50 protein-coding genes and 4 pseudogenes are annotated in these 55,055 nt (G+C 69.6%); 25 read left to right on the top strand and 29 right to left on the bottom strand.

Annotated elements, in window-relative coordinates:
• The first annotated feature begins 160 nt into the window (after positions 1 to 160).
• Entirely contained in the window at positions 161 to 1,594 is a 1,434-nt protein-coding gene (locus AQJ27_RS39860; RefSeq protein ID WP_067380181.1) for an aminopeptidase P family protein, read from the top strand.
• Between the two features lie 38 nt (positions 1,595 to 1,632).
• Here the strand turns inward: AQJ27_RS39860 and AQJ27_RS39855 are convergent, their stop codons facing one another.
• Complete coding sequence (locus AQJ27_RS39855; RefSeq protein ID WP_067380178.1) at positions 1,633 to 2,592, bottom strand: LysR family transcriptional regulator; 960 nt, start codon at positions 2,590 to 2,592, stop codon at positions 1,633 to 1,635.
• A 645-nt stretch (positions 2,593 to 3,237) separates the two neighbouring features.
• Here AQJ27_RS39855 and AQJ27_RS39850 point away from each other — a divergent pair.
• Positions 3,238 to 3,585, top strand: coding sequence for a hypothetical protein (locus AQJ27_RS39850; protein WP_067380175.1), 348 nt, complete (start codon positions 3,238 to 3,240; stop codon positions 3,583 to 3,585).
• Positions 3,586 to 4,204: 619 nt separating this feature from the next.
• Here AQJ27_RS39850 and AQJ27_RS60580 read toward each other — a convergent pair.
• Entirely contained in the window at positions 4,205 to 4,411 is a 207-nt protein-coding gene (locus tag AQJ27_RS60580; RefSeq protein WP_067380172.1) for an Arc family DNA-binding protein, read from the bottom strand.
• 17 nt (positions 4,412 to 4,428) lie between these two features.
• Here AQJ27_RS60580 and AQJ27_RS39840 point away from each other — a divergent pair, with 17 nt between their 5' ends.
• On the top strand, positions 4,429 to 5,649 hold the full coding sequence (locus tag AQJ27_RS39840) for an RNA-guided endonuclease InsQ/TnpB family protein (protein WP_067380169.1): 1,221 nt from the start codon (positions 4,429 to 4,431) through the stop codon (positions 5,647 to 5,649).
• A gap of 395 nt (positions 5,650 to 6,044) precedes the next feature.
• Here the strand turns inward: AQJ27_RS39840 and AQJ27_RS60970 are convergent.
• Positions 6,045 to 6,191, bottom strand: a pseudogene (locus AQJ27_RS60970) (metallophosphoesterase); the annotation flags it as partial.
• A gap of 564 nt (positions 6,192 to 6,755) precedes the next feature.
• Between AQJ27_RS60970 and AQJ27_RS39835 the strand changes: the two are divergent.
• Complete coding sequence (locus AQJ27_RS39835; protein WP_079065588.1) at positions 6,756 to 8,888, top strand: MFS transporter; 2,133 nt, start codon at positions 6,756 to 6,758, stop codon at positions 8,886 to 8,888.
• Between the two features lie 137 nt (positions 8,889 to 9,025).
• Here AQJ27_RS39835 and AQJ27_RS39830 read toward each other — a convergent pair whose 3' ends face one another.
• Positions 9,026 to 9,424: a DUF6234 family protein gene (locus AQJ27_RS39830; protein ID WP_067380163.1), complete on the bottom strand. Its 399-nt coding sequence runs from the start codon at positions 9,422 to 9,424 to the stop codon at positions 9,026 to 9,028.
• 412 nt (positions 9,425 to 9,836) lie between these two features.
• Between AQJ27_RS39830 and AQJ27_RS39825 the strand changes: the two genes are divergently transcribed.
• Positions 9,837 to 10,124, top strand: coding sequence for a Tn3 family transposase (locus AQJ27_RS39825; protein WP_107120712.1), 288 nt, complete (start codon positions 9,837 to 9,839; stop codon positions 10,122 to 10,124).
• Positions 10,125 to 10,244: 120 nt separating this feature from the next.
• Here AQJ27_RS39825 and AQJ27_RS39820 read toward each other — a convergent pair whose 3' ends face one another.
• From AQJ27_RS39820 to AQJ27_RS39810, 3 genes are all read right to left on the bottom strand, one after another.
• Positions 10,245 to 11,444 (bottom strand): alpha/beta hydrolase family protein, encoded by a 1,200-nt coding sequence (locus tag AQJ27_RS39820; protein WP_235613990.1) that lies wholly within the window; start codon positions 11,442 to 11,444, stop codon positions 10,245 to 10,247.
• 103 nt (positions 11,445 to 11,547) lie between these two features.
• Positions 11,548 to 11,886 carry a winged helix-turn-helix domain-containing protein gene (locus tag AQJ27_RS39815; RefSeq protein ID WP_067380157.1) on the bottom strand — a complete coding sequence of 113 codons (339 nt, stop codon included), beginning with the start codon at positions 11,884 to 11,886 and terminating at the stop codon, positions 11,548 to 11,550.
• The gene (locus AQJ27_RS39810) at positions 11,883 to 12,638 is read right to left on the bottom strand and encodes a hypothetical protein (protein ID WP_159064512.1); all 756 of its coding nucleotides are present in this window, start codon (positions 12,636 to 12,638) and stop codon (positions 11,883 to 11,885) included. Before AQJ27_RS39810 ends, AQJ27_RS39815 begins: the two co-directional genes overlap by 4 nt.
• 278 nt (positions 12,639 to 12,916) lie before the next feature.
• Here AQJ27_RS39810 and AQJ27_RS39805 point away from each other — a divergent pair, with 278 nt between their 5' ends.
• Entirely contained in the window at positions 12,917 to 13,207 is a 291-nt protein-coding gene (locus AQJ27_RS39805) for a recombinase family protein (RefSeq protein ID WP_067380150.1), read from the top strand.
• 41 nt (positions 13,208 to 13,248) lie between these two features.
• Here AQJ27_RS39805 and AQJ27_RS39800 read toward each other — a convergent pair whose 3' ends face one another.
• Positions 13,249 to 13,701: a MarR family winged helix-turn-helix transcriptional regulator gene (locus AQJ27_RS39800; protein ID WP_121413793.1), complete on the bottom strand. Its 453-nt coding sequence runs from the start codon at positions 13,699 to 13,701 to the stop codon at positions 13,249 to 13,251.
• 294 nt (positions 13,702 to 13,995) lie between these two features.
• Here AQJ27_RS39800 and AQJ27_RS39795 point away from each other — a divergent pair.
• Positions 13,996 to 14,802: pseudogene (locus tag AQJ27_RS39795) on the top strand (IS5 family transposase).
• Positions 14,803 to 14,839: 37 nt separating this feature from the next.
• Here the strand turns inward: AQJ27_RS39795 and AQJ27_RS39790 are convergent.
• Positions 14,840 to 15,472 (bottom strand): NADPH-dependent F420 reductase, encoded by a 633-nt coding sequence (locus AQJ27_RS39790; protein WP_067380144.1) that lies wholly within the window; start codon positions 15,470 to 15,472, stop codon positions 14,840 to 14,842.
• Positions 15,473 to 15,609: 137 nt separating this feature from the next.
• Positions 15,610 to 16,605 (bottom strand): NADP-dependent oxidoreductase, encoded by a 996-nt coding sequence (locus AQJ27_RS39785; RefSeq protein ID WP_341866137.1) that lies wholly within the window; start codon positions 16,603 to 16,605, stop codon positions 15,610 to 15,612.
• Positions 16,606 to 16,640: 35 nt separating this feature from the next.
• On the opposite strand from AQJ27_RS39785, the gene AQJ27_RS39780 reads away from it, so the two are divergent.
• From AQJ27_RS39780 to AQJ27_RS39770, 3 genes are all read left to right on the top strand, one after another.
• Positions 16,641 to 17,051, top strand: coding sequence for a winged helix-turn-helix transcriptional regulator (locus tag AQJ27_RS39780; protein WP_067380138.1), 411 nt, complete (start codon positions 16,641 to 16,643; stop codon positions 17,049 to 17,051).
• A gap of 746 nt (positions 17,052 to 17,797) precedes the next feature.
• The gene (locus AQJ27_RS39775) at positions 17,798 to 18,721 is read left to right on the top strand and encodes a zinc-binding dehydrogenase (RefSeq protein ID WP_067380134.1); all 924 of its coding nucleotides are present in this window, start codon (positions 17,798 to 17,800) and stop codon (positions 18,719 to 18,721) included.
• Between the two features lie 38 nt (positions 18,722 to 18,759).
• A complete protein-coding gene (locus tag AQJ27_RS39770; protein ID WP_159064511.1) occupies positions 18,760 to 19,206 on the top strand; it encodes an SRPBCC domain-containing protein in 447 nt (148 codons plus the stop codon).
• Between the two features lie 104 nt (positions 19,207 to 19,310).
• Here the strand turns inward: AQJ27_RS39770 and AQJ27_RS57555 are convergent.
• From AQJ27_RS57555 to AQJ27_RS39755, 5 genes and pseudogenes are all read right to left on the bottom strand, one after another.
• Positions 19,311 to 19,517 (bottom strand): annotated as a pseudogene (locus AQJ27_RS57555) (transposase); the annotation flags it as partial.
• Positions 19,465 to 19,749 carry a hypothetical protein gene (locus AQJ27_RS60965; RefSeq protein WP_369693343.1) on the bottom strand — a complete coding sequence of 95 codons (285 nt, stop codon included), beginning with the start codon at positions 19,747 to 19,749 and terminating at the stop codon, positions 19,465 to 19,467. The pseudogene AQJ27_RS57555 and the gene AQJ27_RS60965, both read right to left, overlap by 53 nt.
• 97 nt (positions 19,750 to 19,846) lie before the next feature.
• Positions 19,847 to 20,479, bottom strand: coding sequence for a UbiX family flavin prenyltransferase (locus tag AQJ27_RS39765; protein ID WP_067380129.1), 633 nt, complete (start codon positions 20,477 to 20,479; stop codon positions 19,847 to 19,849).
• 458 nt (positions 20,480 to 20,937) lie between these two features.
• Positions 20,938 to 22,440, bottom strand: a complete 1,503-nt coding sequence (locus AQJ27_RS39760; RefSeq protein WP_067380126.1) for a UbiD family decarboxylase — start codon at positions 22,438 to 22,440, stop codon at positions 20,938 to 20,940.
• The gene (locus AQJ27_RS39755) at positions 22,440 to 23,039 is read right to left on the bottom strand and encodes a non-oxidative hydroxyarylic acid decarboxylases subunit B (RefSeq protein ID WP_268814651.1); all 600 of its coding nucleotides are present in this window, start codon (positions 23,037 to 23,039) and stop codon (positions 22,440 to 22,442) included. Before AQJ27_RS39755 ends, AQJ27_RS39760 begins: the two co-directional genes overlap by 1 nt.
• A 114-nt stretch (positions 23,040 to 23,153) precedes the next feature.
• On the opposite strand from AQJ27_RS39755, the gene AQJ27_RS39750 reads away from it, so the two are divergent.
• Positions 23,154 to 23,618 carry a MarR family winged helix-turn-helix transcriptional regulator gene (locus tag AQJ27_RS39750; RefSeq protein WP_159064509.1) on the top strand — a complete coding sequence of 155 codons (465 nt, stop codon included), beginning with the start codon at positions 23,154 to 23,156 and terminating at the stop codon, positions 23,616 to 23,618.
• Between the two features lie 519 nt (positions 23,619 to 24,137).
• Here the strand turns inward: AQJ27_RS39750 and AQJ27_RS39745 are convergent.
• Together AQJ27_RS39745 and AQJ27_RS39740 are read right to left on the bottom strand one after the other, a co-directional pair.
• Complete coding sequence (locus AQJ27_RS39745; RefSeq protein WP_067380117.1) at positions 24,138 to 25,316, bottom strand: alpha-hydroxy-acid oxidizing protein; 1,179 nt, start codon at positions 25,314 to 25,316, stop codon at positions 24,138 to 24,140.
• Between the two features lie 267 nt (positions 25,317 to 25,583).
• Positions 25,584 to 26,393, bottom strand: a complete 810-nt coding sequence (locus AQJ27_RS39740) for an SDR family NAD(P)-dependent oxidoreductase (protein ID WP_067380114.1) — start codon at positions 26,391 to 26,393, stop codon at positions 25,584 to 25,586.
• A gap of 95 nt (positions 26,394 to 26,488) precedes the next feature.
• On the opposite strand from AQJ27_RS39740, the gene AQJ27_RS39735 reads away from it, so the two are divergent.
• Complete coding sequence (locus AQJ27_RS39735) at positions 26,489 to 27,052, top strand: TetR/AcrR family transcriptional regulator (protein ID WP_067380111.1); 564 nt, start codon at positions 26,489 to 26,491, stop codon at positions 27,050 to 27,052.
• A 101-nt stretch (positions 27,053 to 27,153) separates the two neighbouring features.
• On the opposite strand, the gene AQJ27_RS39730 is transcribed toward AQJ27_RS39735, so the two are convergent.
• Together AQJ27_RS39730 and mdlC are read right to left on the bottom strand one after the other, a co-directional pair.
• Complete coding sequence (locus AQJ27_RS39730; protein ID WP_067380107.1) at positions 27,154 to 27,915, bottom strand: SDR family oxidoreductase; 762 nt, start codon at positions 27,913 to 27,915, stop codon at positions 27,154 to 27,156.
• Between the two features lie 38 nt (positions 27,916 to 27,953).
• Positions 27,954 to 29,564 carry a benzoylformate decarboxylase gene (mdlC, locus tag AQJ27_RS39725; RefSeq protein WP_067380104.1) on the bottom strand — a complete coding sequence of 537 codons (1,611 nt, stop codon included), beginning with the start codon at positions 29,562 to 29,564 and terminating at the stop codon, positions 27,954 to 27,956.
• Positions 29,565 to 30,139: 575 nt separating this feature from the next.
• Here mdlC and AQJ27_RS39720 point away from each other — a divergent pair.
• The 3 genes from AQJ27_RS39720 to AQJ27_RS39710 all read left to right on the top strand — a co-directional run bounded on the left by AQJ27_RS39720 (position 30,140) and on the right by AQJ27_RS39710 (position 34,043).
• Entirely contained in the window at positions 30,140 to 31,018 is an 879-nt protein-coding gene (locus AQJ27_RS39720) for an LLM class F420-dependent oxidoreductase (protein WP_067380101.1), read from the top strand.
• Between the two features lie 146 nt (positions 31,019 to 31,164).
• Positions 31,165 to 32,694, top strand: coding sequence for a GMC family oxidoreductase (locus AQJ27_RS39715; RefSeq protein WP_067380098.1), 1,530 nt, complete (start codon positions 31,165 to 31,167; stop codon positions 32,692 to 32,694).
• 869 nt (positions 32,695 to 33,563) lie between these two features.
• The gene (locus AQJ27_RS39710; protein ID WP_235613991.1) at positions 33,564 to 34,043 is read left to right on the top strand and encodes a MarR family winged helix-turn-helix transcriptional regulator; all 480 of its coding nucleotides are present in this window, start codon (positions 33,564 to 33,566) and stop codon (positions 34,041 to 34,043) included.
• A 76-nt stretch (positions 34,044 to 34,119) separates the two neighbouring features.
• Here the strand turns inward: AQJ27_RS39710 and AQJ27_RS39705 are convergent, their stop codons facing one another.
• The 7 genes from AQJ27_RS39705 to AQJ27_RS39675 form a co-directional block, all read right to left on the bottom strand.
• Positions 34,120 to 34,650, bottom strand: a complete 531-nt coding sequence (locus AQJ27_RS39705; RefSeq protein WP_201264515.1) for a MarR family winged helix-turn-helix transcriptional regulator — start codon at positions 34,648 to 34,650, stop codon at positions 34,120 to 34,122.
• 42 nt (positions 34,651 to 34,692) lie between these two features.
• Positions 34,693 to 35,187: a DoxX family protein gene (locus AQJ27_RS39700; RefSeq protein WP_067380095.1), complete on the bottom strand. Its 495-nt coding sequence runs from the start codon at positions 35,185 to 35,187 to the stop codon at positions 34,693 to 34,695.
• A gap of 53 nt (positions 35,188 to 35,240) precedes the next feature.
• A complete protein-coding gene (locus AQJ27_RS39695) occupies positions 35,241 to 37,130 on the bottom strand; it encodes an amidohydrolase (RefSeq protein ID WP_067380091.1) in 1,890 nt (629 codons plus the stop codon).
• Positions 37,131 to 37,229: 99 nt separating this feature from the next.
• Positions 37,230 to 37,916 carry a YoaK family protein gene (locus AQJ27_RS39690; protein ID WP_067380088.1) on the bottom strand — a complete coding sequence of 229 codons (687 nt, stop codon included), beginning with the start codon at positions 37,914 to 37,916 and terminating at the stop codon, positions 37,230 to 37,232.
• A gap of 451 nt (positions 37,917 to 38,367) precedes the next feature.
• Positions 38,368 to 39,030 (bottom strand): hydrolase, encoded by a 663-nt coding sequence (locus AQJ27_RS39685; protein ID WP_067380456.1) that lies wholly within the window; start codon positions 39,028 to 39,030, stop codon positions 38,368 to 38,370.
• A gap of 802 nt (positions 39,031 to 39,832) precedes the next feature.
• Positions 39,833 to 40,576, bottom strand: coding sequence for an SDR family NAD(P)-dependent oxidoreductase (locus AQJ27_RS39680; protein WP_235613992.1), 744 nt, complete (start codon positions 40,574 to 40,576; stop codon positions 39,833 to 39,835).
• 377 nt (positions 40,577 to 40,953) lie between these two features.
• Positions 40,954 to 41,406: a MarR family winged helix-turn-helix transcriptional regulator gene (locus tag AQJ27_RS39675; RefSeq protein ID WP_067380085.1), complete on the bottom strand. Its 453-nt coding sequence runs from the start codon at positions 41,404 to 41,406 to the stop codon at positions 40,954 to 40,956.
• A 307-nt stretch (positions 41,407 to 41,713) separates the two neighbouring features.
• On the opposite strand from AQJ27_RS39675, the pseudogene AQJ27_RS59205 reads away from it, so the two are divergent.
• Together AQJ27_RS59205 and wrbA are read left to right on the top strand one after the other, a co-directional pair.
• A pseudogene (locus AQJ27_RS59205) lies at positions 41,714 to 42,196 on the top strand (YceI family protein); the annotation flags it as partial.
• Positions 42,197 to 42,325: 129 nt separating this feature from the next.
• Positions 42,326 to 42,928: an NAD(P)H:quinone oxidoreductase gene (gene wrbA, locus AQJ27_RS59200; protein WP_067380453.1), complete on the top strand. Its 603-nt coding sequence runs from the start codon at positions 42,326 to 42,328 to the stop codon at positions 42,926 to 42,928.
• Between the two features lie 67 nt (positions 42,929 to 42,995).
• On the opposite strand, the gene AQJ27_RS39665 is transcribed toward wrbA, so the two are convergent.
• Positions 42,996 to 43,943, bottom strand: coding sequence for an expansin EXLX1 family cellulose-binding protein (locus tag AQJ27_RS39665; RefSeq protein ID WP_067380082.1), 948 nt, complete (start codon positions 43,941 to 43,943; stop codon positions 42,996 to 42,998).
• Positions 43,944 to 44,117: 174 nt separating this feature from the next.
• A complete protein-coding gene (locus tag AQJ27_RS39660; protein WP_244313882.1) occupies positions 44,118 to 44,471 on the bottom strand; it encodes a hypothetical protein in 354 nt (117 codons plus the stop codon).
• A 533-nt stretch (positions 44,472 to 45,004) separates the two neighbouring features.
• On the opposite strand from AQJ27_RS39660, the gene AQJ27_RS58030 reads away from it, so the two are divergent.
• From AQJ27_RS58030 to AQJ27_RS39640, 4 genes are all read left to right on the top strand, one after another.
• Positions 45,005 to 45,154, top strand: a complete 150-nt coding sequence (locus tag AQJ27_RS58030; RefSeq protein ID WP_201264516.1) for a hypothetical protein — start codon at positions 45,005 to 45,007, stop codon at positions 45,152 to 45,154.
• A 181-nt stretch (positions 45,155 to 45,335) separates the two neighbouring features.
• On the top strand, positions 45,336 to 47,807 hold the full coding sequence (locus AQJ27_RS39650; protein WP_067380447.1) for a SpoIIE family protein phosphatase: 2,472 nt from the start codon (positions 45,336 to 45,338) through the stop codon (positions 47,805 to 47,807).
• A gap of 475 nt (positions 47,808 to 48,282) precedes the next feature.
• Positions 48,283 to 48,822 (top strand): hypothetical protein, encoded by a 540-nt coding sequence (locus AQJ27_RS59195; protein WP_235613993.1) that lies wholly within the window; start codon positions 48,283 to 48,285, stop codon positions 48,820 to 48,822.
• A gap of 459 nt (positions 48,823 to 49,281) precedes the next feature.
• Entirely contained in the window at positions 49,282 to 49,992 is a 711-nt protein-coding gene (locus tag AQJ27_RS39640) for a scabin-related ADP-ribosyltransferase (RefSeq protein ID WP_067380079.1), read from the top strand.
• A 358-nt stretch (positions 49,993 to 50,350) separates the two neighbouring features.
• Here AQJ27_RS39640 and AQJ27_RS39635 read toward each other — a convergent pair whose 3' ends face one another.
• Positions 50,351 to 51,211 (bottom strand): enoyl-CoA hydratase/isomerase family protein, encoded by an 861-nt coding sequence (locus AQJ27_RS39635; RefSeq protein WP_067380076.1) that lies wholly within the window; start codon positions 51,209 to 51,211, stop codon positions 50,351 to 50,353.
• Positions 51,212 to 51,365: 154 nt separating this feature from the next.
• On the opposite strand from AQJ27_RS39635, the gene AQJ27_RS39630 reads away from it, so the two are divergent.
• The 4 genes from AQJ27_RS39630 (at position 51,366) to AQJ27_RS39620 (ending at position 55,025) form a co-directional block, all read left to right on the top strand.
• Entirely contained in the window at positions 51,366 to 51,983 is a 618-nt protein-coding gene (locus AQJ27_RS39630; RefSeq protein ID WP_067380073.1) for a TetR/AcrR family transcriptional regulator, read from the top strand.
• Positions 51,984 to 52,350: 367 nt separating this feature from the next.
• On the top strand, positions 52,351 to 53,352 hold the full coding sequence (locus tag AQJ27_RS39625; RefSeq protein WP_067380070.1) for an MDR family NADP-dependent oxidoreductase: 1,002 nt from the start codon (positions 52,351 to 52,353) through the stop codon (positions 53,350 to 53,352).
• A 13-nt stretch (positions 53,353 to 53,365) separates the two neighbouring features.
• Positions 53,366 to 53,791, top strand: coding sequence for a MerR family transcriptional regulator (locus AQJ27_RS53110; RefSeq protein WP_079065583.1), 426 nt, complete (start codon positions 53,366 to 53,368; stop codon positions 53,789 to 53,791).
• A gap of 595 nt (positions 53,792 to 54,386) precedes the next feature.
• Positions 54,387 to 55,025, top strand: a complete 639-nt coding sequence (locus AQJ27_RS39620; protein ID WP_067380067.1) for a hypothetical protein — start codon at positions 54,387 to 54,389, stop codon at positions 55,023 to 55,025.
• The last annotated feature ends 30 nt before the right edge of the window (positions 55,026 to 55,055 follow it).

Below are 55,055 nucleotides of genomic sequence, written 5' to 3'. Positions count from 1 at the left end.
GGCCACAGCTCACAAACTATCGCATCAACTAGTGGCTCTCTGCGGGTAGTTGGCCGCAAACGACGATCCACCCTGGCGGCGAATCGTCGTTCCCTGCCCTGCTCCGCAGGAGTCCGATTCCTCTCCGCCCTGAAGGACGGAGTACCCACGGAGGGAACAGATGACGACGAAGAAGCCGCTCCACACCGGTTCGCACGACCTTCCGGTCTCCTCGGCGCTCGCCGAGTTCCTCATGGGGAACTGGGAGTCTTCGCCGCGGACCGATCCGCCCCCGCAGTCGATCGCACCGTGGGCGGCCAAGCGGCGCGACCGGCTGTCCGCGCGCTTCCCCGGTGAACGGCTCGTCGTTCCCTCAGGCGTCCTCAAGGTGCGCAGCAACGACTGCGACTACCGGTTCCGGCCGCACACCGCGTTCTCGTACCTGACGGGTGGGACCGAGCCGGGCAGCGTCCTGATCCTCGAACCGACCGCCTCTGGTCACGAGGCGGTGCTGCACGTCCGCCCGCGATCCCCGCGCGACACCGGGGAGTTCTACCGCGACCGCCGCTACGGCGAGATCTGGGTCGGCCGCCGCGCCACCCTCGACGAGGCCTCCTCGCTGCTCGGCGTGGCGACCCAGGGCCTCGACGACGTGCCCGCCCGGCTGAACGGCGCGCGGCCGACCCGCTTGCTGCGCGGCGTCGACCCGGAGATCGACGCGCTCCTCGACAGCACCGGCCGTAAAGAGGCCGACCTCGAATTCGCCTCGTTCCTGTCCGAGATGCGCCTGGTCAAGGACGAGTGGGAGGTCGAGCAGCTGCAGATCGCGGTGAACGCCACGGCGGCCGGATTCACCGACGTCGTGCGCGCACTGCCCGAGGCCGTCCGCCATCCGCGCGGCGAACGCTGGGTCGAGGGCATCTTCGGCCTGCGCGCCCGCCTGGAGGGCAACGGCCTCGGCTACGAGACGATCGCCGCCGCCGGAGCGCACGCGTGCGTACTGCACTGGATCGCCAACGACGGTCCGGTCCACCCCGGTGACCTGCTGCTGCTCGACGCCGGCGTCGAGTCGGACACGCTCTACACCGCCGACATCACGCGCACCCTTCCGGTGAGCGGCACCTTCACCGCCGCGCAGCGCGACCTCTACGACCTCGTGCTCGCCGCGCAGGACGCCGGTATCGCGGCGGTCCGGCCGGGCGCGCGCTTTCGTGACTTCCACCTCGCCGCGATGCGGGTCATCGCCGAGGGGCTGCACTCCTGGGGCCTGCTCCCGGTGACGCCGGACGAGGCCCTTGAGCCCGAGAGCGGTCTGTTCCGCCGCTACACGTGGTGCAGCAGCGGGCACATGCTGGGCATGGACGTCCACGACTGCGCCGCGGCCCGTGCCGAGCAGTACCTGGACGGCGTCCTGGAGGCGGGCCACGTCCTGACCGTCGAGCCGGGCCTGTATCTCCAGCCAGACGACCTGACGCTGCCGCCGGAGCTGCGCGGCGTCGGCGTGCGCATCGAGGACGATCTGGTCGTCACCCAGAACGGCGCCCGCCTCATGTCGTCGGCGCTGCCGCGCACCGCGTCGGCGATCGAGACGTGGATGGGCGAGCTCCTGGCCTGACCCCGCGTCCCAAGGCGCGGGCGTCGCCTTAACCGGCCCTAGGAACGCGGCAGACGGAACGTCTGCGCCGCCCACGCCTGGAAGTGCGCCGACCGCGTGATGAGGTCGCGGTAGGACGCGTGCGCGGAGCTGAACAGTGTCTCCGTGATGTCCTCCGTGACCTGGTCGCGGCGCCATGCGAGCAGATAGCGGGTCCACAGCGGTGTGCCGGCCAGCGGTTTGACGATCACGCCCTGGTTCGGCCGGGTCGTAGCCTGCACGATGGAGACGCCGAGTCCCTCGGCGATCATGTCCTGGAGCTGGAGCCGGTCGCCGAGGTATTCATGGACGGCCGCGGGCGTGAATCCGGCTGCCGCGCAGGCCGCGTAGAACACGCCCGGCCAGCCGGCACCGTCGTCGGGGGTCAGGAACCAGGCTTCGTCGGCGAGTTCGGCGAGGGGGACCTCCATGCGGTGCTTGAGGCGGTGGCCGGCGGGCAGGGCTACGAACGCGGGTTCGTTGACGATCTCGCGGTGCGCCACGGCCGCGGAGTGCCGCAGCTCCATTCCGGGGTAGTCCGCAGCGATCGCGGCGTCCAGCTCGCCCTTCTCCAAGTGCTCGACTATCTCCGACGACGGGTAGACGCTGCTCACCGTCAGCGTGAGATCAGGCCTCCGGCTGCGTATACGGACGACCATGCCGGACAGGACGGGCGAGTTGGTCGCCGCAAGGCGCAGGGCCCGGGGTGCTGCGACGCCGTCCCCTGCCGGACGGCGCCTGATGGCATCCGCACGGGCCAGAATGTCGCGCGCCTGAGTCAGGACCTCAAGGCCGTACCGGGTCGGCTCGACTCCCGACGCGGTGCGCACGAACAAGTCCTCACCGAAGAGCCGCTCGATCCGGCGCAGTTGGGTGCTCATCGCCGGCTGCGAGTACTTCAGGAGTGCCGCGGCGCGCCCCAGGCTCCCGGCGTCGGCGATCGCACACAAGGTCCGCAGATGCCGAAGCTCCAGGTCCATCGTCCGGGCTCCTCGTCTCGACGCGCCTGCCGTCCGCGGTCACCGGGCGACTCTAGCGGTGGTTCATCGCAGGGTCAGTGAACCGTAGCAACGACCAGGAACGGGCCGGAGAAGGGTGCGTCGGGACGCTGTCGTCTCTTCATGCTCCAAGAGGGGTGAAGGCGTTGAGTTCGTACATGTGCATCGGGCCGTGGCCCTGCTCGGCATCGGCCGCCTGCGCAACCTCGCGCTGATCGGATGTTCGGTGCAGAGACAGCCCAGCTCCTGTTGGCGGTTGGGACAGCCGGTAGGGATGCGAGACAGCAGGATGTCGCGTAACCATCGCAGTGCGGCGCGAGCAGGCGTGCCACAGACTTCCTGGGTGATCGTTTTGCAGCCCGTCCTGGAGATCCCTCCGCTCTCGGCCGTGCTCTAGACCTGCCCGCACCGGTGATACCGCCGAACCTGTAGGGCTACGTGCCGGCGCACTATCTCGGATTCACCTGATTCCTCCGTGATGGGCCGGACAGAACCTGGGCCAGCACTCCCCCCAGCGCGGAGTCCCTCCGCTTCTGGCTGCCAAGACCGCTAGGCTGACATCTGCGGGGCATGCTTTCGCCGCCGCCGGTCCGACCCTGTGAATTGGGCAGAACGAAAGACCAGGACATGATCGAAAAGGCATCGGATGCCACCGCGCGATCCCGCTGGGCCCCGGCGCCGGATCAGCTGCCTGGTGATCTCACCGAGCTCATCGGTCCCACCCAGGGCACGGTCGTCCTCCCTCTTCACCTGGCGTGGTCGGGGCTGCGCGCATTCGATCTTAGTGACGAGAAACTGCTGCTGGGGATGTACCGAATCGTCTTGCTCAACGGCAGACGCGAGGACTACACCTGCTATCTCGACGCCGCACAACTGATCGCGCATTGGCCGATCCTGCGCAAGATGCTCGGCCGCGGTGTGCGCACCGCGTGGGAGGACCGCTTCGCACAGTTGCAGCCGGCAGCTGCCGCGTGACACTGCCCGGCCTGCCCGACCACCACCGCCGCCTGCTCGCCGACGCACTCACGGCCGGGCGCCCGTTCGGACTTGCACTGATGGGAGGCTACGCGGTTCAGGCGCATGGCATTGTCCACAGGCCCAGCCAGGACCTCGACTTTGCCACAGAGCATCCGGCAGCGATGCACTAAATCATCGAACAGCTGGTACTCGGCCTGAGCGAGCGAGGCTGGCAGGTCACTGTTATCGACATCGCTCCGCTGAAAGCTCGCTTCCTCGCCACCGATCCGGCGACCGGGGCTGCATGCGAGGTGGATCTGCTCAAGGAGGTGCTCTGGCGTCGCCCTGTCCTGCTGGACGTCGGGCCGGTACTCGCCCTGGACGACCTGATCGGCACGAAGGTGCGAGCGTTGGGAGACCGTGGTCTGGCTCGTGATGCCATTGACGTCCACGCTGCCCGGCACCTCTACAGCGCCGGAGAACTGGAAGGCCTGGCCGCACGGCGCCCGGAGGAGTTCGATCTGCAAGAGCTCCATGACCGGCTGGAAAGCCTGGAATGGATCAGCGATGCGGAATTCGAGGCTTACGGACTGGACGCGGCTGATATCACCGGGATTCCCGGAGGATGCCCTGGCCTTCAGGCCGGGGAGGAATCCGGTTTCCCGCGGAGCGGGGCAGGGGAAGCCGGATCGCCGCTGGGCGATCCGGTGTCCGGCCGGGGAGCGGTGAGGGCGACCTCCAGGAGGTGGAGGATTTCGGAGTTGAGGGACCGCCGGTCCGCGGTGGCGCGGGCGGTCACCTGTTCGTGTAGGTCTGCCGGGATCCGGAGTGAGAAGCGAATCATGACGCTACGGTGGCATCATGACAACGCCAATGGAAGCCGACGGGGCTGGGCGTGCCCGGTACACCTACCGGCTTCGCGTGTCGTCGAGTGCCCGTACCGCGCTGGAGGCGGAGTGGGCACGGTGCCGGTGGATCTGGAACGAGTGCGTCGCCAAGTCCAAGGCGGTCCACCTGCACAACAAAACCACCGGAGAGAAGCGGACCTGTGGCCCGGCGCAGCTCGACAAGATGCTGACCGGGGCGCGGGAGCGTACGCCGTGGCTGCGTGAGGGCAGCTCGGTTCCTCAGCAGCAGCTGATCCGGGACTTCGGCAAGTCCCGCGCGAAGGCGCACAAGGACATCCGGGAACGCCTGCCTCAGTGGCAGCGGGCTGGTATGCCGGGGTGGAAGAAGAAGCGCGAGGCCTTGCCGACGCTGAACTACACCCGGCGCGGGTTCCGGCTGAGGGACGACCGCCTGCATTTGGCGGGTGGGATCGTGCTGACGGTGGTGTGGTCGCGCGACCTGCCGGGCGAACCTTCCTCGGTGCGCGTGTACCGGGACAGCGTCGGGCACTGGTACGCATCGTTCGTGGTCCGAGCCGAAGTGCAGCCGCTGCCAAAGACCGGCCGGGTGCTCGGCGTGGACTGGGGCGTGAGGGAGACCGCGACCACCACCTCCAACGCACACGACCTGCCGCACGCCCAGCACGGCCGCAAGGCGCAGGCTGGGCTGACCCGTTACGACCGGATGATGGCCCGCCGCCGGCCGAAGAAGGGGCAGGCCGCCTCGAAGGGCTACCGCGAGGCGAAGAAGTGGCGGGCGAAGACCTACGCGAAGATCGCCCGGCAGCGGCAGGACACCGGCCGCAAGTGGGCAAAGAAGGCCGTGACCGACCACGACGCCATCGCCGTCGAGGACTTCCAGCCGAAGTTCCTCGCCAGGTCCTCGATGGCGCGCAAAGCGGCGGACGCCGCGATCGGCGCCACGAAGAAGGCCCTGATCGAGATGGGCCGCAAGCACGGACGGGACATCCGCCTCGTCCATCCTGCACACACCACCATGGACTGCGCATCGTGCGGAGCGAGAACCAAGCACGCACTGCCGTTGTCCGAGCGCACCTACACCTGCACCGCGTGCAAAGTCGTCTCCCCCAGAGACAAGAACTCCGCCCGCGTGATGCTCGTCCGGGCAGGCCTGAACCCGGCTGGTACCGAGGGCGTAAGACCACCGGGAGCGCTGCTCCCAGAGGCAGCCTGAGCCAGGAATCCCCGCTCAGCCCCGAAGGAAGGAATCCCCTCCCTTCAGGGAGGGGAGCAGTCAATGAGCTACGGAACTGGGCGCAGGAATGGCTGGATGATGTTGCGCAGCGACTCGCTGAGCCCTACACGGAGCCGAACGAGTAACGGCGGTAGTCGGCATCCAAACCGCCCTACCCTCATTTCACAGGAGCGGTGCCCCGCCAACGCGCCGCCCCTGCGGGCCGAATGGCCCCCTATACAAGGATCGCTGTCCGGGGGAAACGAGGGGACGGCTGGCATGCCGTGGTTCCGCACACGCGGAGATGATCTTCGTCACCGAACCGGCCGCATCCAAGCTCCAGCAACTGCTCTACCCAGCACCCTCCTGGACACCGGCAATCCGGCACCAGTCCCTCGTGCGAACTCCGCTCCCCTACCGTCCGTGCTGCCGACGGGGTAGATCACGTCGCTGGCGATGACGGCGAATTTCGCTCCCTGACTGGCCTTCAGGAAGCCGGGGGCGACGGCGTATTGGGGATCGTCCCCTTCGCCGGTGTCTCCCGATGACCGAAGCGGTGAACCGTAGCAACGATCCAGGAACGGGCGGGGAAGGGTGCGTCACGACGCTGTCGTCTCTTCGTGCTTCAGGAGGGGTGAAGGCGTCGAGTTCGTACATGTGCATCGGGCCGGGCCGAGAGGTGGCGCCTGCCTGCGGCACGGCGGTGAAGGAGTTCGACTGGCCGGGGGTGAGCTGCGAGGCCGTCGTCGCCTGTCCGGGACCCCGCGTGTCCGGGGACAGCCGGTCCTCCGGCTCTGACCGACTGCATCTCCCCTCCCCCGTTCACCGGCTTCGCCGTGTGAGGGGCGTTGTGGTGGGGCCGTGCCGGCCGTGGTTCGTATCGGCGGTGACCGCAGAGGGCGGGGGTCGCGTCGCCGTGTTCGTCGCCGTTCGGGGCGCGGGGCCCGGCAGGCTGCGCGGGGACCGCTCTGCGGCCGGGGTGGACGGCCCTGTCGGAGATAGGCAGGCTACCTGTTAATATTTGTCAGGTGGCCTGCTCATCTCCGCCGGGATCTCCCCAGCAGGCCTGCCCCGTCGCGGAAGGTCCCGGAGGAAGGAGCCGCGCCGTGCCGTCTGCCGGTGACACCCGCACTCCGGGGCGGATATCCGAGGCCGGAGCGCCCCGTGGCAATCCCTTCGGTGCGCGCTTTGTGGCGCCGCTGTACCTGGGGGCCTCGCTCAACCCGGTCAACAGCTCGATCATCGCGACGGCGCTCGTCGCCATCGCCGCGGCCCTGCACATCCCCGTCGGGGACACCGCGATCCTGATCTCCAGCCTCTATCTCACCAGCGCGCTGGCCCAGCCCGCCGCCGGGCGTCTCGCCGAGGAGTTCGGGCCCCGGCGGATCTTCGTGGCCGGCATCACGCTGGTGCTCGCGGCCGGGATCGTCGGCTCGCTGGCCCACTCGCTGACGGCACTGATCGTGGCCCGGGTACTGATCGGCGCGGGCACCTCGGCGGGCTACCCGGCGGCGATGCTGCTGATCCGCCGCCGCGCCGAACAGGCCGGCCACGCGGCCCCGCCGCGCGAGGTGCTCGGCGGTCTGTCGATCACCGGCGCCGCCACCGTCGCCGTCGGCCCCGCCATCGGCGGACTGCTGATCGGCTGGGCGGGCTGGCGCGCCGCTTTCTGGATCAACATCCCGGTCGCCGCCATCGCCCTGGTCCTGGCGCTGGCCGGGATCGCCCGGGACCCCGACCCGGTGCGCTTCGGCTCGCCCCGCGCTCTCGCCTCCCGCATCGACCTGCTCGGCATGCTGGGCTTCGGCGGCTCGCTCACCGCGCTGATGATCTTCCTCGACGCGCTGCCGCGCCCGGACTGGGCCGCGCTCGCCGCCGCCCTGGTCCTCGCCGCCGCCCTGGTCGGCTGGGAACTGCGCGCCGCCCAGCCCTTCCTCGACGTACGGCTGCTCGTCGCCAACGGCGCCCTGACCCGTACCTACCTGCGCAACGGCCTGACCCTGATGGGCACGTACGTGATCCTGTACGGGCTCACTCAGTGGCTGGAGGTGGCCCGCGGCCTGTCCGCCTACCAGGCCGGGCTGATGCTGATGCCGATGGGTGTGCTGACCGCCCTGGCCGCCCGGGTGGTGTCGCGGCGGGCGGCGGTGCGGCTGCCGCTGATCGCCTGCGCGGTCCTGCTGCTCGTCGGCGCGGTGGCCACGCTGTTCGTGGGCAGCGGCACCCCGATGGCGGCGGTCATCTGTGTCACCGCGGTCTTCGGCCTGACCTCCGGCGCCGGGACGGTCGCCAACCAGACCGTCCTCTACCAGGAGGCCCCCGCCGCCGCGCTGGGCACCGCTTCCGGACTGCTGCGCACCTTCGGCTACATCGGGTCCATCGCCTCGGCGGCGATCACCGGCACCGCCTTCCACCGCGGCGTGAGCGACAGCGGCCTGCACTCCATAGCGTGGGTGCTGGTCGCGATCTCCGCTCTCGTCCTCGTTATGACCGTCCTCGACCGGCAGTTGGCCCGCGCCGACCGGCACCACACGAACCAACCCCCGGCCGGGGCCCGGAATCCGGGCCCCGCGCCCAGCGCAGAACCCACTCGCGCAGAACCCTCTCGCACAGAAAGCCGATCCACTGACATGACCACTGGTACGCACACCACCCCCGCCCTCGACCCGGCCCGCACCGCGCTGCTGCTGATGGACTTCCAGCCCGTCGTGCTCGGCGTCGTGCCCGACCCGCAGGGCGTGCTCGCCCGCGCGGGCGAGGCACTGGCCTGGGCCCGCGCCCACGGGGCGCACGTCGTCTTCGTACGCGTCGCGCTCACGGAGAAGGACGCCGCCGCCGTGCCCGCCCGCAACAAGACGTTCTCCCAGGCCGCCGCGGCCGGGTACCTCACCGACGGCACTGCGGCGACGGCGGTGCACGAGTCCCTGAAGGCCGAGGAGGACGATCTGACCGTGCGCAAGACACGGATCAGTGCCTTCGCCAGCGACACCGACCTGCGCGCCGAACTCCGCGCCCGGAACGTGGACACCCTGGTCCTGGCCGGGCTGTCCACCAGCGGCGTGGTGCTGACCACCCTGCGGCAGGCGGCCGATGAGGACTACCGCCTGTTCCTCCTGGCCGACGCCACCGCAGACCCCGATCCGGAGGTGCACCGGGTGCTCATGGAGAAGGTCTTCCCCCACCAGGCCGAGATCATCAGCACCACGGACCTCGCCGCCCTGAGCACGGCAGCGGGGTAGCCGGCACGACGCCGGGCGGCCCTCGGTACTGGTGGGGTCTCGTATTCAACTGCCGCCAGATCTCTGCGGAGCCCAGTCTCGGCTGTCACCGTCAGTGATATCGGGCAACAGCGTGGTTCGAGCCGCGCCCGGGTGTCTCAGCAGTTGGCGCTGTAGCGGATACACCCGGGCGAGGGGGCGTGGTCGGTATCCCACTGGTGCTGTGTGGCCCCCAGTATCAGGCCAGCCAGGAGAGCCACCAGCAGGTGTGCGATCGCCGTCCAGGGGGCACGGAACAGTCCCGCGAGTACTGCCACGATGAGTACGGCGACCAACAGCACCCACACCCGATTGATGTGCGCGAGGGTTGCCGCGTCGACCTGCGCCTTGTCGCCTTGCGCCGCCCATACCTCCATGCCGAGGCCGAACATCCAGTCCAGCACCAGCCACGCGGTCTCCAGTAGGAACAGCGGTATCGCGAGGGCAACGTCCGCGCCCAGGCGTGTTCGGTGCGCCCAGGGGCGCCAGCGATTCGGCGCCGGAAGGGGATTCGTCATGGCTGCAGGGTGCCGAGCCTGGCGGTGACACGCATGAGTACGCGTACCCAATTCCGGGTCGGCGTAGAGGCAGGGGGTGAGTGACTTCGTTTCGGCCGAACCCGGTCTCGGTACGAGTGGGTCTCGTATTCAACTGCCGCCGCCCCCCGAGGAACCCGGCTCGCTGGTGACCTTGCGTGATCGCCAGCGGCGTATCTCCATGTCCCGCCGGTCTCTTTGATGAGGCGGCTGGTGGTCTTGTCGTGGTAGCCGAGAGCGTCCGCGACAACGGGGCCGGGTAGTTCAAGGAGTTGCTGCCGGATGGCGGCGCCGCGGGCAGCAGCGGCCGGAACCCCGACCTCGTTCAAGAGCGCGGACAGATGGTCGGGGCGAAACGGCTCGCCCGCCCGGCAGCCGGGGAAGAGCCAGGGGGATGCCGGGTGGAGGACCAGCTCGGCGCCCTCGGCCTGGCGCTGAACGCCGTGGTGCTGTGGTGCTGTGGTGTGTGGTGCTGTGGAACAGCCTCTGCCTGGACCGGGCGGGCGAGCAACTCGCCGCCGACGGCTTCCCCGTCACCGGCGACCTGCTCGCCTGCCTCTCACCGCTCCAGTTCGATCACATCAACTTCCTCGGCCGCTACGTGTTCTTCCGCCCGCAGGAGGCCGGCCGCAGGCCGCTGCGCGAACCCTCGACCGGCGAGGAGGACGGCGGCGAGCGGTAGGAGCGCCGATCACGCGAGGGAAGGGCTGCGCGGATGGCCGCCTTCGCGAAGGCCGCAGCCGGATGGCGACGGCATTTCCTGGCGGCCCTGGTATAACCGCGCATCGCGCGGTCCGACGCTTCACGGGATGAACTTCACCTCTGGGAAGGCCGTACTCGGGCCGTCGAGCAGACGCTCCCTGCGGTGGCGCAGGTGCAGGTCGAAGAACGCGAGCGGGTAGGCCTGTTGGATCCGTACCGCCCGGGCCGGATCGAGGGTGCCGATCATGTCCTGGATCTGCTGGTCGGTCATGCCGAGGATCTTGCCCGCTTGCGGGATCAGCGTCACGTTGTCGCCGTATGAGGGGTGGATGGCCCCGTCGGCCTGGATGTCGAGCCGCCAGCCGCGAAGGTGCGTCCAGAACTCGGCGACGTCCGGCATGGCGTCCCGGGTGAACACGGCGGTCATCATCATGAACGGCCGGTCCAGGTCGGCGGTGATGGTCGGCTGCATCGGGCCGTCGAGGCTGAGCCCGGCACGGACGCGCTGGTCGGCGAGCATGGTGAGCGCGGTGGCGGTGCCGCCCTTCGACCAGCCGAACGCGCCGATGCACTGCGGGTCGAGGGCGCCGAGGAGGCCCTGGGGCAGTGGCTTGCCGTCGACGTCGGGGTTGCGCCCGGCGGCGAGCCCCTCCACGCAGTCGAGCAGGAACCGGAGGTCTGCGGCGAAGTCCCTCGGGTACATCGGGACGTCGGCCGGGGTGAGCACCCTGCCGTCGGGGAACTCGGTGAACGTGTCGTGGGTGTGGTCGACGGTGACCACGGCGTAGCCGTGGCTGGCGAGTTCCTGGACCAGGATGGTGTGGTCGCCGCGGTGGCTGCCCGAGCCGTGCGAGTACACGATGACGGGCAGGCGGTGGCCGGCATGGTGCACGGGTGCGCCCACGTGTGCGGCGGTGAGCGGTCCGAGGGCGGGGTCGAGGGGGAAGCCGGCGTCCGTCAGGAGCGCCCGCAACGCGCCCTCGGTCATCCAGGGGGCGCGCGGCAGGCCCTCCGCCCTGCGGGCGGGGTACCAGACGCCGGCCATCAACTCGCGGTGATGCCCGGGACCGGCCACGGGATCGGGACGTGAGGTGTCGACGAGGTGGAGCGGCACCGTGCCCACGGGGTGCGGCCCGGTGGGCCTGGGCAGCGTGAGTCGAGACGAGCCAGGGTCGGTCGGAGCCGCCCACGCCTGGCGCGCTGCGCTGATCGGCACGGCGGCCCCGACCCCCGCCGCCAGCGCGGCTGCGAACATGCGACGGCGCGTCAAGTCCGTCGTGGTGACCGATGTGATGCTCACGTGTCCTCCCCAGGTTTCTTGGACGGTGTTCGGCGTGCTGTCCGGGTCCGCCGGACGTCGGCGGGAGCCGCTCACGGCTCACCACGGCTTGCAGGAGTCCAGATCAGGACTCCGGGGCTGAACTGCCTTGCTCGATCTGGTGGATGAGCCGCTTGAGCTGGGTGACCTCGTCCTGCAGGGCGCGGTCGCCGGCCGGGGTGAGGGAGAGCCAGGTGCGGGCACGTTTGCCCTCGTAGCCCTTCTCGATCTCGACCAGTCCGGCCTTCTCCAGGACGGCCAGGTGCTGGCTGAGATTTCCGGCGGTGAGTCCGAGCGCCGTGCGCAGGAAGCCGAACTCGACCCGGCGCGCCTGGTGGGCGACGGTGAGGATGCCGAGGCGGACACGCTGGTGGACCACGTCGTCCAGGCCGGTGACGGGGTGCGGGGCGGGCTGATCGGTCATGAGACGTCGCGCTGACGGGACAGCTCGGCCAGAGCGAAACCGAGCGCGCCGAGCAGGAGCAGCACACCGGGTACGCCGTAGCGAGGCACGGCGGACCAGTGCGAGGTGAACGGGATCCCCGCCCAGCCGGTGGTGAGCGGCACCAGCTCGATGGCCAGGTACACCGCGGTGAGTAGCAGCAGGGTGCGGCTGCGTTCCACCCAGGCCAGCACCAGCAGCGGCAGCCCGACGGCTGTGGCGTTCCCGGTGAGTCGGTGGAGGAACGCCGTCACCCCGGAGGCGGGGTCGAGGTGCAGGCCCCAGAAGTCGATCGGGGCGCCGGGCTGCGGCATCCCCTGACGGATGCTCCAGATCTCGGTGGCGGTCACCAGGCCGACCAGGGCGATCCCGGTGAGGATGTACGGCCGGACCGGGGTGCCGACGCCGCGGTTGCGGGAGCGGCGGATGTAGAAGAACGCCGTCGCGGCGTAGGCGAGGGCGAGCCCGATGGGCCAGTAGACCGGCGAGCCCTGCGTGACCTGCGTGACCTGGGTGCAGCCGGTGCCTGCCGCGGGGGCGGTCGCCGGGCAGGGCACGGTCTCGACCTTGAAGGTGAAGCGGCTGACCAGGATCCCGCCCAGCGTGAGCACGCCCAGCAGCAGGAGGGGAAACCAGGCGCCGCGCTGCGCGGCACGGACCCGGCGGGTCAAGTCACCAAGGCCGGCGAGGACTTCGTGGGGAGTGCCCGGAGAGGGCACCGATGCGTCTGCCATTGCATCAGCTTTGCATCACAAACCAGTTGGGGCAAGAGATCCGTGTGTACTCCAAGCTCAGGCCGGGGGAATCCGACGGTCCGAGGTCGGCCCCGCCGGCTTGCGGTGATGCCCGGGTGATGCCCGTGGGCTGCCAAGTTCTCGTTCCGGCACCTGCAGACGCGCGCCGATAGAGACACCGGCTTCAACAAGCCACCGATTCCTGAAGGCCGGCTGCCGACCTGCCTGAGCACCCCTCAGGGCCTTCACCGAGATCCGCATCGGCTACGCACGGGTGTGTGTCCACCGGCGGGCAGAAGCCCGACCGCCAGATCGACGCCCTCACCGCCGGCGACACCCTGGCGGTTCCCGCGCTCGACCGCTACGGCCGATCCCTCAAGGACCTGGTGAACACGGTCGGCGAACTGCGGCGCCGCGAGATCGGCTTCTCCTCACTGCACGAGCGCCTGGACACCACCACCCCCGGCGGCCGGCCCACCGTCGCCACTCCCACCCTCTACAACCACGTCCCCGACCTGCAGGAACTCAGAGCCTCCGGGCGCGTGCCGAAGCAGTCCACTACCGGCTGACCGCTACCGCCGAAATCCGGTCCGCGCTCCTCCCCGCGGGCCTAGACGGTCTCGGAGTCCGCCAGGCGATTCATGATCTCGGCTGCCTTGTCGAGCGTCCGGCGCTCGGGGGCTCGAAGCGCGGACCCGATCACCTCGGCCAGCCACGCCTCACGGGCCGCCGGGATCCGCTCGGTCAGCGTCCGCCCGGCCGGAGTCGCGCTCACCAGGACCTTGCGCCCGTCGTTCGGGTCCTTCGCGGTGGTGATCAGCTCACCGGCGCGCAGCGCGGCCACGGTCTCCGCCATCGACTGCCGCCGCACGTGCTCGGCCTGCGCGAGCTCGCTCACGGTCATCGGACCGTCCGTGACGATCCGGTGCAGCGTGGTCAGATGCGACCAGTTCCACGGCAGGTCGTCGATCGGCGCCTCGGTGCGCAGCCGCGCGCGCAGCCGCGTCATCGCCCGCATCAGCTCGACGGCGGTGCCCTCTGGCGGAACCGGTTCGCTACTCACCAAGCCAGCATATTGCAGGGCGAAGATGCCCTGACCAGGGACGGGAACCGGGAGAGGCGGATCCCCGGGCGGGCGGACCCGATGCCCCTTCAACAGCCTGCCGGACAGGCCCGGTTGCCCGTACGGAGCTCACCTGTTCAATGGCGGGTCGGTGCCCACGTCGGCACCGGCCGAGGCAACGGCGCCCCTGCCCGTCCTGCGATGCACCGCCGGCAGCTGAGTAGGTGTTTTCATCCTGCGGTCGAGTTCATACCGGTCAGAGGCAACGCCGTCCTGTGCTGGGGCCCGCGTTGCATGGAGTGCTCGCTGGGCATCGGCGAGAGATACTCATGGGTCCCTCTGTCCGATGCCAGCTGGGAGTTGATAGAGCCCGCCCTGGCGGGCCGAGCGCAGGGGCAAGGGCCTGGACATCGGGCGCCCGCCGCAGCACGATCTGCGCCGGATCATGGAAGCCATCCTGTATGTCGACCGGACCGGCATCCCCTGGCGGTATCTGCCGCACGACTTCGCGCCGTGGAAACCGTCTACGGATACTTTGCCGCGTGGCAGAAGGACGGCATCTTCGACCAACTCGACGGCCTCCTGCGCCGGTTGGTATGCGAAGCCGAAGGCCGGGACGCCGAACCGAGCGCCTGCGTACTGGACGCCCAGAGCATCAAGACCTCCGCGAACGTGCCGGCCGCGGGTCAGGGCATCGACGCAGGCAAGTAGATCGCAGGCCGCAAGCGCCATATCGGTGTCGACACCCTCGGCCTGCTGCTGGCCGTCTGGGTCACCGCCGCCAGCGTCTCCGACAACGTCGGCGGCATCCATTTGCTCTCCCGGATCGCCGCCGCGAACCCGCGTATCACCAAGGCCTGGACCGACACCGGCTATCGCACCAAAGCCGTCGACCACGGCGCCCGCCTCGGTATCGACGTCGAAGCCGTCCGCCGGGACCCTGCCGCGAAGGGATTCAAGGTGATCCCGCGATGCTGGGTCGTCGAGCGCACCTTCGGCTGGCTCATGCACCACCGCCGCCTCGCCTGCGACTACGAGACTCACCCGCACCGCTCCGAAGCCATGATCCGCCTCGCGACCCCGAACTGGCGCGACACCTGACTCCGAACCAAACACTATCCCCAGGACAAACGCTCTTTCAGCGTTGTGTGCGTGAGGCCATGGCCGCGCGCAGTGCGTCCGCGTCGAGAACCGGGCCCCAGGCATCCATCGGATCGATGCTACGGCCGTCGACCAGTGGTCCGGCGTCGACAACGTCGAAGCCGATCTGGTCGATGAATTCGGTGACGGCTCGCTTTGCTTGGTCGTCGTCGCCAGCGATTGGTATGGCGCGTCGGTGAGGTGTTCCTGGCGGGCGGGCGTGCTCGATGATGTGGGCGGCCATGATGGCGTTGAAGGCCTTGACGACGCGTGCGGTGAGGTGTGCGGCGAGTATTTCGCTTGCCGCGGTGTCTGCGTTGTCTATGGCGGGGACCTGTCCATCACGTGGAGCGAAGTAGTTGTTCGCGTCGATGACGATCTTGCCGGCCAGGGGTTGCACCGGAATCTGCAGCACGTTGCGGAACGGGATCGCCACAACGACCAGGTCGCCGGCCGCGCCGGCTTGTTCGGGGATTGCAGCACGTGCACTCGGGCCGAGCGCGTCGATCAACCGGGTGAGGGTGTGTGGGCCTCGGGAGTTACTCATCACGACGTCGTGGCCGGAGGCGATCGCCTGTCGGGCAAGGGCTTGTCCGATGTTGCCGCTGCCGATAAAGCCGATGACGGCCATGATTGTCTTCCTCCGTAGGTGAACTGCAGTGAGCCGCCCGAGCAGGCTCGGACCGGGCCGCCTGCTCCGGTCGGCATGGCCGGAGCAGGCGGCCCGGTCCGAGCTCGTCGGCCGGATCTGCGGACGACGTCGAGTGGTCAGGGAGTGAGGACGAGCCGGCCTCGCAGGCCACCCTCCGCGAGGCGTCCGTGGGCCTGCGCCGCCTCTTCCAGTGCGTAGGTCTGGGCGACCCGAAGGGCGAGGGCGCCTGAGGTGGCGAGGTCGGAGAGGGTGGTGAGCATCGCCGCGTCGGGGGAGACCTGGGTCAGCCTTACCCGGATGCCGCGCTCCGCCTGTGGCAGGGCATCCATCCGGGTGGTGACGAAGGTTCCGCCGTCCCTGACTGCCGCGATGACGCCGAGCGTGGTGGTGTCCAGCACAGCGTCCACACCGTGCGGGTAGAGCCGGCGCACCGCTGCGGCGGGGTCGTCACTCGCGGGCACGAAGGCGTCGGCGCCGAGGACGCTGGTGACGAAGTTCTCGTCGTCGGCGAAATCGCTGGCGATCACCGTCAGCTTGCGCCGCTTGGCCAGTTGCACTGCGTAGCCGCCGACCGCACCGGCCGCGCCGGTGATGAAGACGCTCTGCCCTTCACCGAGGCCGAGAAGCTCCACCGATTGCGCGGCGGTCAGGCCGTTCAACGGGATGGTGGACGCGTGCACGGCGTCGATCCCGGTCGGCGCGTGGGCCAGGGTGTTACTGGGCACAATCGTGTACTCGGCCTGGGCCCGCACGACACCGGTCGCGCCCTGCACAATCGCGATCACGGGCGTACCGACCTCCCACGCCGCGCCGGGGCCCACGGCGTCGACTGTACCTGCCACGTCCCAGCCCAGCCCGAAGTGACTGCCCTGCGCGGGAGCCGGAAACAGACCGCTCCAGGCCGCCACATCAGCCGGGTTGAGGGCAGCGGCATCCACCTTGATACGTATCTCGAACATCCCCGGCTCAGGAAGGTCGACATCCGCCACCTCGATGACGTCCGGTGCGCCGACAGACCGGTAAACAACTGCTCGCATGATCTTCGCTCTTCCGTTTGCGAATTCGAACGCCACGAACGCTAGGTGGGTTACGATCGATTCGTAAGTAGGCACTTTTTAGTGCGCTGCGCTCCTGACAGGAGAGACGGATGACCACCAAGGCGAAGCCGGCGCGCCAGATCGAGCCCGGCACGTACGAGGCATACATGCACGACTGCCCCGCGGTGGCCTTGCTCTCGACGATCAGCAACCGGTGGGTCAGCCTGACGATGTGCACCCTCGGGTCATACGGCGACGCGATGCGATACAGCCACATCAGCCGCGAGATCCCAGGCGTCAGCCAGAAGATGCTCACCCAGACCCTGCGCATGCTCGAGCGCGACGGCATGGTGAAGCGGACGGCCACACCGACTGTGCCCGTACGCGTCGACTACGAGTTGACCCCGCTCGGGCAAGGCCTGTACGGCCTGCTGTCCCAGGTACGCGACTGGGCCGCCGACAAGACCGACGAGGTCGACGAGGCACGAGCCCACTACGACACCCGGAAGACCGACCAGTAACGACAACAGACGCCCCCGTGCGGGCTGCCCGCCTGCGCCCGAACAGGATGACCGACCTCGCCGTCAGCGATCATCACAGGGCTCGGACAGTTATCACTGCAGGTCAGGGAGCATATCGATACTCGTGTATGACGTCGCCGAGGACGTGATTGGCTGCCGCCTTCCACGTCGTGCACGGCGGCGGGGGGGCACTGGTGGGCTGCGGACGGCAACTGGTCGCAGTTCGGCGGGGACGATGCTCGTTGCCGTGCCGGAACTCGGCGAGGGACCTGCCGGGCGTGGATTTCGTCCTGGATCATGACGTGCTCGAAGCCTCACGCCGGATGCTGCCGAGGACTCTCTCGCCGTGGGCGCTTATCCGAGGTGCCCACGGCGCGCGCTCATGCTCTCGGCATCGAAGACCGCATCGAAGGCCTCGCCCTACCTGTCGCCGCGGCCGCGCAGCAGGAACCGCTCCGTGCGCATGCCCAGGTGGGTGGAGAATTCCTCCTTCTGCTACACGGCCGGATCCCGGGTCGTTCCGGGTGAGCGCAGGATCCGGGTGAGCCTCTTCTGACTGGAGGCAGTCATGCGTGCACGCCTCGTACATGCCGGGCTCGCCCCGGCGCACCGACTTCACCGTGGTGGCCGCCTGCCCGATCAGGGGCGTAACGCACTTTAAAGTGCCTACTTACGAATTGATCGTAACTCGCCTAGCGTTCGTAGCGCTCATAGCGTTCGAATATGCAAAGGGAAGAACGAAAATCATGCGCGCAGCAGTCGTGAAGAAGATCGGTGGACCCGAGGCTGTCGAGGTCTTGGAGGTCCCCCTCCCGGAACCAGGTCCCCTGGAGGTCCGCATCAAGGTCGCGGCCGCCGCGCTCAATCCCGCCGATGCCGCTGTGTGGGCCGGGGTCTTCAGGCCGTTGGAGGAGGTCGAATACACCGGTCTCGGCCTGGACGCTGCCGGCACGGTCGACGCGGTCGGCCCGGGTGTCCCCCTCAAGGTCGGAACCCCGGTGATCGCGTTCGATGCCCCCGTGCTGCGCCCGACGAAGGCCCAGGCCGAATTCCTTGTGACCGACGTCAACTCCATCGCCCCCGCCCCGGAGGGTATGGACCTGACGCTCGCGGCGACGATCCCTCTCAACGCGATGACCGCCTCACTGGCCCTGGACCACCTCCCGCTACGCCCCCGCGACACTTTGCTTGTCACGGGCGCCGCCGGGGCCGTTGGCGGCTACGCCGTCGAGCTGGCCCGGACGCGGGGGGCGCGGATCGTCGCGCAGGGGCGGCCTGAGGACGAGGAGTTTCTCCGCGGTCGTGGCGCCACCTGGTTCGTGTCGCGCGACGAGGAGCTGAGTGAGGCGGTGCGCCGGTTCGTGCCGGAGGGCGTGGACGGCGTGCTCGACGCGGCAGCACTGGGCGCCCCTGCGCTGGCGGCTGTCCGCAACGGCGGCATCTTCGTGAGCGTGAGGGGCGACGTGCTGCCGGCGCCGCAGCGAGGCGTGGTGGTGCGGCTCACCGCCGCCGGTCCCGAAGCGACCCGTCTCTCGTATCTCTCCGCGCTCGCCGAGGTTGGCGTGCTGACGCCGCGCGTGGCGCAGATCTACCCCCTGTCGCAGGCCGCCGAAGCCCACGCCCAGCTCACCCGGGGCGGCCAGCGCGGCCGGATCGTGCTGGTGCCGTGAACGCCGAGACCGACACACGACACCGGAAGGAGCCGATCGTGAAGGAATCCCCTGTCGTCACCGCAGTGACCAGGATCTCCGCTCCGGTGGAGGACGTGTGGCGCGTGGTCGTGGCGTTCGACCAGTATGCGCAGTGGCACCCGGTTCTGTCCCTCGACGCGAAGCCCGACCAGGTCGTGGTCGGGGCGGAGGTTCCGGGCCGCCTCTCGGGCGGCGACACCGCCGAGCAGGACGTCACGATGAGGATCGTCGACTTGGAGGCTCCCCACCGGCTGGTGTGGGAGGGCGGATCGCTCGACGCGATTCTCGGCAGGCACTCGTTCGTGCTCACCCCACAGCCGGACGGCACCACCGAGTTCACCGACTCTGAGGAGTTCTTCGGCGCCGCTGCTGCCGAACTCATCCCGACACTTGACCAGCTCAGGAAGGAGTACTCCCGATACGGCGCCGCCCTGCAGACACGCGTGAAGGGGCTATCCGGCTGACGAGGTGGGGGTGGGGGCTCACGACCGTCAAGGAAATGCACAAGCAGGAGCGCGCCGCCGCTGCGGAGGTCATCGGGGACAGCCCCGGCATTCTGTGCTGGCGAGGTGGATTCGTGGGTCAGTCGTCTGCTTATGAGGTGGATCATCGCGAGGCGGGTCATGGCTTCGGAGCGATGCGGTGGGTCTCGTAGTCGCGGGCGAGGCGGCGGTGGCGCATGAGCCAGCCGAAGGTGCGCTCGACGACCCAGCGCTGCGGGATCACGGTGGACGGCTTCGACATCGATGCCGAGGCGAGCGCCGTGGTCGATGACTTACCAAACACCACCGCCAGGACAAAACGCTCTTTGATGACCGAACCGGCCGAGGGTGCGGGTGCGGGTGACGATGTGTTCGACGATGCCGTCGAGTCGTGACGGGTGGGTCGGAGAAGGCGGGTGCCGGCGGCAGCACAGTGGCTGCCCTCCGTGACGGGGCCGGCAAGTTCTCCAGAGGGATCGTCGAACGTGGTGTCTCTCGGGCGGCCAGTACCGGTGGGCGACGCACCGTGAGCGTGACGTCCGCCGCTTGGCCCAGAAGACCAGAACCATGGCCGGCTCGGACGGCGACTGTCTTTCATGTTGCAGCGCAAGGCCACAGTCCGTTACCGCGCTTGCGTGTGCTCGCGTCGCGCCGTGGTGTCGCTGCCGTCCCACTGGTAGCGGTCCGTGCCGGGCAGGCCCAGGAACTGCAGGACGCGTTCGACGAACTCGTCCCGCAGCTGCGCGAGTGTCTCGGGCACGTTGTAGTACGTGGGGATCATTGGGTACACGGTGGCGCCCGCTTCCGTGACGGCGACCATGTTGCGCAGGTGGATGAGGTTCAGCGGTGCTTCCCGCAGGCACAGGACGAGTCTGCGCCGTTGCTTCAGCATCACGTCCGCGGCTCGCTCGATGAGGCTCTCGGCCTGGCCGTGAGCGATGCGTCCGAGTACGCCGGCCGCGCACGGCAAGATGATCATTGCGTCGCTCGGGTAACTGCCGCTGGTCACCGGTCCGGACATGTCGGCCGGATCCAGGAAGCGTACTTTCGGTGACGTCGCCTCCAGGGCCTGGACCACCGAGTCCGGGTCTTCGCCGGTCCGGAATTCGAAGGCCACCAGTTTGCGCCCGTTGGCCGACACCAGAAGATCGACATGGCCGACCCGGTCGTCCCTCTGAAGTGCGGCGAGCAGGGCCTTGGCCACACCGGTGCCGCCCGCTCCCGTGACAGCAACTGTCACATTCTGCTGGGTCACGACTGTCCCTTTTCCTGACTCATCGGGTCGGCAACCGCGCTGACTCGTGCCACACAAGTGATGTCTCGACGCCTGGGGTTGAAGGACCGCCGTCCGCTTCGGTCCGACGCGCACGCTGATCGGTACCCGCCTGTGATCGCGAGATCCCCTCGGTCACTCGACCAGCGGCTTCTCGTCCTTCCTCATTCACCCGGTCGGCGTCCACCGCTCAGCGGGGCAGGGGCCCGCGCACGACGGTCCACCCGGCTCCGCGCCTTTGCCCATGGGCCCGGCACGACGCCCACCCCCTGACCGCCGGGCTGTGGCCGGTCAGGGGGGCGGGCGTCGTACTGGTCGTGTGGCGGGCCACCTGGTGGCGGTTGCGCCCCAGACGTCCACGGCAGCGCAGGCGCCGGCTTTAGGGCACCGCGGGTGTCAGCCCACGGCACCGCGGGTGTCAGCCCACGGCACCGCGGGTGTCAGCTCGATGCGGCAGAGCCGGTGTCGCCCGCCTGCTCGGATTCGGCGGCCAGGACCTTGGCGCGCACGTCTGCCGGGAAGACGCCGTCGAAGGTGGCGGGCGGAACGCGTCCGCTTCCCACCGCCGGGAGCAGGGCGTCGTGTACGACGATGGCGCCCCAGCCGTTGTGCAGTTCCTCCTCGAGGAAGCACGGGTACCACGGCATGATCGGCCCGTGCCACTGCTCCTGACGGAGCGACGGATGCACTCTGGTGGCCAGCGCCCACAGGAGATCCGAGTCGTTCGCCGGGTCCACGTCGTCGTCGAGGACGTAGACGACCGGGGAAAGCCGGCCCACCCGGGTGCCGTTCAGGACCTCGCCGATGCGGTGCACGAATCGCGCGGTGTCCATGCCCGGCAGCGCATCGCGCCAGTTCTGCGGGACCGTGATCACCGTCCAGAAGCAGGCGGCGCCGAGCGGCAGCCAAGCGGTCGTGATGGGCAGTCCCGCCTTCTGCAGGACCGCGACGACCTCTGCGGAGATGCCCGCGGCCGGTGCGACATGCGAGTCGTCGACAGGCCGTCCGGCGGCGGCCAGCGGCCAGATCGGGTCGTCCCGGTAGGTGATCGCCTCGATGCTGAAGAGCGGCTGCGGCGACGTCTCGGGCAGGGCCCAGCCGTGGAACTCCGCGAACGGGCCCTCCACGGCATCACGCGTTGCGGACAGGTACCCCTCGATGACGACCTCGGCGGAGGCCGGCACCTCCAGGTCGTTCGTCTCACACTTCACCACGTCGACCGGCTCGCCCAGCACCGCTCCGAGATACGCTCCCTCGTCGACCTCGGTCGGAACGGTCATTCCGCCGACGACGGCAGCGCCCGGGTCGCCTCCCTGGAAAAGGGCGTAGGGCATCGGCTCTCCGATGGCCTCCCACTCACGCCAGATCATGCCGAGGTGCTGGCCCGGCAGCACCAGTCCGGTCATGTGCCGGTCGTCGATCATCATGATTCGGGAAATGGACCAGTTCGTCCATCGGCCGTCCGGCGTCCTCGCGACGATGACACCCCACGTGTTGACGTAGGGACCGCCGTCGCTCTGGTGGACGAACGGGATCGGGAATCGGTCGAGACGAGCTTCTTCCCCCGTCAGGATGTTCTGCTTGCAGGGCGCCAAGCCGGCTGCCACACGCCGCGGCGGGAGCAGTTCCCCGGTACCCGCCTGCCTGAGATGTTCGACCAGTTCGGCAGCGGTCGTCGTGTACGGCAGGCCGAGGGAGAGGGAGACCCGGGCCAGCGGGTGCCCGGGAACGCTCGACAGGGCGCCCGGGGCCCCGATCATGCGGAACCCCTCGCCGGCCCCGCTGAGGTGTTCGAAGAACGGGGCGGGCCGGCCGTTCTCGGTGGACCGCCGGGTGACGGCCGCGGCTTCCAGATTCGGATCGATCACGCGCGGGATGCGCTGGATGTCTCCCAGCGCGTCGAGCGCGGAGATGTAGGACCGGAGGTCATTGATTTCGGACATCAGTCCCTTACGCCTTTCAATTCGGATGGGCGAGGCATTCCGTCCCAGCGCCGCGCCGACGGCACCTGGATATCCAGCTGGTCCAGCACTCGGACAACGACATGCTCAACGAGATCGTCGATGGTTTTCGGGCGGCTGTAGAAGGCCGGCATCGGCGGAACGATTCTCGCTCCCATACGGGAGAGCGCCAGCATGTTGTCGAGGTGGATTTCGCTGAGCGGGGTCTCCCTCGGCACGAGCACCAGGGGACGCCGCTCTTTCAGCGTGACGTCGGCGGCGCGGGGGATGAGGCCGTCGGCGTATCCGGTTCGAATTCCGGCGAGCGTCTTCATGCTGCACGGTGCGATAATCATTCCATCCATCCGGAATGACCCCGATGAAATCGCCGCACCCTGATCGTTCCATGAATAGGTCACGTCTGCCAGATCGGTGACTTCGCGAACCGACAGGCTGGTCTCCAGATGGATTGTCGCTTTGGCCCACTGGGACAGAACGAGATGTGTTTCCACGTCCGGCTGGTTCCGCAGCCGGCGGAGCAGCTCGACACCGAAGACGGCGCCGGTCGCCCCGGTCATTCCCAAGATCACTCTTCGCGGCACGGGAACCACCTTCCGTACACGGTAAGTCCGTACACGGATGAATGTAGAGGATGAAGCTTCCGACTGCAAACAGTCCGTGTACGGACTCACAGTGCACGGATGTATCCTGAGCCGGTGACGATCGGAGCTCGATACGACGGGGTGCTGGCCGACGGCATGGCCCACCAGCTGCGACGCGCCTCGCAGGCGGTGAACGCCTCGTGGCAACTGCGCAGCAGCGACCTCACGCCTGCGCAGTTCGCGGTGCTCCAAGTCCTGGATGAGCGCGAAAGCCTCGATCAGAAGACCCTCGGCGCCCTCGCCGCGGTCGACCGGTCGACGCTCACTCCCCTCCTCGACCGGCTCCTGGCCCGCGGCCTGATCACCAAGAGCACGGATCCCGGCAACCGCCGCCGGCAGCTGATCGCCCTGACGCCCGCCGGGCACGAGCGAGCGGCCCTGGGCCGCCGGCAGGCACAGGAAACGAGCCGTTGGATCGAAGACCTGCTCGGGCCCGAGCGGCTCGCGACCCTCACCCTGCTCCTCAAGGAGCTGGGGGACGCGGGCCGCGACCAGCAGCCCGGCAGCAACCGCTCATGAGCAAGCCCTCCGGGCGCCGGACAGTCACCTGCCTCACCCGTAACACCGGCCGCACTGGCCGCACCTGACGATCCCGGCATCGCGGCAGGCGCCGACTGCACAACCGCCCGTACGGTCCCGGTGCCAGCAGGCCGGCCCGGGATGCCGGCCGGGATGTCCGGCCCGGCCGGACTGCGCGGGTGCGGGCGCGTACAGCGGCAACAGGGCTTCCTGGCGCACCGGACGCGTCGCGTCCCCGGGCTGCCGAAAGGCCCCGCTCTTCACGCATCGACCGCACCGCACTCCCCCGGCCAGGCCCGCTGTTGTGCCGGGTGCGGGCCGCCGCCGCGGACTCCCTGAACCAGCGCGGCCGGCGTGCGCCACCTCGTCCTGCGGCTCCGCGGATCCCGCCGTGCTCACTGCCGGACAGGGCCTGGCCGGGACGGCCGGTTCCCGCCCGGTTGCTGAACTCCGGGGCTCTTCACCGGGGTTGATTGATGCCGCCTGTGATGTGCGGGATCCCGCGCGGCCCGCCGCGCATCAAAGGCGGCGTATCGCGCCGTCCGCCCGGAGGTCCTTGAGCGCCGGGTAGCCGTCCACCGCCATGATCAGGTCGGCCTCGGCAAGCAGCGAGCGCAGGACGTGGACGATGCCCTGCGTGCCTCCGAGAGCCAGCCCGTATGCGTACGGGCGGCCCACACCCACGGCGGTGGCCCCCAGCGCCAGCGCCTTGACCACGTCCGCACCGCTGCGGACACCCGAGTCGAACAGAACCGGCAGGCCGTCCGCCGCCTCGACCACTCCCGGCAGCGCCTCCACGGCGGGCAGTCCGCCGTTCGCCTGCCGGCCGCCGTGGTTGGAGCAGTAGATGCCGTCCATGCCGCCGTCCCTGGCGCGGCGCGCGTCTTCGGGGTGGCAGATGCCTTTGAGGACGAGCGGCAGGTCGGTGATCGACCGCAGCCAGCTGAGATCGTCCCAGGTCAGCGGATTGCCGAAGATCCGTGCCCACTCCAGCACCGCGGCCCGCACATCCTCCTCGGGGGCTTTGGCCAGCCGGGCCCTGAAGACCGGGTCGGACGTGTAGTTGGCGAGGCAGTGGCCGCGCAGCTGTGGGAAGTTGCCGGTTCCCAGGTCGCGGGGGCGCCATCCCGTGATCCAGGTGTCCAGCGTCACCACGATGCCTTTGAAGCCCGCCGTTTCGGCCCGGCGCACCAGACTCTCGGCCAGCTCCCGGTCGGTGGGGGTGTACAGCGAGAAGAATCCCGGGGTTTCCCCGAACTCGGCCGCGACCTCCTCCAGCGGATCGACGCTGAGGGTGGAGGCCACCATCGGCACGCCCGTACGGGCGGCTGCGCGGGCCGTGGCCAGGTCGCCGCGGCCGTCCTGCGCGCACAGCCCGATCACTCCGACGGGTGCCATGAACAGCGGGGACGGCAGACTCGTCCCGAACAGGTTCACCGACATGTCGCGCCGGGCCGCGCCGACCATCATCCGCGGCACCAGTCCCCACCGCAGGAACGCCGCAACGTTGGCCCGCTGGGTGGACTCGTCTCCTGCGCCACCGGCGACATACGACAGCAGCGACGGCGACAGCGCCGCCTGCGCTCGCGCCTCCAGCTCCTGGAACTCCATCGGCAGGGCGGGCAGCACGCCGGACAGCCCGTCGATGTAGATCTCGTTCTGGTAGTCACCGAACTGCCCGTCGAGCTCCCGGTTCATCCGTGGGGTCACCGCCTCGCCTCACCTGCCCCCGGCCATCGGGGACCAGTGCCTTTCATCGTGCGGCCGGGACGGGGCGGCGGCCAGGTCACAGCAGTACAGCCCGCACTGAAGGCGTTGTGACCGACGTACATTGATCCGCCGCGGCCCCGGGCCACGTCCGGGTGCGTGGCCTGACGCTCCTTCGCAGCGCCCCGGCATGAACACGCCCTCGCGCCGGCCAGCCGGACGGTCGCCCCCGAGCGATCCGTCAGCCGCTCCTCGCCGTCAGTCGGTGCCGGCCGTGACCGTCTCCCAGCGGGTGTACTCGTCCATCAGCTCGGCGAAGCGGCCGCGCACCATCTCCAGGCCGGCGGTGGCCACCGCGAGGTGCAGCGGGGGCTCGTCGATGCCCGTGATGTCGGCGACGGCCGCCATGGACCTGATGAGGTCGCCCCGCACCGCCTGCTTGTCGAATTCGGCCATGCCGGCGTAGGCGGGCGCGTAGGCGGGGATGGACGCGGCGGGGAGCTTCGCGTTGGTCCCGAAGCTGGTGTCGTAGCCCGCCGGCTCGACCAGGGTGACGCGGATGCCCAGCGGGCCGACCTCCTTGGCCAGTCCCTCGGTCAGGTTCTGCACGGCGCTCTTGGAGGCGCAGTACACGGCCATCGTGGGCAGGCTGACGTGGCCGCCCATGGAGCCGACGTTGATGATGTGGCCGCGGCCGCGTTCCCGCATGTGCGGGAGTACGGCCTGGATCACCTGGACGAGGCCCACCACGTTGGTCTCGAACTGGTCGCGCAGCTGGTCGGGGCTGACTTCCTCGACCGTGCCGACCTGCCCGTAGCCGGCGGCGCCCAGGAGGGCGTCGATGGCGCCGAAGCGGTCGACGCTCTCCTTGACGGCCTGCTCGATGCCGGCGGCGTCGGTGACGTCGAGGCGTGTGACCAGGACGTTGCCGAGGCCGGCGAAGGCCGGGTTGGCCTTGGCCGTGTCGCGCATGGTGGCCACGACGTTCCAGCCGCGCGCGGCGTACTCGAAGGTGGCCGCTTCGCCCATGCCTGTCGAAGCACCTGTGATCAGAACGGTCTTGCGCATGATGCCCTCTCTCGCGGCGTGGCCTGTGCGCCCGCACCGCTACTAAACAGAATCTACAAAACATGTATAGCACGCCCAGTTGGTATGGTGTGCATATGACCGTGACCCGTGGGGACACCCGACGCCGCGCGCAGGTACTCGCGGCGGCACTGACCGTTTTCGCCACGTTCGGCTATCGCAAGACGTCGATGGACGCGGTGGCTCAGGCGGCGGACATCTCCCGCCCCGGCCTGTACTTCCTCTTCTCCGGCAAGGAGGAGCTGTTCCGCGAGACCATGCGGCAGGCGCTGGACGAGGCCCTGGGCGACGCCCGCACGGCGCTGGCCGCGCCCGGTGCGGACCTCAACGCGCGTCTGGTGGCCGCGCTCGACGCCCATCTGGGCCGCTACGTCGGCACGCACATCAACGAGGGCGTCGACGACCTGCTGGAGCACGGCACAGCACAGCTCCAGAACATGTACGACGACTACCGGGGCGCCTTCCTCGACGCGCTCACCGAGGCCGTCGCCACCTCCGGCCGGCCCACCGCAGGCGTCACCCCGCGGCAGATCGCCGAGGTCCTGCACGCCGCCGCCGAGGGCTGGAAGCATCGCGTCGCCGACCGTCCGGCATTCGTCGACAAGCTCACCATGGCCGTCGGCGTCGCCTTGCGCCCCTAGGTTCCGCCGACGGCAACACCGCTGGCGGCACGCCCTGCTCGAAGAGCTTGGAGGAGGGCGTGCCGGGCCCCGCGGCGGCGGCATGACCGGCCGGGCAGGCCCTAGAAGCTCCTGCGCACACCCCCGTCGACCGACAGCATCACGCCCGTGAGGTAGGACGCGGCGGGCGACAGCAGGAAGGCGGCACTGCGGCCGAACTCCTCGGGGGTTCCGTAGCGGCGCAGGGGGACGCCTGCGGTCGCACGGGCGCGGGCGGCGTCGGCGTGCCCGGTGTGCGCGTCGAGTTCGCGGACCCGGTCGGTCTCGATGTGGGCGGGCACCAGGCCGACGACGCGGATGCCCCGGGGGCCCAGCTCGTTCGCCAGACTCTTCGCGTAACCGGCCAGGCCCGGCCGGAAGGCGTTGGAGAGCGCGAGGCCGGGAATCGGCTCGTACACGGAGCTGGAGAGGACGAAGCCGATGACCCCTCCCCCGTCCAGCTCCGCCGCGACGGCGCGGGACAGCCGCACCGCACCGAGGAAGACCGACTCGAAGGCGGCGCGCCACTGGTCGTCGTCGATGGTGTCCGACGTACCTGGCGGCGGGCCGCCGACGCTGATGAGCACCCCGTCCAGCCGCTTGAAGGCATCGCGTGCCGCGCCGATGAGCCGGTCCGGGGCAGCGGGGTCGGCGTTGTCGGCCACGACACCGACCGCCTGCCCCCGGCCGCCGAGTTCCGCCTCGGCGGCGGCCACCGACTTCTCGCCGCGGCCGCTGACGACCACCCTCGCCCCGTCCGCCACCAGTTCGCGCGCGGCGGCCCTGCCCAGACCGCGGGTGCCACCGGTGACGATGTACACCCGGTCCTTCAGTCCAAGGTCCATGTCCGCTGTCTCCTGTCCCGCCGTGCCGGCCGCACGGCCTACAGCATCGCCTTCTGGGGCTGGGTGGGCACCACGATGACGGTGGTGGTGCCGGCGCTCAGGGCCGCCTTGAACTCCCGCTCCAGGTCCCCCGTGGTCTCCACGTCGACCGCCCGGCAGCCGAATCCGCGGGCCACGGAGGCGATGTCGAGCCCGGGCAGGTCGAGTCCCGGAACGCCCGGCGTCTCCTCCAGCACCGCGAACGACTTGAGGATGGAGTACTCCTGGTTGCGCATCACCACATACACGATGGGGAGGTCGTGCTGGGCCGCCGTCCAGATGGCCTGCACGGAGTACTGGAAGGAACCGTCGCCGATCAGGCCGACCACCGGCCGGTCGACGCCCCGGTCCCGGTCGCCCAGCGCGACGCCCACCGCGGCCGGGGTGGCCCAGCCGATCCCTCCGCTGGCCGTGGCGAAGAACGATCCGCTCCTGACCGTCGGAAGCCATTCGACCTGCTGCGCCATCGTGGAGGTCGATTCGTTGACGATGACCGCGTCCGGCGGCCGGACCCTGCTCAGGGTGGCGTACACCTCCGGCGGGGTGAGCGGGCTGCCCGGCACCTGCGGCAGCTCACGGGGCCGCGCCATCGGCTCCGGAGCGGTCCGCGCAGACCCCTCGGCGACCGTGTCCAGGAGCAGTTCGATCGCCGTCGCGGGATCGCCCAGGAGGCTGTCGCCCACCCGCGCCGCCGCGGCCACCCCCGGATTGCCGGTGATCTGCAGGAGTTCGGTGCCGTCGGGGAGGTAGTCGCCGGGCACGTAGGGGTAGTAGCGGAAGGCCTCCGCGCCGATCACGACCACCAGGTCGTGCCCGGCCAGCCGGTCGCTGATGGTCTTCACCGACATGCCGAGCGGGCCGCGGAAGAGGGGGTGGTCCTCGGGGAAGGAGGCGCGGTCCAGCAGCGGGGCGCCGTAGACGGAAGCACGCAGCTTCTCCGCCAGGGCCACGGCCGCGTCCCAGCCGCCGGCGCGGTCCACCTCCGGCCCGAAGACCAGCGCGGGACGGCGGCTTGCGGAGATGCGGTCGGCGAACAGCCGCAGGCGCCGCGCGTCGGGGACGACCCGGTCGCTGACGGTCCGGACCCGGGTGAACCCGGACAGCGGCCGCTTCCAGTCGTCCATGGGAATCGACAGGTAGACCGGTCCCGCCGGCGGCTGCAGCGCCTCCGCGTAGGCCCGCATGAAGGCCTCGGGGACGTCTTCGGCGCGGGCCGGCTCGTAGGACCACTTCACCCACGGCTTCGGCAGCGTGGTGGCCTCGCGGTTGCCGAGATACGGCTCCCCGATCACGAGTTCACGGTGCTGCTGTCCCGAGGTGATGATCAGCGGCGTGTTTCCGTGGTAGGCCGCCACCAGGTTGCCCACGGCGTTTCCCACCCCGGCCGAGGAGTGCACGTTGACCAGTGCCGGGCGGCGCGTGACCTGGGCGAAGGCGTCGGCCATCGCGATGACGGACGCCTCCTGCAGCGCCAGGACGTAGGTGAAGTCCTCGGGGAAATCCTGCAGGAAGGTCTGCTCGGTCGAGCCGGGATTGCCGAAGACCGTGGTGAGTTTCAGGGTCCGCAGCAGGTCGTAGGTCACGCTGTGGACGGTGGATTGCTCGGTCATTGTTGCCACCGACTTTCGTGCTGGAGCCGGGCGCCGGGTCAACGGCCCTGCCCGTGGGATGCGCGCTTCTCGGTGAAGGCCCGGGCGCCTTCCCTCGCGTCGTGGGACGCCGGAACCAAGCGCCGATCCGATCCTGCTCGACACCGGCGCCCTCGTCGCGAAATGCGGTCCGTTCGGTGACGGCACGTCCGACGGCCGCCACGGCCAGGGGGCGATGCGCAGTGGACCTCGGTCCGGCCGAAGGACGGCGCTCCGCGCGGCCACGGTCATGTCGCGGGCGAGCGCCGTCCCGGGGCCCGCGACAGGCCGGCCGCCCAGCCGTCCGCCGCGTTCATGTACCGCTCCATGCCGCGCCCGTGTACCGCTCTCCTTCCGGTCCGGGGATCGGACCGCTTCCGTCAGGACGACGCTAGGAGCGTGCACGGATGGAGCCATTGGGCGACGGACACCACATTTGCCAGGAAATTGGTTTCCTGGCACCAATAGGAGCGATACTCACCGGTATTTCCTTGCTTGACAAAGCAGATGAATGCCTGGGCATACTCGGTCGGTCGGTCCGGAACACGGGAGCCCGCATGAACCTCGGCATGGCCATCGCTGACTTCACCCAGCCCCGGGGCCCGGCAGGCATCGCCCGTCACGTGGGCCGGCTCGCCCGCACCGCGGAGGAGTACGGGTTCACACGCATCGCCGTCATGGACCATCTCTTCCAGATCGGGATCGTGGGGACGTCCGAACAGGAGATGCTGGAGGCGTACACCACGCTGGGCTACCTGGCGGCGAGCACCGAGCGCGTGGAGCTTCTCGCCCTGGTGACCTCGGCCGGCTACCGCGAGCCCGGCCTGCTGGCCAAGATGGTCACCACGCTCGACGTGCTGTCCGAGGGCCGGGCGGCCCTGGGCATCGGCGTCGGCGCGGGGTTCAACGTCGCCGAGGCGCGCGGACTGGGCCTGCCCTTCCCGCCCGTCGCGGAGCGGTTCGAACGCCTCGAGGAGACACTACGGATCTGCCTGCAGATGTGGAGCGACGACGAAGGGCCCTTCAACGGCCGCCACTACCGGCTCGAGCGCACCCTCAACTCCCCGCGCACGGTACGGCGCCCCCATCCGCCGGTCCTGATCGGCGGGTCCGGCGAGCGGAAGACACTGCGGCTCGTCGCGGAGTACGGCAACGCCTGCAACCTCTTCCACGGACCGGACCTCCGGCACAAGCTCGACGTGCTGCGCGGGCACTGCGACCGGGCCGGGCGGGACTACGACACGATCGAGAAGACCGTCCTCCTCCCCCTCGACCCCGGGCCGCGGGGCGAGCACGTGCCGGGCCTGCTCGCCGAACTGCGCCGGCTGCACCGGATCGGCATCGACCACGTCATCGGCCCGGTACGGGGAGCCGACCAGCAGGCGGCCCTCCAGCTGCTCGGAGAACGCGTCGTTCCCGAGACAGCACACTTCTGAGATACCGCACCTCTGCGGTACCGCACCACTGAGTACCGCATCCCCGGCCGCGACACGTGGCAGGGACCTGACCAGCCCCCGCTGTATCAATTTGCTTGAAGAAGCATTAAAAGAGCATCCACTGACAAGCCCTCGGAGGAAAGTCCGTGAGTGACAGCAACGACCGGCCGGGCAAGGACGCCGATGCCATCGTCGTCGGAGGCGGATCCGCGGGCGCCGTACTCGCCGCCCGGCTCAGCGAGGACCCGCAGCGCGAGGTCCTGCTGATCGAGGCAGGCCCGGACTACCCCGCGGGGCACTTCCCCCACGGGCTGCGGACCCCGCATCTGCTGGCCGATCCGGACCACGACTGGGGCTACACCGCGCGGGGCACCGACCGGGCCCCGGGCATCCCCGCTCCGCGCGGCCGGACCATGGGAGGCAGTTCCGCCGTCAACGCGGGGGTGGCCATCCGGGCGCGTTCCGCGGACTTCGCCGCCTGGGCGGACCGTTACGGCATCAAGGGCTGGTCCTACGAGGACGTCCTCCCCACGTTCAGGCACATGGAGAACACACCGGCCGGCGACGACGCCTACCACGGGCGCCTGGGCCCCTTCCCCGTCCGCCAGTGGTCCTACGAGCAACTCACCTCGCCTCTGCGGGCGTTCGTCGACGGCTCGGCGGACCGCGGGTTCCGGCGTGTCGAGGACTTCAACGGGGCCGAGCAGGAGGGCGTCGGCGGCTATCCCGTCAACATCGTCGACGGGGTGCGGCAGAACACCGCCCTGGCCTATCTGACGCCACCGGTGCGGCAGCGCCCTAACCTCCGGGTGCTGAGCGAGGTCACCGCCGACACCGTACTCATCAAGGACGGCGCGGCGCGCGGCGTGGTGAGTGCCTCCGGCACCGTGTACCGGGCCGCCGAGGTGATACTCGCCGCCGGCAGCTACGGCAGTCCGGCCATCCTGCTGCGCTCCGGCGTCGGACCGGCGAAGGACCTGCGGGCACTGGGCATCGACGTGGTCGCCGACCTGCCGGTCGGCCGCCGGTTACAGGACCATCCCTTCTTCCACTCGCTGTTCGCCCTGGCGCCCGGGCACCAGACGATGACGGACGCCTTCTCGGCGGGCCTGTGGTGCGCCTCGACCGAGGCTCAGGCCGGCGAACTGGACCTCGGCATCGTGGCCGTGCACCTGCTGGACGGCTCCTTCAGCCCGACCGGCGGAGCCCTGCTCCTGGCGACGGCCGTCACCCGGCCGGAGTCACGAGGCTCCCTCCGCCTGGCCGGCCGGGACCCCTACGCCGCTCCGGTCATCGACGACAACTACCTCGCGACCGCCAGGGACCGCCGCCGCATGCTGGAGGGCGTGAAACTCGTGCGCAGCCTCGTGGGCACGCCGCGGTTCGCACGGGTACTGGCCGGCGAACTCGTTCCCGGCGACGCGGTCCGGGACGACGGGGAACTGCTGGACACGATCGAGGCCGGGATCTCCACCTACGGTCACCCCACCTCGACCGTGCCCATGGGAGGGCCCGAGGACGAATGGGCCGTGGTCGACGAGTCGGGCGCGGTCAAGGGGGTCGAGCGGCTGCGCGTCGTGGACGCCTCCATCATGCCGGAGGTCCCCTCCACCGTGACCAACGCGACCACCATCATGATCGCGGAGCACATCGCCCGCCGCGTGTACCGGGTCTGACGGGGCGTCGCGCGTACCGGGCCTGACGGGATGTCGCGTGTACCGGGCCTGACGGAGCGTGGGGAATCCCCGGCGCCGGGGAGCGCGACGCGGACCGCCCGGCGCCGGTGCGGTCCGCGTCGGCTCCACCGCGCGGGCGCGCGGGCGGCGACCGTGTCGCCTAGTGCTGGGTTCCTCAAACGGGCTACACATAATCTGTTGCAGGAACTGCCGGCAGAAGACGCCGTTGCGGGAGGATGCGGTCACCGTGAAGGCCTGGCCGTCGACTGGTCGCAGACCGCCCCAGCGAAAGAGGAACCCGGCACTAGTCGTCCTCGATCCGATCGGCCTGTTCGTCGTTGCGTTCCTGCTCCCCTTGCATCGCGCGGTTGTTGCCAGCACGGCAGGCCGGCCCCAGGCCCGCTCTGCCGTGTTGCCATACATCACCATGCAACGACCGTCCCTGCCGAACGGGACTTCCCACTCACGGATCCGCAACTGGACGGGCAGATTGAGCAGCCCGCAGTCGGTCGGCGCCTCGGCGACGCGGGATCGCGGCTCCCCTCGCGAGGTACGCCCGCTGCGGTCCGGGGCAACCGGCTTCGCGTCGGGTGGGGTCGCATCCGCTCAGACCGCCAAGGACGGAAGGTGTGTCGACAGCCGTGCGTGGAACGCGAACGTGGCGCACACCGCTCTCATATCGTGCAAAATTCAATTACACTTTGAGTGTCACCGACTGCGGGACCGAGACGGCTGGGACCACCCGCCTAAGGGCGTGATGTGCGGCCGGACTCCAGCGCGATCAGCGCATCCGCTGCGCGAATAACCCACGTTGCCGGGGCGGCCTGTGACACACAGCGGTGCGGCATCGCCAATTCCAGGGAGCCCGTGTGGAGATAACCGAATCGGCCGCCCTTGACGCGCAACAGCCTGTGCGCGTCTTCAGCAGTGCGGCACGCTGGCTCACTGAGCACGTCGGGCAGGAGTTCCGACGCAAGACCGGCATGTGGCAGATCCACTACGAGATGCTTTCTTGGCTGTCGGAAGCTCCTGAGGGGCAACTGTGCCTGACCGAGTTGGCTCGTCGGATGGGGATATCGACAAGCAGACTCTCCCATCTGGTGGACCGCGCACGGGAGCACGGTTGGGTAGAGCGCGTACCGGATCCTGTCGGCCGTCGTATCGTCCTCGCCAGGCTGACCGGCACGGGAAGAGATGCTGTGCAGGCAGCAGCTCCCCTCCAGCTTGCATGCGTGCGCTCTCACTTCCTCGATCGCCTCACCCTTGCCCAGGTGGAGCAGCTGCGCGAGATCAGCGAGGCCCTTATCGAGTCGATCGACCAACAGGATGAAGGCGGCAGCACCTTCTGAGAAGGAGGGGGCGGACCCTCCATGCCCCGATCAGCGAGCCCTGCTGGGCGGACCGTGTGATGCATCAAACGCGCCGTTACTTCCCGAGATCGTCGTTGGCGTCACGCAGTTCACGCATGACATCGGCGAGCTTGGCGAACCCGTCGCGTCCGAGGGGGGTGAGGACTCGGGCGCGCATGATCTGCGTCAGCAGCTGGGAGATGGCCCGGGCCATGTCCTTACCCTGGTCGGTCAGTTCGAGGTAGATGAGGCGTCGGTCATCCTGGCAGGTCACACGCCGGGTCAAACCGGCGTTGCAGAGCCGGTCGCCGAGCTTGGTGAACCCGCCGCTGGACTTACGTGTCTCGTGTGCCAGGCGTGTCATCGGCATCCGGTACTTGGGGGCACTGAGCAAGCGCACCAGGACCTCGGCCGCGCCTGGGCCGAGGTTGAAGCGATCGGTCAGCTCGCTCGCGAGGGAGCCATGTGTGGCGTGAAAGCCCTGCATCACCAGCATCCACCAGTCGAGCAGTTCACGATCAATGTCCTGCTCGATACCTCGGTCGTCGCCGCTGTCGGCGGGGGGCGGTGGTTCCTCGCCCTGCCGACCCCTCGTTTCGCGCTCCACAACAGTCTTAACGTGCGGGTGGCGCGAATGTTCCTGATCGCTTCAGTGGTGAGGGACCGGCTGTGCGAGAAGGGCGCGGGTCATCAGCCCACTGGAAACGCCGAGGCCGACTGCCGCGGCTGCCCACCATCGGGCCCAGGGAAGCAGGCCTATGGCCTGGTCGACCGACCAGCGGCCGGGTCCGGTGAGCGTGAGCACGGCCGGCAGGAGCATCAGGATGAGCGGGTACTCGTAGCCGTTGTTCTGCACCCAGAGGCCGTTGCGCCACTTGACCGTGACCGCGACCGTCATGACTCCCCCTGCGATGGTGGCCGCCAAGGGGGTGAGCGCTCCTGCACACAGCAGCAGCCCCGCGGCTATCTGTCCGCCTCCCGCGGCGGCCGCAGTGAGCCGGCCGCCGCAGAATCCGTCTGCTCGGAACTCTGCCGCTCCACCCTCGATGCCATGGCCTCCGAGGCGGTGGCTGACCTTCTGGATCCCATGCCCGACGAAGAGCAGGCCGAGGACCAGCCTCAGGATGAGCAATCCGGTGTTCATGACACTTTCCTCATGCGTGGGTAGGTGGTGCGGTAGTGGTGAGTTTCCGTGCGTTACAGCACGAAGCAGGTGTCGAAGATCTCCGTCCGAGCCTCCGGGATGAAGCCGCGCTGGGCGCGCCACTGCCGGTGCTGCTCGGACTCGGCGACGGCCTGGCCGAGCAGTTCGGCCTGTCGCGCGCCCGAGATGCTGGGCTTGACGGTGGCCTGGTAGCCCCCGTAGTGGGCGACCGGGCTCCATGCCGGGCTGATCGCCGGCATCGCCTCGTCCAGGCCCTCGTACTCGGCGGTGGCGTAGACGATGCGGCCGCCGGTGACGGTGAGGAGGGACTCGATGTGCGGGATGTCCTGCTCGGGGACGGCGAAGAAGTCGTCGGACAGGACGGCGAGGTCGCCGTAGAACCCGGGCCTGAGGATGCCCTTGACGTCCTGTTCTCCGGTGAGCTGGGCGCCGGCCTGGGTGTACATGGTCAGTGCGGTCTCCCGGCTGACACGGTTTTCCGGCGGGTAGATCGTCAGATCGCCGATGGTCCGGCCGGAGACCAGCCAGTGCAGTGCGACCCAGGGGTTGTAGGAGGACACCCGGGTGGCGTCCGTGCCGGCGCCGACGGTCAGACCGCGCTCCAGCATGGCGCGTACCGGCGGTGCGTCTGCGGCGGCTCCGGCGCCGTAGCGGCGTACGAATGCCTCGCCCTGGAAGGACATCCGGTTCTGGATCGACATGGCGCCACCGAGCCTGGCGATGCGGTCCAGGCTGTCGCCCGAGACGGTCTCCGCATGGTCGAACAGCCAGCGGTTCCCGGCGGGGAAGAGGCCCTCGGCGGCGAGCTTCTCGAAGACGGCGAGGTCGCGGCGGATCGTCTCGTCGTAGGTGGCGTGCAAGCGGAAGCCCCAGCCGTTCTCCATCAGCAGCCGCACGGCCTGCTCGAAGCTTCCCTCGTAGTCCGCGGCCAGTTCGGGCCGGGGCTCGGTGAAGTTCTCGAAGTCGGCCGCCGACCAGGTCAGGTTCTCTCCGGCGCCGTTGAGCCGGAGCCATTCGTCGCCGTCTCCGGGCCGGATCATGCCGATCCAGCGCTTGAGGTCGTCGATCTCCTGTCCCGGGGTCTGCGGGAAGAGGTGGTAGGCGATGCGCAGCGACAGCTGGCCGGCCTTGGCAAGGTCGATGACGGTGCCGTAGTTGTCGGGGAAGTTCTGGAAGCCACCGGCCGCGTCGATGGCCGAGGTGAGGCCGAACCGGTTCAGCTCGCGGAAGAAGTGCCGGGTGGAGGTCTTCAGGTCCTCGCCCTGCAGGGTCGGTGCCGCGGCGAGGGTGGAGTAGAGGATGAGCGCGCTGGGTGCGGCCAGGAGCATGCCGGTCGGCTCCCCGTCCCGGCCGCGCACGAGCTGACCGCCCCTGGGGTCAGGGGTGCTCTTGGTGTAGCCGGCCGCTTTCAGTGCCGCTCGGTTCATCAGGGCGGACTGGTAGAGGTGCAGTACGAACACCGGTGTGTCCGGCGCGGCCGCGTTCAGTTCGGCGAGGGTCGGCAGGCGCTTCTCGGCGAACTGGTCCGCCGACCATCCGCCGACCACCCTGACCCACTGCCCCTTGGGGGTTCGGGCGGCCTGCTCGCGCAGCATCGCCAGCGCCTGACGCAGCGTGGGCACACCGTCCCAGCGCAGTTCCAGGACGTAGTTCAAGCCGCCCCGGATCACGTGCACGTGGGAGTCGTTGAGGCCGGGGATGACCCGGCGGCCCAGCGCGTCGACCACTCGGGTCCGGGCGCTGACCAGGGGGGCGACGTCCTTGTCGTCACCGACCACGGTGACCTTGCCGTCCTTGATGGCGACCGCGCTGGCCTGCGGGCGCACCGGGTCGCCGGTGTAGATCTTGGCGTTGCGGACCACGATGTCGGCGACGTGATCGTCGTGGACAGACGGGAGGCCAGCCACAGGCATAGTGGCCATGGAAATCATCTCCAGTGAGCAGGGAGTTCTGAGAAGCCGTGTGAGGGGTGAAGCAGCTGTTGGGGGCCGCAGTGGGGAGGGGAGTGACCGCGGGCTGCGTCAGCTGGGGGATGCGCTGCGGGGCACGGCCAGGGCGGCAGCAGCGGTACCGAACGTGCCAGCCAGCAAAGGCCAGCCAAGCCCCGTGTACTGCACGAGCAGGGCTCCCCCGAATGCGCCTGTCAGCATCGCCAGCACGGAGACCAGTCGGCGGCCGGCACGCGGGTTGGTACCGCCTGCCGGAGTCGAGTCGGACGCCAGTCCGGTCAGAGTGAGCGTCAGCACCGTCGTGGTCACATCCGGGACGGCGAGTTTGCGCACCGTCCCGTTGCGCAGGCCCATGGCCAGTGCGGTCAGGGCGATGAGCGCATAGACCGCATGGCTCGCGGCGAAGGCGACGGCTGTCGCCGTGGCCAGCAAGACCATTTCAAGCACCAGGGTCAAGCGCAGCCAGCGCGACGAAGTGCGGTGGCGCATCACGGTTTCCAGACGGCCGGCGGCCACCGCTCCGACCAGGAAGGCGGCCAGCGACACCAGCGAGCCGAGCACCGAGAAGCCGGGTACGCCGGCGGCGGCGAAGCCGATGATGACCACATTGCCGGTCATGTTCGCGGTGAAGACATGTCCCAGGCCCAGGTAGCTGATCGCGTCGATGAGGCCGCTCACGGCCGTCGCTGTCATGAGGGCCGGCAGCAGCGGCTCACGGCCGCCCGGCGCACGCTGGGCCGGCGGATGGTTGATAGTCACTGTCGTTTCCTTGGGCCACGACCCGTGTTCGGTCTGGGTTGCTCTGACTGGAGACCTCGTCCGCCGTGCCGGCTGGACGCTCGCCGCAGGCATGGGCCGGCTCCTGGGCCGTGTCCAGGATCTGGTCGAGGATCTCGGCCGGCGTCCTCGGCCACCTGGCCGACGGCCGCACGGACGAGGCGCCGCCCCAGCACCCACGACCACCGGCCAGCGGCCGGCGACACGGCCACCGTGCTCGGTCCTGCACGCGGCGGCACCTCCCGGGGCCGCCCAACAGGCCGTCACTCGCGTGCAGTTCGGCGCCTGCCCGCGGTGGGTGGCGTTTGCCCTGCGGCCCGAGATGACGTCCGCGCCGCCGAAACCGCCGAACATCGTGCACATCGAGGTCCTGGGCCCCGGGCCGCCGCCGGCCCGGGGCGGGGCGCCCTCGGGCCGGCGGCCCAGACGGCGGTCAGCCCGCGGCGTGGGCGCCGATGACGGACTGGGCGTAGACGACGCCGAGACCGTAGGCGCCGCCGTGCTCCTTGACGATCTCCATGACAGCGCCGTAGGTCTCGCCGCGGGCCCAGTCGCGCTGCAGCTCGAGCAGCACCTGGATCCAGGTCACCGGCACAGCACCGGCACTGACCATGCGCTGGAGGGCGTGCTCGTGCGCCTGCGGGCTGATGCCGCCGGAGGCGTCGGCCACCACATACACCTCGTAGCCCTGTCCGAGCGCGGACAGCGCCGGGAGAACCAGGCACACCTCGGTCCACAGGCCCGACAGGATGATCTTCCTGCGGCCGGTGGCCCTGACGGCCTCGACGAGCGCGCTGTCCTCCCACGCGTTCATGGTGGTGCGGTCGACGATCTCCTGGCCGGGGAAGACCTCGGCGAGCTGCGGCAGCAGCGGGCCGGAGAACGACTCGGCGGCAACCGTGGTCAGCACGGCGGGGACATTGAAGGCCTTGGCGGCCTTGGCCAGGCCCACGGTGGCGTTGATGATCGCGCCGCGGTCGCCACTGCCGGTACCGAAGAACATCTGCGGCTGGTGGTCGACGAACAGCATCACGGAGTTGTCGGGAGTCAGCAGGTCCGGGCTGGGAGCGGCCTTGACGTTGGCGATGTTGAACATGATGGGTTCCTTTTCTTCTGTCACAGGCAGGGACACACGCCTGGCGTGTCTGCCGGCGGGTCCGCCGAAGAGGCGGCCGACCCGTGCGAACAGTCCCTGCAGTCGGTTCTTGGATGCCGACATCGCGGCCTCCTTGGGTGTCACGCCGGGGCGGGTGGCCCGTCCCCGGGTAGGACGCTCACACCAATCAATCTTCCACGAGAGATGCTTCCGTGCAAGAAGTTGAATTGTGAACTAGATAGGAGGTGCGTCACATGCGGGGCGTCACTCCGCGCCTGTGGACTCATGAGTCCACGGCGAAGCACTTGCTCTCGGCGCACTCCAGCAATCCGCCAACCCCGACCGGTCCGGCCCGCCATCCCGGACGCCAACGCCCCACATACCCGATGCCCTCGCCATGTCCCCCGCGTGCGCACGTACGACAGCCGGCCGTACTCGGTGCGCTCGGCCACCCGGACCGGGGAGACACAGGCTCCCGACCACGCCCGGAAAGGCGGCGTGGCGACCTGCGGACACGCCGTCAGGCGCCCGGCGGGTGCGGACAGTTGCCGGCCGGGATACCGGAGAGGCTCCCAACGGGTCCCCGGCACGCACCGCACTTACCCGTTGCACGTAGCCCGTCCGGCAACGGGTGGATCTGGTTGGGTTGGGTTGGGTTACGGCTTATATGAGCCCCACGCCGGAGGGCGCCACTGCGGCATGGGGCCGATGCAGGTCGGCACGCCTCCCCGGCCTTCGCCCTCGGGCCTGCCGACGCCGGTGATCAAGAAGATCTTGCTCACGAAGCTCCTGGCGCGCTCACTCAGTTGGCGCGGTCCGTGGAGACGGCGACGTCGTGCTGGCGGGCAAGCTCGGTGCGGACCTGGCCGATCTTCTCCGTCACGACGTTGATCGTGTCGGGTCCGAGGAAGAGTCGCACCGGGAAGGCGCCGCCGTCGATGGCGTCGACGACGACTGCGGCGCCCTTCACCAGGTCACCGGGCTGCTGGTGGTTGAAGCCGGGCACGATCGTCCGCATCTGCCCGGCGGCGGTCTCCTCGTAGTCAGCGATGCGCTCGGAGACGTGCAGGCTCGGGCTGCCGAGGAAGCCGGTACGGAAGTAGCCGGGCTCCACCACGCCGGCGGTGATGCCGAGCGGGGCCAGTTCCTCGCGCAGTGCCTCGGTGAAGCCCTCAACCGCGAACTTCGTCGAGGCGTACAGGCCCCATCCTCGAACGCTCTGAAAGCCGGCGATCGCCGAGACGTTCACGACGATGCCGGAGTCCGCCGCGCGCATCACCAGCAGCACGGCGCGCGTGACGGCGAGCAGGCCGAAGACGTTCACCTCGCAGAGCGAGTGCACCTCTGAGTCGGCGCCCTCCTCGACCGCGCCGAGCAGGCCGCGGCCGGCGTTGTCCACCAGTACATCGATGCCGCCGAAGTGCTCGACGGCCGCGGTGCCGATCTGCGCGGCATCCGTCCCGTCCAGCCGAACCGGGAGCAGCGCGTCGCCGGCATCGGGGAACGCTTCGCGGACCTGCCGTTCGTCGTGGGCGGCCGCAACCACCCCGTGACCGCACGCAAGCGCCGCCTTCGCGTCTCCACGCCGAGGCCACGCGATGCGCCGGTGATGAACCAGGTACGCACCGTGCCAACCCCTGGATCCGGGGCAGGCCCACACCGCCAACTCGCTTACCAGGGCGCCGGTATGTGCACACCGTTCGAGGAACCCAGCACCAGGTCCTCCCGCGTCACGGACACGTCCCTGAGCCGCGCCTCGACGGCAGCAGACGCTGATGACCGCCTCGATCCGTCATCCCGGCGAATTCATCGAGCAGGACGGCAGGCGGCTCTTCGCCGAGCGCGGACCGACGGCCTGGCCGATGACCGATGACCGATGGCCGATGGCCGACCGGACCAGGACGCGGGCGTCCGAGGCCTGGTTCAGTCGAGCTTCTTCACAACGGCCTCGAACTGCCTCACCAGAGCGGGCAGGGAGCGTCCGTCGAGCTGGTCGACGACCCGCTTACGGGCACTCGCCAGATGAACGGGGTAGGCGGCCTGAAGACGCTTCAGCCCCTCCGGGGTCAAAGAGGCCACATTGCCCCGCCCGTCGCCTTCATGGCGCCGCTTGGTCACCTGACCCCGGGCCTGGAGCGTGTCCACGATCCGGGTGATCCGGCTTGCCGACAGGGCGCTGGCCGCGGCGAGATCCGTCATCCGCAGCTCCTGGTTCTCCGCTTCGGAGAGGCTCATGAGGACGACGTACTCGGTGAGCGTCAGTCCCGTGGCCCGCAGCAGATCGTCGTCCAGCGAGCGCGGGAGCGCGATGATGACGCGCATCAGGGCACGCCAGAATCGTTCTTCTTCGGCGGCCAGCGGATCAGCGTCATTCATCCGTGCAGCTTACATGCTCAAGCAAGCAAGCTCAAGCAGTGATCGGACCCCGGGTTCCCGCGCAGCCTGCGGCGCCGGCAGGGCCGGCCGGTGACCGACCGCACCCACGCCTGCACCTGTGCCTGCGCGGCGAACGGGCTGGCGGTCGCGGGATCCAGTCGGCCCATGGCACGCCTGCAGGCACCGGTCCGACAAGCCCCAGTTTACTTGCTTGACAAAGCATCACCATGGCCGAGATGCTTGCTTACACAAGGAACAATCTGTCGGGGATCGCCGTGTGCGACGACGAGTGAGAGGCCAGAAGGGCATGAGTGTCCAGTTGCCGCCCGCCGGGACCTACCAGGTCGATCCGGCGCGATCGTCCATCACCTTCACCACCCGGCACCTGTTCGGCCTCGGCAGGGTGAACGGCACCTTCACGCTGGAGTCGGCGAGCATCTCCGTCGCCGAGCCGGTGACCGGGTCGGCCGTGCACGCGGTCGTCGCGGCGGGCAGTTTCCACACCGGTGCGGCTCGCCGGGACGATCACGTGCGCTCGCCCGCGTTCCTGGACACGGACCGGCACCCGGCCATCCGCTTCGAGTCGAGCGGGGCGGTCCGCGGCGACGACGGTGTCTGGACGGTGGAGGGGTCGCTCACGGTCCGTGGGCACCGGGCTCCCCTCCGGCTGACGATCGACTCACTGACCGTCAGGGACGGATCGCTGCGGCTCTCGGCCTCGGGGACCGTCGACCGGCACCGCCACGGCCTGACAGCCGCCCGCGGGATGGCGGCGCGCCGGCTGCGGCTCTCCCTGACCGCCACCGCTCACCCCACCGCCAGCCCCACCACCAGCCCCGTCACGAACCCGACCACGCACCCGGCCGTCGGCACGACGACTCGCGCCGTCGCGCCGGCAGAAGATGAAAAGGACCTTCTGATGTCTCCCAAGATCGCAGTGATCTACTACTCCTCCACCGGGACGGTCCACGAGCTGGCGGAGTCGGTGGCCGAGGGCGCCCGCAAGGAAGGCGCGGAGGTACGGCTTCTGCGCGTCGCCGAACTGGCCCCCAAGGAGGCCATCGCCACCAACGAGGCCTGGGCGGCGCACATGGTGGCCACCGAGGACATCCCCGTGGCGACCCCGGACGACATCGAGTGGGCGGACGCCGTCGTCTTCGGCTCCCCCACCCGCTTCGGCAACATCGCCAGCCAGCTCAAGCAGTTCATCGACACCCTCGGCGGCCTGTGGGCACAGGGCAAGCTGGCCGACAAGATCTACAGCGGCTTCACCGCCACCGCCACCGCGCACGGCGGGCAGGAGTCCACGTTGCTGGCCCTGTACAACTCCGTCCACCACTTCGGCGGCATCATCGTCACGCCCGGCTACACCGACCCCGTGAAGTTCGCCGACGGCAACCCCTACGGCACCAGCCACGTCAACGGCCAGGGAGCGATCCCCGTCGACGACACCGCCCGTGCCGCCGCCGTCTACCAGGGCAAGCGCGTGGCCGCCGTCACCGCGCAGTTCAAGAACGCCTGACAGGACATTCCGGGCCGCGTCACGGCGCGCGAGCCAGAGCCGGACTCGACCGCTCGGTCGGCGGGGGTCAGTGCTGGGCGAACTGAACGCGCGTCGGCTGCACGGCGTCCGGCCGCAGGGCGATCCCGTTGAGTACCAGTGGTTCTCCGTAGATGTCGGTGATCCTGATCGCGCCCCCGCACCCGCTGCCCCGGTCGGAGAGGAAGTAGTTGTAGTCGGTACGGGGCAGCGGATGCCAGCCGCCGCCGGTGCGGACCTCCAGCCGCGCCACCGGATTCCGGTGGCCGATCACCTGGATGGCGCACCACCAGCGGCTGGACCCGGTCTTGTACCGGACCGAGACCGTGTCGGACGTGCTGGGGCTCAGCAGGCTCCACGTGACCTGGATGCGGCCGAGCGAGGGGGCGGCGAGTTCGGCGAAGGCCTGTGCGCTGAGGTCGAGTTGCCCGGGTGCGCAGGGCAGCGGGCATTCGTTGGTGATCCGGACCGTGACCGAGGCGCCGCCTGCCGCGCGGACGCGCACGTACGCCCCGCACGCCTTGGACGACTCGTAGTCGGTGTGGTTCATCGCCGCGGTCATGAGGTCATCGCTCGGGCCGTACAGGCAGGCGCCGTCGCCTGTCCCGGCGTCGTAGTGGGTGGCGGTTCCCCGATAGGTGGTCCCGGGCCGGATCCGTCCCGCCAATGACGCCGTGCCGGAAGCCGGCTGACGGGTGGCCGCGGGCCGGGTCCGCGCCGGTGTGGTGGTCGCAGAAGGCGCTGGAGTGGTCGCGCCGGCCGTCGCGGCCGGGGAGGCCGTGGCCGGCTTGCGTCCGGACGCCGCCGGCGGGACGGCCGACTCCTGGGAGCCGGCGACGGGCGTGGCCGCGGCGTTCCCGGCACCGGCGTCGCGGCCGGAGCGGAGGACCACGATCAGGGAGACGAGCACAACGGTGGAGACCAGCGCCAGCGCCGTGCCTGTCACCAGCCCTCGCCTGCGCGGGCGACGCCGCGCGGCCTGTCTTGTTGCCTTCATGTCCGTCCGATCAGAAGAGCGAGTCGATGGTGCGCTGTTCAGTGGCCGCAGGAGCCGGAAAGGTTGCCCCCGGACTCCCGGACTCTCGGGCTCTCGGACTCTCGGACGATCGGGTCCGTACCCCGCCGCCGGGTCGGGGCGGCGGCGGTGAAGTTCTCCGCGCGGGGCCGGACATCAGGTCAGCGGATGACTGAACGGCCCCGCGGCCCTCTCAAAGACTTCGAGGGTGATCTCCGGGACGAAAACAGCATCGCTCTCCAGGCCCTCGGGAAGGTGTCCCCGCATGTCCTCACGGCACAAGAGCGTGCCGTCGGGAATGAGGATCCCCGCGCCGATCCGGTCCGCCAGCTCGATGATGATCTTCCACACGTCGCCGGCCTGCGGGCGTTCGACACCGATGCCGCTGTCGAAGACGAACACCTCGGCCTCGCTGCCGTCGGCGGCACGGATCCAGAACTCCCTATCGCCCTCGGCCGCCTTCTCGGGCGCGGCATCACAGGGCGAAAGGACCGCCCGGACCACGTCCATGTCCGGCTCGGCCGGCTCACCGTCCAAGAACCTGTAGAGGTCCAGGCCGTAGCTCATTGCGGCAGCCCCGGTCTGCACACGAGCCCGATTGCCCTGACGTCGTTGCCGAAGGACCCGATGTCCCCGCTGCCCAAGAGGGGTCTCCTTTGCTGTCGTGTGCGGGGATCATCGCATCGGCGACTGACAGCGGGCGCCAGAACTCCCGAACCAGCCGGACCCGCTTCGGCCTTGACCGGCGCGGCAGTCGCGGCGCAACGGACGAGAAGGCCGGAATCCTCGGGCTTCAGCCCGAGGAGCAAGTCAATACGAGCTGACCGGCGCCCGCTGCAACCCCAAGCCCGTGCAGCGGCCGCACCCGCCGCTGTGCATCGGCGGCAGCGGCGAGAAGCGCACCCTGCGCACCGCCGCCCGTTTCGCACAGCACTGGAACTTCGACAGCGGCACGGTCGGGCAGTTCATCCGCGCGCGACGTACTCCACCAGCACTGCGCCGACGTCCGCCGGCACCCGGCGGAGATCCTGCTGTCGAGCCAGGTGCGGTTCAGCGGCGATCCGGCCGCGACGGCGGCCACCGCCGCCGAGCTCGGCGAGGCCGGTGCGGAGCTTGCCATCGTCTACCTGCCGCCGCCCTGCACCCCCGCCGTGCTGGAACCACTGGCAACAGCGCTGGGCCGGCTGGCCTGAGCCCAGGAACGGCGCCCTCCACAGACCTACGACGACCTAAATGACGGGAGCAGTACCAGTCGCGGCTGGAGCGCTGTCACAGAACCGATCCCTATCCGGTCATTAAGGGAGAAAAGGGGCACATCAGTGGAGCCCCGCACCGCCGGCTTCCCCAGACCCCCGAGGACAGCACTTGATCACCATGACCAGCCCCGACGCAGTGACACTCGGTAAGCAGCTGAACGCGTCCGACATCTCCGACACGGCAATCGCGCTGCTCGACGAGCAGGGGACGGTCGCCGCATGGACACACACCGCCGAACAGTTCGTCGGATTCTCCGCCGAGGACATCGTGGGCCGGTCCGCCGCACTCGTGCTGCCATCCTTCAAGGAAGCGACGACGACATCAGCGTTTGTCGAGCAGTGCCGGGCCGAAAACGGGTGGTCGGGGGCGACGGCAGTGCGCCACCGGGACGGCCGCGTACTCGACGCCGGCGTACGGCTCACGATGTTGCGCGGTCGGGACGGGACAGCGCGATGGCTCGCGTCCGTGACCGACGCCGTCCCGCAGTCCGGGGACGCGATAGACCGATCGGTGCGGGAACCGCTTCTCGCCCGCGCGCCGATCGGTGTCGGCATCCGGGACCGGCAACTGCGGTCCACCTACGTGAACGACGTTCCTGAGAGCCACGACGGCCTTCCCCGTGACCGACGTCTCGGACATCGGTTCACCGAGGTACTGCCCGGTGCCAATGCCGAAACAATCGAGGCGGTGATGCGGCAGGTTCTCCAGAACGGTACGACCAAGATCCACGAGTACCGGACGTGGCTGCCGACGAGTCAGGGCCCGGAGCACCAGTTCGCGGTGTCATTTCAGTGCCTCCAGGGCGCCGACGGCCGAGCGCTGGGGGTGTGCATCATCGGCGCTGACGTCACCGCGAGCCGGCGGACGCGTGAGCGCCTCGCCGTCCTCAGCCAGGCCAGTACGCGTCTGGGCAGCACCCTGGATGTGACGCAGGCCGGCCAGGAACTGGCCGACCTGGCCGTGCCGTTGCTCGCCGACCACGTCGCCGTGGACCTGGAGCAGTCGATCTCGTTCGGGGAGGGGCCCCCGGTCCGCATCGGCGCGACGGGCAAGCACCTCCCCTGTCTCCGGCGTGCCGGTCTGGCCTCGATCCACCAGGGGGTCCCGGAATCCCCGTGGGCGCGCGGCGAGCAGGTGTTCCTGCCGCCGGTCTCACCCTTCACCGACGTCCTGCGTGCCGGGAAGTCCCTCCTGGAACCGGTCCTGGACACCGCCCCGGGCGCATGGATCGACAAGATGCCGGAACTGGCGCACAGCGTCCGCGAGCACGGCGTGCACTCGATCATGATCGTACCCATCCGTGCACGGCGCTCCCTGCTGGGCGTGGCGCTGTTCGTCCGCACAGAGGATCCCGTGCCGTTCCATGAGGTCGATCTCCTCCTGGCCGAAGAACTCGTCGCCCGCGCCGCGCAGTCGTTGAACAACGCCCGTCAGTACGCCCGCAAACACACCGCCGCCCTCACACTGCAACGCCATCTGCTGCCCCGCCGGTTGCCAGGCGGCACAGCGGTCGAGGCGGCGTCGCGCTACCTGCCCGCGGACCTGGACCACGGTGTCGGCGGCGACTGGTTCGACGTGATCCCGCTGTCCGGCGCACGGGTGGCGCTCGTCGTCGGCGACGTGATCGGACACGGTCTCCACGCCGCCGCGACCATGGGCAGGCTCCGCACCGCCGTCCACACCCTCGCCACCATGGAACTGCCTCCCGACGAACTGCTGGCCCACCTCGACGACACGGTCCAGCGACTGGGCGAGGAAGACGCCGACAGCGCGGACCAGAGCCCCGCGGTGGTGGGCGGCACCTGCCTGTACGCCGTCTACGACCCGGCCACCCGCCGGTGCACCATGGCGCGGGCCGGGCATCCCCCGCCCGCGGTCATCGACCCGCAGGGGCGGGTCACGTACCTCGACCTCCCGCCCGGAGCCCCCCTGGGTGTCGGCCTGGGGGACCCTCCCGAATCCGTGGAACTGGAACTGGCCGAGGGAAGCGTCCTCGCCCTGTACACCGACGGCCTGATCGAGACCCGCGGCCACGACATCGAGGAGGGAATGCGCCGGCTGGGCACCGTCCTCGCGCAACCGGGCCGGTCTCTGGAGGACCTCTGCGACATCGCAACGCAGTCCCTTCCGGACCGGGCACCGTGCGACGACGTCACGCTCCTGCTCGTCCGCACCCGCTCCCTCAGCCCGGCCCGGGTTGCCTCCTGGACACTGCCCGGTGACCAGTCCGCCGTCAGCAGCGCCCGCACCCTGGCATCACGGCAACTGACGGAATGGGGCCTGCAAGGTCTTCAGGACGCCACGAAACTGATCGTCAGTGAACTCGTCACCAACGCCGTCCGCCACGGCACCGGACAGATCGAGCTACGGCTCGTCCGGCACCAGGTCCTGACCTGCGAAGTGTCCGACACCGGCCCCTGCACCCCGCGTCCGCGTCGCGCACGCACCATGGATGAGAACGGCCGCGGCCTCTTCCTCGTCACCAACCTGTCCCGCAGGTGGGGCTCCCGCCCGGTACCGGGCGGCAAGGTCGTCTGGGCCGAACAAGACCTCCCCCACACATCCGGCCTCCGGTCGGCGGCTGCCTGAGGCGAACCCGCCGACCTCGCGAAGCGGGCTTCGCGAGGGGCGTCCGACACACCTGCGGCCATCGGTCCACCCGTTAAGAGGCCGCGCAGACAGGGCACGCGGCGCCGCGTGCGGGGGCACCCCCGGCCGAAGGCTGGGGGAAGCTCTCGTCTGGCCGCGTTGCGCTCGTCGCGCGCAGCGCCGCTGCGCTCTCCTCACGCCGCCTTGGCCAACCGACGCAATGCACTGGCCTGCCGAAATGCGGCCGCTGCCGAGTGACGATCCCGCGTAGAGACGTGGAGACTCCGGCTGAACTTCCGTACGCAGATGTGCCGCGTCATCAGCAGAGGTTCGCTCCCGGCCGGTGCTTGTGGGGTGGGGTGACGCGATGGGGTGAATCTGTGGTCTGCATGGACGACGTCGCTCGCGTGGGGGCGTGTCCGGTCCAAGGGTGAGGGTGACGGGTCCCCCGCCCCGCTACGCGAAGGAATGCCGCATGCCCCTGCTTCCCCCGATCGGTGCCGAGATCCCGTGCAGCGCGCTTGCCATCAACACCCCCTTGCAGATCCGGAAGAAGCTCGTCTCCGTGGACTTCCGCGGGGGCTGGAAGCACCGCGTCGACGTCAACCCGAACGACCCGATCAACAGCGTGCGGCTGCGGCTGGTCGGCTTCAAGGTGACCGCGGAACTCGCCGCACTGGACGACGGGGGAGCGGAGGGCGGCACCATCACCATCGAGCAGAGTGACGTCGACGTCGATGCGGCCAGCCTGCTGAAGGTGACGCAGCAGTTCCCGCCCAGGTTCGAGTGCTCCCTGGTCATGAGCCCCTGCACCATGACCATCGACCAGCCGGGCAGTGAGCCGCTGGTCCTTTCCACGAAGGACACGTTCACGCTCATCTCGCAGCTGACCCAGTACCCCCCGCGGGGCGACCTGTCCCAGTTGCAGAAGCCGGTCGACTTCGTCGAACTGGACAAGCCCGACACCGTCGTCGCGACGATCCAGAAGTTCCCGGTCAAGTCCGGCGGCCTGTAAGCCGCCGGGCCCACGCACCGCCGGCGCACCCCCGGCGGTCGACCGGCGGACTGGCCCCACTCCGCGCATTCCGTCACCCCGCGTGCCGCATTTCGTCGGTTCCTCGCCTTGGGTGCAAGTGACGCACCGTCGGAATCACGCCTGTACCTGACGTCCGCGCCATGTCCGGGAATGAACCGTGGGACCGGGCAACCTTCACGGCGTGGAACACCGCCCGGCGAGGGCGGCCAAGGGGATGCGTGGCGGCCTACGCCGTGCTCGATACGTACAGCGAAGGCGTACCGCGGGATTGCTTCCAACGCCATGGCGATGGCGGGTCCTTCGAGTCGTCGGTGTCTGCGCCGGCGGGGCGGACATGGTGGTGCCCGCGGGTGACTCTTGCGCGTGCCTGCCGGATTCGCCCAGGTTTCCGGTTACGAATCGTGAGTCCCGTGAACCGAGCGATGGGCTGTGCCGACCATGTTGAAAGCTGTGCTCCGGATCTCTTCCGCCGCCCTTGCAGCTGCCTCGTTGACGTTCGCCTCCCCCGCCGGTGCCGCGACGGATCCCCTCCCGGGAACCCCGGAGCAGATCCGTGACACCGGGGCCTGCGGCCCGGTCGGTGCCTACCATGTGTCGGACTGGGCGCAGACCACGACGGATGCCGGGATCCAGCCGAAGGTAGACCTCGCCACGCTGAAAGAGGACTGGTACTGGCGTCACGACAGCAACACGCTGTGGCGGGGGGACACCCGGCCGGACCCGGAACCGATCTTCCTGAACGGCTTCCCCCCCAAGGGTTCGGACCTCACCCCGCTGTCGCAGTGGATCATCGGGGGCGGCACGCAGAACAGTGCGCACCTGAGCACCACTTGTGAACGGTGGGTTGCGCAGGGTTTCGCCACAGGCGCCACGGGGAGTACCGGCTGGGTGTATGCGATCCAAGCCCCCGGCGGCATTGACGTGAACGCCACCGCGCGGCAGACCGGCATCGAGTCACAGTTCCTGTGGAACAAGGAGATCGACTTCCCCGGCGGGGTCCAGGGCAGGTTCATCCAGGGGGCGTGTCAGTACCATTGGGCCGGCAAGGACCCGCAGACGAACGCCAACATCTACCAAAACCTGGGCTGCCGGACGAACAGTCACTTCCACCCGATCTCGGGTGTGTCGGCGGGTGTGGTCGGCCCGTAGCGCTGAGGCTGTGCGACTTTGAGGTCGCGCGGACAGGCACGGTGGAGGACCCCGGCTGCGAAAGGGGCACAGGTCATAGCGATCATGGAGTTGCGGCGCTCTGTGATCACCGGGGTACCTGTGCCCGCTCGGCTACCTACCTCCCCAACCGCGCCTGTCCGCACGGCCGAACAGCGTTGTCAAGCTTACGGCTACTTGCTCCATCCACTCCCCTGCCCGCCGTTTCCGGCGCTTCAGCCGGTCGTGTTCCCGACAAGCCCCCGCGAACCACGACCTGACCACTCGACAACGAGCGTGCCGGCAATGGCTGAGGAACTCCCACGAAGCCTCTGCGCACGGATGGCGAGAGCTTGGGCACTCAGATGCTGTTGGCGATGCGCTCGTGGTCCCGTTCGCCCTCGCGGGTCTGGATACCAGCCGCGAGCAGCTTGTGGGCGAGCTCGGTGACCTCATCGCCGAACGCCGCAAACAGGCCCTCGTTCTCAACGGCATACGCCGCATGAGGAATGGGCTGCGCGACCGCGTCGACCGCAGCCTTGGTGACGGAGAGCACCTCCGGCCGCAGGCCGGCGATCCGTCGGGCAAGAGTGTCGACGAATGCATCGATTTCTGCGGCGGGCAGCGCACGGTTGATCAGGCCATACCGTTCCGCGAGCTCCGCGCCCACGAGTTCGGCGCCGAGGATGAGCTCCAGCGCGCGGGCCCTGCCCGCCAGGCGCGTCATGTTCACCGTGCCGCCGCCCCCTGGGAGGATCCCCATCAAAGACTCCGGCTGCCCCTGCCCCGACTTGCCGATCGCCGCGAATCGCATGTCCAGGTACATGAAGAACTCATTGCCCGCGCCGCGCGCGAAGCCCGCCAGCTTGCCGATGGTGACCTGCGGCAGCGAGCGGACCTCCTCGCTCATCGCCTGGAGGATGTTCAGGCCCTCGGGGATGGCCGAGTCCGGTGCGGCCGCGATCGCAGCGCGAGTGGCTGTAGGCAGCGCGTCAGGGTCGGTGAGGTAGGCCATGTCACCGTGCGCAACGAAGAACTCCGGGTCCGCACTCTCGAAGACGATGACGCGGACGTCGGTGTCGTCGCGCACACGCGCGACGAATGCCCGGAGTGACGGCAGGAGGACCGCGTCCATCAGATTGAGCGGCGGGTGATCGATTGTCACCGTCGCGACCCCGTCCGAGACGTCGATCGTCAGGGCGGGAAGGTCTTCGTAGCTCATGAGGTGGCTCCATTTCGCGGTAAGGGACGGCCCGTGAACGGGCCGCTTGCTGGGGACAGCGTCGCGAATCTCAGCATCGCGTCTGACACCGAGTGTCAGGTTAGAAACCTGTACCCGAAGAAGCAAACGAGTGTGCCGGAGTACACTCGTCCCCATGAGCGCAGCGCCAGTCGGTACCCGTGAGATCAGCCGCCACGCGGTGCGAGCAGAGCTGGCCCGCGTCGCGTTCAACCGGTTCTGCCTCACCGGCTTCAACCAGGTCACCTTCGCCGACCTCTCCGAAGCCGCCGGGGTGTCGCGGAGCACCTTCCTGCGCTACTTCGGCACCAAGGAAGACGTGGTCCTGTTCGTCTTCGACCCTGTCGGTGACGTCATCGCCGACGCCCTCGATGCCGGCCGGGCCAACCAGGACGACTGGGACAGGCTGCGCAACGCCCTGGAGTCAGCCGTGACGTTCCTCGTGCGCGACGTCCAGGAACTCGTGACGATCCTCGGCCTCATCGATGAGACCCCAGCCCTTTGCGCACGCCTCCGGGAGAAGCAGGCCGAATGGCGACCAGGGATCGTTGCCCGACTCCAGGAGACAGCTTCCTCGGCCGACGGGCCAGCGGTTATCGCCAACGTTCGCGTTGCGGCGGCGCTCGAATGCCTGTGGATCGTCCTCGGACAGTGGAGTGCGAGCGGCGGCCAAGAAGACCTCGGCACACTGCTGGACGCTGCGTTCGCCGCCTTCTCGAGCCCGGCATGCCGGCAGTCGGACGCTCCGTCGTAAAGGGCCGAGGCGGCGGCTTCCTCGGAGGTGCCGAAGCGGCCGAAAGGAGTGGTCGATCCGGCGGCGGTGATCGCATCGGCGGAGTCCAGTCCCGGCCGCGAGTGCAGGAGTGGGGTGTCGATCCGGCCGAAGCGGACGGTGTCCACGCGCAGCCGTGCGGGGCCGCCGAGGCCCCCACAGCGCCTATCTGCGCGACCTCTTACAAGGAGCCGGGACGTGTGCGTGGATTCCGGCGCTGAGCTGCACGAGTTCAACGGTGAGAAGGACAAAATCAAGCCGCATCACGAGCGTCGGCCCGACTCGGTCAAATGGCGATGCTCAGCTGAGTCTTGCCCCTGACCCACGGGTCAAGGCTTAGCGTCCGGACATGAATGCGACTCATCGCCTCGTGCGCCTGGTCCGCCACCCCGCTGGATTGCCGACCGCGGACGACTTCGCCCTGGCACGGGTCCCCGTCCCCCGTCCCGAGGCCGGCCAGGTACTCGTCCGCAACACCCATTTCCTGGTCTTCCCAGGCCTGCGCACCCTCATCGGAGGCGAGACCCGTGATGTCCCGCTGCCGCCGCTGTGCCCCGGTGACACCTTGTTCGGCCCCGCGATCGGCGAGGTGGTCGACGGGCCGCTGGAGAAGGGTCGGCTGGTGCTGCACCTTCAGGGCTGGCGGGACTACGCGACACCCGCCGCCGCCGAGTGCAGGCCGCTGGAGGGCACGCTGCCCGACCCGGTGGCCCACCTCGCCCAGGGCTCCGCAGCGTACGGCGCGCTGACCCGGCTGACCGAGGTCCACGAGGGCGACACCGTGTTCGTGACCGGCGCCGCCGGCGCTGTGGGCACCCTGGCGGGCCAGATCGCCCGGCTGCTGGGTGCCGCCCGGGTGGTCGGCAGCACCGGTTCACCGGACAAGGCCCGGAGGCTGAAGCGGGAACTCGGTTACGACGCCACCGTGCTGCGCGGAGCGGGACCGATCGGCAGACAGCTCGCCGAGGCGGCGCCGGACGGCATCGATGTCGTCCTGGACACCGTGGGCGGCGAACAGCTGACAGCCGCCGTCCACGCCGCGAACCGGGGCGCCCGGTTCGCCCTGGTGGGCGCACTGGACGGTCAGCTGTCCCCAGACCGAGCGGGCGGGAGCGCACCGGCCGTGCTCGACACCTTCCAGCTGCTGACCAGGGGCATCACGATCGCCGGCTACAACGGCACGGACCACCCGGATGTCGAGGCGGAGTGGGAGGCCCGCTTCGGGGACTGGCTGCGGACGGGCGACATCCAGTTCCCCTACACCCCGCTCCGTGGAATCGAGCGCGCCCCGCAGGCGTTGCCCGCACTGATTGCGGGCCGCTCCTTCGGGGCGGCGATCGTGGAGCTGTAGGACGGGGGAGCACATGCGGATCGGCGAGGCAGCGGCGGCAGCCGGCACCACACCGCGCGCTCTGCGCCTGTACGAGGCCCGTGGCCTGCTCCGGCCCCCGCCACGTACTCCGTCCGGCCAGCGTGAGTACAGCGCTGCCGAGGTGGCCCGCGTCCGCGTGATCCGTGACCTGCTGGCTCTGGGCCTCACCCTGGAAGACCTCCGCCGCCGAGCCCACCGCCTGGACCTCCTCGTCCAGACCCCGCCCGCATCTTGTGGCAGTCCTCCAGGCGCGTTCAGCGACGTCGTGGCCGATCGCCTGGCAGCCCTGGACGCGGAGATCGCACGCCTCACGTACTTACGGCAGAACCTCGCCGCAGCCGCAGATGGCCGTGGGGTGCCCCGGGGGTTGCCGACCCCTCCCAGCGGCAGCGTTCCCGCACCTGAACTTGAGTGCTGATTTCCGACCGGTCGGGCTGCCGCTCGTGGCTCTCAGGCTGCCGCTCACACGCGACCCTTGAACACATGTGGCCGACCCTTCGAGGGCCATGCCGCCACGCGTTCGAACCCCGGAGGTCAAAACTCAGGCTCAGGGCCACTCCCCCGCCCGGTCTCTCCGGCTCGACGCCGACCTCATCAAGGCCGCCGGCCTCCGCAACCTCGGCTGGGCGCACCCCCAACCGATGACCGTCTGCTCGTGCGCGCGGCGCCGGCCGCGCGCAGCAGGCCCGCCGCGAGATGGAACCGGGCGAGCGGAGCCGCGCCGCGTGAACCAGCCCGACCCTCAGCAGCCCCATTCCCTCGATGGGCCCTTCCTCCTGCACGCAGCCAGGCTCCTCGACGGTGACCGCCCGCCTACTGCGCACCTGGGACACCCCCCTGAGGCTCTACTGGACGAGTTCCCAGTCCTGCGAGCCGTCCGTGAGCGCGTTCTGCAAGGTGAGCGGCCCGCTGGGTGGCCGCCGACGAGGTCTACGGCGGCCGCGACCTGCGGATGCGCATACGCGAGCTCGGATACGACTACGCCTTCGCGGTGCCCGCCACCCACCCACCGCATGACCACCCCGGCCTGCCGCTTCGGCACCTCCCGCGTGCTGGCGAAGCTGCCCCGCCGGGCCTGGCAGCGTCTGCGCACCGGCCACGGCACCAAGGGCGACCGGCACTACGACTGGGCCATGATCGAGGTGAGCGCCGACGACACCCCGCCCGGCCACGAGGCGGGCCACGGTTTCCTGCTGATCCGCCGCCACCCCTATACCCGCGAACTCTTCTACCGCTGCCACTCCGCCACCCCCGTCACGCTTGCCGAACTCGTCGACGTGGTCTGCCGCCGCTGGCGGATCGAGGAGGACTTCCAGGCCGCGAAGTCCCTGGCCGGACTCGACGAGGGCCAGGTGACATGCTGGACGTCCTGGATGCGCTGGAGCCTGATCAGCCTCATCGCCGCCGGCCTCCTGGCCGTGGCCACCACCCGGCACCGCGTCGGCAGCGCCCTCGACGAGTCCGGCACCGAGAGCGAGCCCATGATCGTCCTCACCCGGCCCGAACTCCTGCGACTGCCACGGACCTTCGCCCTGCCGACACCGGTCACCACCCCGGAGCACGTCCTGCGCTGGTCCCGCTGGCGACGACGCCATCAACACCGAGCCGCCGTCTGCCACCACCGCTGGAACGAGGTCACGGCAGCCGCATGATCACGAACTACGGCTGCCGTGTCAGCCCGG

The organism is Streptomyces olivochromogenes, from assembly GCF_001514115.1.
Classification (GTDB): Bacteria; Actinomycetota; Actinomycetes; order Streptomycetales; family Streptomycetaceae; genus Streptomyces; species Streptomyces olivochromogenes.
This window is presented reverse-complemented; position numbering and strand designations above follow the sequence as displayed.

What these genes read in the sequence shown, in the direction of transcription:
- AQJ27_RS39775 (WP_067380134.1), top strand. Translation starts at nt 17,798, where the DNA reads ATGCGCGCAGCAGTCGTGAAGAAGATCGGTGGACCCGAGGCTGTCGAG.
- AQJ27_RS39660 (WP_244313882.1), bottom strand. Translation starts at nt 44,471, where the DNA reads ATGGACGTGGTCCGGGCGGTCCTTTCGCCCTGTGATGCCGCGCCCGAG.
- AQJ27_RS39640 (WP_067380079.1), top strand. Translation starts at nt 49,282, where the DNA reads ATGTTGAAAGCTGTGCTCCGGATCTCTTCCGCCGCCCTTGCAGCTGCC.
- AQJ27_RS39685 (WP_067380456.1), bottom strand. Translation starts at nt 39,030, where the DNA reads ATGTTCAACATCGCCAACGTCAAGGCCGCTCCCAGCCCGGACCTGCTG.
- AQJ27_RS39650 (WP_067380447.1), top strand. Translation starts at nt 45,336, where the DNA reads ATGACCAGCCCCGACGCAGTGACACTCGGTAAGCAGCTGAACGCGTCC.
- AQJ27_RS39675 (WP_067380085.1), bottom strand. Translation starts at nt 41,406, where the DNA reads ATGAATGACGCTGATCCGCTGGCCGCCGAAGAAGAACGATTCTGGCGT.
- AQJ27_RS39630 (WP_067380073.1), top strand. Translation starts at nt 51,366, where the DNA reads ATGAGCGCAGCGCCAGTCGGTACCCGTGAGATCAGCCGCCACGCGGTG.
- AQJ27_RS39720 (WP_067380101.1), top strand. Translation starts at nt 30,140, where the DNA reads ATGAACCTCGGCATGGCCATCGCTGACTTCACCCAGCCCCGGGGCCCG.
- AQJ27_RS39850 (WP_067380175.1), top strand. Translation starts at nt 3,238, where the DNA reads ATGATCGAAAAGGCATCGGATGCCACCGCGCGATCCCGCTGGGCCCCG.
- AQJ27_RS39625 (WP_067380070.1), top strand. Translation starts at nt 52,351, where the DNA reads ATGAATGCGACTCATCGCCTCGTGCGCCTGGTCCGCCACCCCGCTGGA.
- AQJ27_RS39635 (WP_067380076.1), bottom strand. Translation starts at nt 51,211, where the DNA reads ATGAGCTACGAAGACCTTCCCGCCCTGACGATCGACGTCTCGGACGGG.
- AQJ27_RS39840 (WP_067380169.1), top strand. Translation starts at nt 4,429, where the DNA reads ATGACAACGCCAATGGAAGCCGACGGGGCTGGGCGTGCCCGGTACACC.
- AQJ27_RS39855 (WP_067380178.1), bottom strand. Translation starts at nt 2,592, where the DNA reads ATGGACCTGGAGCTTCGGCATCTGCGGACCTTGTGTGCGATCGCCGAC.
- AQJ27_RS39730 (WP_067380107.1), bottom strand. Translation starts at nt 27,915, where the DNA reads ATGGACCTTGGACTGAAGGACCGGGTGTACATCGTCACCGGTGGCACC.
- AQJ27_RS39790 (WP_067380144.1), bottom strand. Translation starts at nt 15,472, where the DNA reads ATGGCCGTCATCGGCTTTATCGGCAGCGGCAACATCGGACAAGCCCTT.
- AQJ27_RS39815 (WP_067380157.1), bottom strand. Translation starts at nt 11,886, where the DNA reads ATGACCGATCAGCCCGCCCCGCACCCCGTCACCGGCCTGGACGACGTG.
- AQJ27_RS39860 (WP_067380181.1), top strand. Translation starts at nt 161, where the DNA reads ATGACGACGAAGAAGCCGCTCCACACCGGTTCGCACGACCTTCCGGTC.
- AQJ27_RS39620 (WP_067380067.1), top strand. Translation starts at nt 54,387, where the DNA reads ATGACCACCCCGGCCTGCCGCTTCGGCACCTCCCGCGTGCTGGCGAAG.
- AQJ27_RS53110 (WP_079065583.1), top strand. Translation starts at nt 53,366, where the DNA reads ATGCGGATCGGCGAGGCAGCGGCGGCAGCCGGCACCACACCGCGCGCT.
- AQJ27_RS39740 (WP_067380114.1), bottom strand. Translation starts at nt 26,393, where the DNA reads ATGCGCAAGACCGTTCTGATCACAGGTGCTTCGACAGGCATGGGCGAA.
- AQJ27_RS59195 (WP_235613993.1), top strand. Translation starts at nt 48,283, where the DNA reads ATGCCCCTGCTTCCCCCGATCGGTGCCGAGATCCCGTGCAGCGCGCTT.
- AQJ27_RS39745 (WP_067380117.1), bottom strand. Translation starts at nt 25,316, where the DNA reads ATGAACCGGGAGCTCGACGGGCAGTTCGGTGACTACCAGAACGAGATC.
- AQJ27_RS39695 (WP_067380091.1), bottom strand. Translation starts at nt 37,130, where the DNA reads ATGGCCACTATGCCTGTGGCTGGCCTCCCGTCTGTCCACGACGATCAC.
- AQJ27_RS39700 (WP_067380095.1), bottom strand. Translation starts at nt 35,187, where the DNA reads ATGAACACCGGATTGCTCATCCTGAGGCTGGTCCTCGGCCTGCTCTTC.
- AQJ27_RS39735 (WP_067380111.1), top strand. Translation starts at nt 26,489, where the DNA reads ATGACCGTGACCCGTGGGGACACCCGACGCCGCGCGCAGGTACTCGCG.
- AQJ27_RS39665 (WP_067380082.1), bottom strand. Translation starts at nt 43,943, where the DNA reads ATGAAGGCAACAAGACAGGCCGCGCGGCGTCGCCCGCGCAGGCGAGGG.
- AQJ27_RS60580 (WP_067380172.1), bottom strand. Translation starts at nt 4,411, where the DNA reads ATGATTCGCTTCTCACTCCGGATCCCGGCAGACCTACACGAACAGGTG.
- wrbA (WP_067380453.1), top strand. Translation starts at nt 42,326, where the DNA reads ATGTCTCCCAAGATCGCAGTGATCTACTACTCCTCCACCGGGACGGTC.
- AQJ27_RS39810 (WP_159064512.1), bottom strand. Translation starts at nt 12,638, where the DNA reads ATGGCAGACGCATCGGTGCCCTCTCCGGGCACTCCCCACGAAGTCCTC.
- AQJ27_RS39780 (WP_067380138.1), top strand. Translation starts at nt 16,641, where the DNA reads ATGACCACCAAGGCGAAGCCGGCGCGCCAGATCGAGCCCGGCACGTAC.
- AQJ27_RS39760 (WP_067380126.1), bottom strand. Translation starts at nt 22,440, where the DNA reads ATGTCCGAAATCAATGACCTCCGGTCCTACATCTCCGCGCTCGACGCG.
- AQJ27_RS39825 (WP_107120712.1), top strand. Translation starts at nt 9,837, where the DNA reads ATGCCGGGTGGAGGACCAGCTCGGCGCCCTCGGCCTGGCGCTGAACGC.
- mdlC (WP_067380104.1), bottom strand. Translation starts at nt 29,564, where the DNA reads ATGACCGAGCAATCCACCGTCCACAGCGTGACCTACGACCTGCTGCGG.
- AQJ27_RS39830 (WP_067380163.1), bottom strand. Translation starts at nt 9,424, where the DNA reads ATGACGAATCCCCTTCCGGCGCCGAATCGCTGGCGCCCCTGGGCGCAC.